This window comes from Cellulomonas sp. RIT-PI-Y (genome assembly GCF_025642745.1).
In the GTDB taxonomy this organism is placed as follows: Bacteria; Actinomycetota; Actinomycetes; order Actinomycetales; family Cellulomonadaceae; genus Cellulomonas.
Window position 1 is genome coordinate 55,782 of sequence record NZ_JANZKP010000004.1, and the last position, 56,929, is coordinate 112,710.

Below are 56,929 nucleotides of genomic sequence, written 5' to 3' on the forward strand. Positions count from 1 at the left end.
TAGTGCGTGCCGTGCAGGGTGGCGACGCCGTCGGTCCACATCTGCTTCATGATCTGCACGCCCTCGTCGAGCGCGGCGATCCGCTCGCCCGCGGTCGGGAAGCCGTAGCCGTAGGCGCGCCACTCGTGCTCGTACCAGCCCGCGCCGATGCCCATCTGCACGCGGCCGCCGCTGATCAGGTCGGCGGTGGCGGCGACCTTCGCGAGATAGGCGGGGTTCCGGTAGGACATGCAGGTGCACATCTGGCCGAGCTTCACCCGGCGCGTGGTGGCGGCGTAGGCGTTGATCAGGCTCCACGCCTCATGGGTGGCCTCGCCGTTGGGCTCGGGCACCGCGTGGAAGTGGTCGTAGACCCAGATCGAGTCCCAGGTGTCGCCGGAGTCGGCGTGCTGGGCGAGACCGTTCATGACGGACCAGTGCTCGGCCGGTGCGATGCCGGTGAGGTCCTGCCGCCAACCCTGGGGGATGAAGAGTCCGAAGCGCATGGAGTGACGGTAACGCCCGCGCGCGGACGGTGCGGGTCGGACAGGATGGCCCCATGATCCACGGGTTCACCGCCGCACAGATCCGGGCCGCCGAGGAGCCGCTGCTCGCGGAGGGCCGGCCGTTGATGCAGCACGCCGCCTTCGGGTTGGCCGGTGCGGTGGCGGGTGAGCTCGCCGACCGCCGGGGGCGGTTGTCCGGGAGCGTGGTGGTGCTCCTGGTCGGGCCGGGCAACAACGGCGGGGACACCCTGCACGCCGGGGCGCTGCTGGCCCGGCGCGGGGTCCGGGTGCTCGCGCTGTGCACCACCGCCGCGCCCCATGCCGAGGGCCTGGCGGCGCTGCGGCGGGCCGGTGGACGGGCGGTGCTGGTCACCGACGGGCTCGACCCGACGGGGTCCGCGGACGAGGACCGGCGGGTCGGCGGGGAAGCGGACGCGGGGGGTCCCGAGCCGATCGACGACGGGCGGCACCTGACCACCGCGGCGCTGCCGGACGACCGGCACCGGCGGGGGCGCCACGCCGCGCACCCCGTCCCCGACCTCCCCGCGCTCTGGGCCGGTGACGCCGCCGCGGAGGCAGCGACCGCCGACGCGATCCTGGACGGGCTGCTCGGCATCGGTGGCCGGGGCGCTCCGCGCGGGGTCGCCGCGGTGCTGACCACCGTGCTGGCGCAGACGCTCGGCGATCGGGGGATCGACGGTCCGCTGGTGGTCGCGGTGGACGTGCCCAGCGGGGTCGGGGTCGACGACGGCGCCCTGCCGACCGAGGGATCGGTGCTGCCCGCGGACCTGACGGTGACCTTCGGCGGGGTCAAGGCCGGGCTGCTGCTGCCGCCGTCCAGTGCGGTCGCCGGGACGGTGTGGCCGGTCGATCTGGGACTGGGGCTCGACGACGAGCACGCGGCCGTGATCCGGCTCGACCCGGAGGACGTGGCCGCGCTCTGGCCGGTGCCGGGGCCAGGGGACCACAAGTACACCCGCGGGGTGCTGGGGGTTGTCGCGGGCACGGCGGCCTATCCCGGTGCGGCGGTGCTGACCGTGAGCGCGGCCGCCCGGGCCGGGGTCGGGATGATCCGCTACCAGGGACCGGAGCGGGTGGTCGACGCGGTGCTCGCCGCACGCCCGGAGGTGGTGCACGGGGCGGGCCGGGTCCAGGCGTGGCTGCTCGGCCCCGGGGTCGATCCCGGCGACGACGAGCAGGCCGGCCGGGTGCGGGAGTCGTTGGCGGCGGCGCTCGCGGCCGGGCAGCCCGCGGTGCTGGATGCGGGCGCGCTGGCGGTGCTGCCCGACCGGCTCGCGCCGTGGTGCGTCCTGACCCCGCACGCCGGGGAGCTGGCGACCCTGCTGGCCGCGCGGGGGGCGCATGTCGACCGGGCGGCGGTGGAGAGCGAGCCGCTGCGCTGGGCCCGTCGGGCGCACGAGCTGACCGGGGCGACCGTGCTGCTCAAGGGCGCGACGACCGTGGTGGTGGGCGCCCAGGGGGTGTGCTTCACCCAGGCCGACGCACCGGGGTGGCTCGCGACGGCCGGGTCGGGTGACGTGCTCGCCGGTCTGCTGGGCGCGCTGCTCGCCGGGCGTGCGGAGGAGGCGGTCGACGACCCGTCGGTGGTGGCGGCGTTGGCGGCGGTCGCGGCGCTGGTGCACGGGCGTGCCGCACGTCGGGCGAACCCGGGCGGCCCGGTGACCGCGATGGCCGTGGCGGAGGCGTTGCCGGCGACCGTGGCGGAGCTGCTGGCGGCGGCCGAGTGATCGAGGGCCCGGGGCCGTCGGCGGTGGCGCGGTGACCGCGAACCCGGCCGAGCCGCTGCCCCGGGTGCTGCGCGAACGGGTGCAGGAGCTCCTCGACACCGGCCGGCGCCGGGTCCTCGGCATCGCGGGAGCGCCGGGTGCGGGCAAGTCGACGCTGTCCGCAGCGCTGCTCGACGCCTTCCCGGCACAGTGCGTCGTGGTGCCGATGGACGGTTTCCACCTGGCGCAGTCCGAGCTGGAACGGATCGGGCGGGCCACCCGGAAGGGCGCACCGGACACCTTCGACGCGGCGGGGTACGTGGCGTTGCTGCGGCGGCTGCGCGCCGCCGAGGAGACGGTGTACGCGCCGGAGTACCGGCGGGAGCTGCACAATCCGGTGGCCGGGGCGATCGCGGTGCCGGTGGACGTGCCCCTGGTGATCACCGAGGGGAACTACCTGTTGCTCGCGGACCACGGGTTCGCCCCGGTGCGCGGCCTGCTGGACGAGTGCTGGTTCGTGGACCTGGCCGAGGACGTGCGGATCGAGCGGCTGGTGCGGCGACATGTCGCCACGGGCAAGGCGCCCGAGGCCGCACGCGCCTGGACGCTGGGCCCGGACCAGCGGAACGCGGACCTGGTCGCGGGGACGGCGGCACGCGCGGATCGACGGGTGCGTGTCGGTTGAACCGCTCGGGGGCGCGCGGCCGGCGGGCGGACCCGGCGACCCTGCCCGCGACAGGTGCGAAACTGTCCCGGTGAGCCTGTACCCCGCACGCGCCGTCGTGGACCTCGGCGCGATCCGCGCCAACGCGCGCACGCTGTGCCGGATCGCCGACGGAGCCGCCGTGCTGGCGGTGGTGAAGGCGGACGCCTACGGACACGGTCTGGTCCCGGTGGCCCGGGCGGCGGTCGAGGGCGGCGCGACCTGGTTGGGGACCGCCCAGCTGACCGAGGCGCTGGCCCTGCGCGAGGCGGGTATCGATGCCCGGGTGCTGACCTGGCTGTACGCCCCGGGCGCCCCGCTGGAGCTGGCGGTGGCGGCGGACATCGACCTCGCGGTGGCCGCCCGGTGGGCGCTGGACGAGATCGCGGCGGCGGCCCGGTCGGCCGGACGGCCCGCTCGCGTGCACCTGAAGGTCGACACCGGGCTGGGCCGCAACGGACTGACCCCCGCGGAGCTGCCGCCGGTGCTGGACGCGGCGGCCGAGCTGCAGTCCGCGGGGCTGCTGCGGGTGGTCGGCGTGTTCAGCCACCTGGCGTTCGCGGACTCCCCGGGTCACCCGTCGTTGCAGCACCAGCTGAGCGTGCTGCACGAGTCGGTGGACGCCGCCCGGTCCCGGGGGATCGAACCGGAGCTGCGCCACATCGCCGCGTCCGCCGCCACGCTGACCGCCCCGGAGCTGCACCTGGACCTGGTCCGGCCGGGGCTGGCGCTCTACGGCCTGAGCCCGGTGCCGCAGGTCGGCGGACCGGAGGACTTCGGGCTGGTCCCGGCGATGACGCTGGAGGCCGAGCTCGCGACGGTGAAGCAGCTGCCCGCCGGGCACGGCGTGTCCTACGCGCACCACTACGTCACCCCGACGGCGACGACGGTGGGGGTGGTGCCGCTGGGCTACGGGGACGGCATCCCGCGGCACGCCTCCGGGGTCGACGGTGCGCCCGGTGCGCCGATCGGCAGCGCGGGCCGGGCGCTGGCGATCGCCGGACGGGTCTGCATGGACCAGTTCATGGTCGACCTCGGACCCGAGGCGGTCGAGGTCGCCGGTGACCGGGTGGTGCTGTTCGGTGCGGGCGGACCGTCCGCCGAGGACTGGGCGCGCGCGGCGGGCACCATCAGCTATGAGATCGTGACCCGGCTCGGGGCCAGGGTCCCCCGGGTGTACGTCGACCATGACGACGCAGGGAAGGACCACCGATGACCACACTCGAGCTGCCGGACGCGGACAGCACCCGGGCCTACGGCGAGGCGCTCGCCGGGCTGCTGCGCGCGGGCGACCTGCTGGTGCTGACCGGTGACCTGGGAGCGGGGAAGACCACGCTGACCCAGGGGATCGGCACCGGCCTGGACGTGCGCGGCACGGTGGCCTCGCCCACCTTCATCATCGCCCGGGTGCACCCGTCGCTGGCCGACGGCCCGGCGCTGGTGCACGTGGATGCCTACCGCCTCGGGTCGCTGGACGAGGTGGACGCGCTCGACCTGGACACCTCGCTGGAGGAGTCGGTCACCGTGGTCGAGTGGGGCGAGGGGCTGGTGGAGCAGCTCGCGCAGGACCGGCTGGAGATCGCCCTGCGCCGTCCGCACGGCGGCGACCCGCTGGCCGAGGACGCCTCGGCGGGGACCCGGCAGCTGACCATCACCGCGGTGGGCGAGCGCTGGCGCGACGTCCCGCTGCCCACCATCCCGACGGTCTGAGGAGACCCCCGTGCCGCTGCTCGCCCTGGACACCTCGTCCGCCGCCTCCGCCGCCGTGGTCGCCGACGACGGCCGCACCCTGGCCACCCGTTCCTCCGGTGAGCCCCGCCGCCACGCGGAGCTGCTCACCCCGCTGATCGAGTCCGTGCTGACCGAGGCCGGGGTGGACCGGACGGAGCTGACCGGCGTCGTCGCCGGCACCGGTCCGGCACCCTTCACCGGGCTGCGGGTCGGCCTGGTCACCGCCCGGACCCTCGGCCTCGCGCTGGACATCCCGGTGTACGGGGTGTCGTCGCTGGACGCGCTGGCGCTGGCCGCGGTCGACGGACCGCAGGAGGTGCTGGTCGTCACCGACGCCCGTCGCAAGGAGGTCTACTGGGCGCGTTACCGCGCGGTGGTGGGCTCGGTGGAGCTGGTCGACGGTCCGGGGGTCGACACCCCGGCGGCGGTCGCCGGACGGGTCGGGGACGCGCTGGTCGTCGGGCCGGGCACGTCGCTGTACCCGGACCTGCTGACCGCGGGCGCCGAGCTGCCCGAGCTGGACCCGGCCGATCTGGCCCGGGTCGCGCTGGCCCGGTTGGCGGAGGGGGCCGCGGCGACCGCGGATCTGCCGTTGCCGGAGGGCGCCGTGCAGCTGCCGACCGAGCCGCTGTACCTGCGCCGGCCGGACGCGGTCGCCTCGGTGTCGGCCAAGCGGGCCACCGCGTGACGGTCACCCTCCGGGGGCTGACGGCCGGCGACCTGGACGTCCTGGTCGAGCTGGAGCGGGTGCTGTTCGGCGCGGGGGCCTGGTCCCGGCAGTCGTTGGCGGAGGAGATCGACGGCCCGGGGCGCTGGTACGTCGGCGCGGAGGTCGCCGGTGAGCTGGTCGGGTACGCCGGGCTCTGGTTCGACGGCGACGACTGCCAGGTGATGACGATCGGCACCCGCCCGCAGGAACAGGGGCAGGGGGTCGGCCGGATCCTGCTGGACGCCCTGCTGGGCCGGGCACGCGAGCTGGGCGCCGGGTCGATGTTCCTGGAGGTCCGGGTGGACAACGGTCCCGCGCTGGCGCTGTACCGCCGGGCCGGGTTCGAGCAGCTCGGACTGCGGAAGCGGTACTACCAGCCGGAGAACGTCGACGCGTGGACCATGCGCAAGGACCTCACGCGGAACGGCCCGGTCACCGCGGAGCAGTGACCGGGCCGGATCGAGCGGGGGCGCTCAGACCGCCTGCGCGACGTCCTCGAAGTCGAGCCGGGTCTGCCGCGGCCAGGAGGCCGGCATGCCGAAGTCCTCGACGTCCTCCGGCGCGTGGCCGACGTTGAGCACGGCCAGCGCGCGCCAGGCGGTCCCGGCGAAGAACTCGGTGTCCACCCCGGCGGCGTCGAAGCCGGTCATCGGGCCGACCTGCAGGCCCTCGGCGCGCAGGCCGAGAATGAAGTAGCCGAGCTGCAGGAAGGCGTTGTCCCGGGCCATCGCGGTGCGGGCGGCCTCGTTCGGGTGCAGGTTGTCCCGGACGCCGGGCATGTGCGGGGCCAGGCGGGGCATGTTCTCGTGGAAGTCCACGTCGGCGGCGACCACGATCGACAGCGGCGCACGCTCGGTCTTGGCCTTGTTGCCGTCGGCCATGTGGGAGACCAGGCGCTCGCGGCCGGCCGGGGTGCGGACCAGCAGCAGACGCAGCGGCAGCGAGTTCATGGCGGTCGGGCCCCAGCGGACCACGTCCCAGACCGCGCGGATCTGCTCGTCGGTGACCTCGCCCTCGGCGAAGGTGTTGACGGTCCGCGCGGAGCGGAACAGGAGGTCGGTGACCTCGTCCGGCACAAGGGCGGAGGAGGCAGCGGTGTCAGTGGTCATACCGTGCTGAACGGCGGGAGAAACGTGCGGCATTCCAGATCGTTGCCGTGAGCACCGTCACAACCGGGCTCCGGCTTATCCTGTCCCCATGCCCGAAGCACCCCTGGTCCTGGGGATCGAGACCTCCTGCGACGAGACCGGCGTGGCCCTGGTCCGCGCCCACCCCGACCGCAGCGAGCTCCTGGTCGACACCGTCGCGTCCTCGATGGACGAGCACGCCCGGTTCGGCGGGATCATCCCGGAGATCGCGTCCCGTGCCCACCTGGAGGCCATGCTCCCGACGATCCAGCGCTCGCTGGACACCGCCGGGGTCACCCTGGCCGACGTCGACGCGGTGGCCGTCACCGCCGGTCCCGGCCTGATCGGGTCGCTCACCGTCGGCGCCGCCGCGGCCAAGGCGCTCGCCTTCGGGCTGGGCAAGCCGCTGTACGGCGTGAACCACGTGATCGGGCACGCCGCGGTCGACGAGCTGGTCGACGGCCTGTTCCCGGACCGGGTGATGGCGTTGGTCGTCTCCGGCGGGCACTCCTCGCTGCTGCTGATCGACGACGTGGTCACCGGGGTGCACGAGCTCGGCTCGACCCTGGACGACGCCGCGGGCGAGGCCTTCGACAAGGTCGGCCGCCTGCTCGGGCTGCCCTACCCCGGCGGCCCGCACATCGACCGACTGGCCCGGGAGGGCGACCCGGCCGCCATCCGGTTCCCGCGCGGCCTGACCGCGGCGAAGGACCAGGAGAAGCACGCGTACGACTTCTCGTTCTCCGGGCTGAAGACCGCCGTGGCCCGCTGGGTCGAGGCGCGCCGGGACGCGGGGGAGGAGATCCCGCTCGCCGACGTCTCCGCCAGCTTCGCCGCCGCGGTGGCCGACGTGCTGACCGCCAAGACCATCGCCGCGTGCCAGAAGCACGGCGTGGACACCCTGGTGGTCGGCGGCGGGTTCAGCGCCAACTCCCAGCTGCGCGAGATGGCCGCCGAGCGGTGCGCTGCCGCGGGCATCGACCTGCGCATCCCGCCGATCCGCTACTGCACGGACAACGGCGCGATGATCGCGGCGCTCGGCGCGGCGATCGTGCGGCGCGGCATCGCACCGTCCGCCCTGGACATCGGGGTGGACTCGGCGATGCCGCTGGACACGGTCACCGTCTGACCGGCTACAGCGGCCGACCCGCCCGCATCTCCGCCACCAGCGACGCCACCACCGCGTCCAGTTCGCCCCCGTGCCGTCGGGCCACGGCCCGCTGGCGCTGGTAGGACGCGCCCTTGCGCAGGATGACCCGGACGGACTCCAGCTCGGCGGAGCAGCCCAGGCGCTCGGCGACCGGGGCCAGGTCGGTGAGCAGGCGGGCGACCGCGTCGGTGACCAGTTCCTCGTCCCCGGCGGCGTTGGTGATGATGATCGCGTCCATCCCGTACCGGGCCGAGCGCCACTTGTTCTCCTGGGCGAACCACGGCGGCACGGTGGGCAGGGCCTCGCCCCGGTCCAGCAGGGTGGAGAAGTGCTCCACCAGGCAGTGGGTCAGGGCGGCCAGCGCGGTCACCTCCAGCAGGGTGGGCGCGCCGTCGCAGATCCGGGCCTCGATGGTGCCGAACCGGGGGGAGGGGCGCACGTCCCAGCGCACCTCGTCGAAGGCGTCGATCACACCGGTGTGCAGCATGTCGCCGACGTAGGCCTCTAACTCGTCCCAGCGCTCGAACTGGAACGGCAGCCCGGCGGTGGGCAGCTGCTGGAACATCAGGGCCCGGTTGGAGGCGTAGCCGGTGTCCTTGCCGCCCCAGAACGGACTGGACGCGGACAGCGACTGCAGGTGGGCGAAGGTGGTCAGCAGCGCGCGGGAGATCGGCAGCACCTTGTCCCGGTCCTCGATGCCGACGTGCACGTGCACGCCGTAGATCAGCATCTGCCGGCCCCACCACTGGGTGCGGTCGATCAAGGTGGCGTAGCGCTGCTTGTCGGTGACCTTCTGCTGGGCCCACCGGGCGAACGGGTGGGTGCCGGCACTGATCAGCTCGACCCGGAGCGGGTCGGTCAGGGCGCGCACCCGTTCGATGGCCCGGGACAGGTCGGCGCCGGCCTCGCCCACGGTGCGGCAGACACCGGAGACCACCTCGACCGTGTTGAGCAGGAGCTCCTGCTTGATCGCCGGGTCGTCGTCGCCGATCGCGTCCAGCACGGTGCGGGCGACCTGGCGCAGATCGCCGGAGTCGGCGTCCACCAGCGCGAGCTCCCACTCGATGCCGACGGTCGACCGCTCCGAGCGGGCGAAGTCCAGGCGCGCGGGGGAGGCCATCAGGCCACCGGCTCCACGACGAGGATCCGCTGTTGCCCGGCGACCCGGGTCAGCACCAGGGTGGTCTCGGCGTCGCCGCGCAGGTCGAGCTGACGGCGGAGCTGCTCCGGCACCACGGCGGTGCCGCGCTTCTTGATGGTGGCGATGCCGACGTTCCGCTCGCGCAGGTAGGACTTCAGCCGCTTCAGCCCGAAGGGCAGGGAGTCGAGCACGCGGTAGGGCGTGCCGAAGGCGCTGGGGTGCAGGACGTCGGAGGTCACGTAGGCGATGGTGGGGTCCACCAGGCGCCCTCGCACCTCGGCGGCGACCTCGGCCACCAGCCCGGCCCGGATCACGGCGCCGTCCGGCTCGTAGAGGTAGCCGCCGACCGCGCCGACCTCGGCGACCGCGCCGGTGTCCCGCAGCTCGGCGGACCGCCCCGCGGCGTCCAGCAGCAGCGCGGAGCGTCCGGGTCCGTCGGGGGCCAGGGCTCCGAACCAGAGGCCGAGCTCGACCACGTCGCCGTCCACCGACACCCACTGCGCCTCGGCGTCCTCGGGCAGGGCGGAGTGCGGGATGCCGGGGCCGAGCTTCATGCCGAGTGCCGGGACCCGGTCGCGCAGTGCGAGCACGTCGTCCAGCGGCGGGGTGTAGGCCGCCGGGTCGTGGCGGCGGGCACCGGAGCCGGTGCGGCGGGCCGGGTCGGCGTAGATCCCGTCCACTCCCTCGGCGGCGAAGTCCACGGCGAGGCCGTCCCCGTGCCGGACCGCCGCCTCGGGGAAGTGCCGCAGGTTCACCGTGGCCAGTGCCGCCGTCGTCTCGTCGGCGTCGACCGCGAGCACGGACAGCCCGACCCCGGCCAGCGTGATCGCGTCCGCACCGAGCCCGCAGGTGATGTCCGCGACCCGGGTGACGCCCGCGGACCGATAGCGACGGGCGTGCCGGGCGGCGACCACCAGGCGGGTGGCCTGCTCCAGACCGGCGGGGGTGAACAGCATGCCGTCGGCGAACTCGCCCAGCTTGTCGTGCGCCTTGGCGCGCAGCCGGGACTGGGTCAGGGCGGCTGCCACCAGGTCGGCGTCGAAGCCGTCCTTCCGCAGGCGCTCGGACAGCGCCATCGCGGCGTCTGCGTCATAGGGCGGCAGGGCGGACAGCAGGGCCCACCCCTCCGGGCTGAGCAGCTTGGCGAGACCGACCGCGTCCATCCGGCGATCCTCGCACGCCCCGGTCGCTGGCACTCGCCTTGACCGAGTGCTAACGGCTTCCTACAGTGACGGTTGGCACTCCTCCTGCAGGAGTGCCGAGCCCGTACGACTGCCGGCACCCGCGACGACGGCCGGTCGTTCGGTTTTCCTGAACAGGCAAACTCACAAGCGAGAAGGGGAGGTCCGCTGTGTCGGTCTCCATCAAGCCGCTCGAGGACCGGATCGTCGTCAAGACGCTCGAGGCGGAGCAGACCACCGCTTCCGGTCTGGTCATCCCGGACAGTGCCAAGGAGAAGCCCCAGGAGGGCGAGGTCCTGTCGGTCGGTCCGGGTCGCATCGACGACAACGGCAACCGCGTCCCGCTGGACGTGGCCGTGGGTGACAAGGTCATCTACAGCAAGTACGGCGGCACCGAGGTGAAGTACGACGGCGAGGAGTACCTGATCCTCTCCGCCCGCGACATCCTGGCGATCGTCACCAAGTGACGTGCCGCTGAGAAGGCCCCCATCGCAGCTGCGATGGGGGCCTTCTTCATGTCCGGGACCGAGGGCGCCGGACATGCGACGAGGGCCCTGGCGGTATCGCACCGTCGGGGCCCTCGTCGTGTGACGACGGCGGACTGTCGCGGTATCGCACCGCGGACCGCCGCCATCGAGTCGGGGAGGAACTACATCGCCGCGCTGTGCCCGGCGCGTTCGGCGAGCACAGCGGTGCGCTCGTCCTCGCTCAGCCCGCCCCACACGCCGTAGGGCTCGCGGACGGCCAGCGACTGCTCGCGGCACTCGTTCAGCACCGGGCAGCTGGCGCAGATCGCCTTGGCGGCCTCGGCCCGGCGGCGACGCGCGGCGCCGCGCTCGCCCTCCGGGTGGAAGAACAGGTTCTCGTCGGCGTCGCGGCAGGCGCCCTGGTACTGCCACTCCCACAGTTCCATCACGGGTCCCGGGAGACGGGAGATCTCAGCCATTGCACGCTCCTGAGCGGTGGTGGTTCGGGGGGTTCACGTTCCGGTCGAGGCCGTTTCAGGACCGGTCCGGTTCGTGCTGGTTGGAACAGTACAACCGAGTCGAAAGTTGTTCAAGTCCCCTACTCAAGGACCTTGGTCATGGGTGGGTGGAGCGGTTGCTGGCGCGATTTGTCCGCTTCGGTTGGAAACCGAGTCACGGCCCCGGCAGAATCTGCCAAGACCGATGCGCAACCCCTGGCGCGAACGAGGACTGACGATCTGATGCAGAACGGCGACGAGCCGGACGCCCTGCCCGAGGGCGCGACCCTGACCCCCGCCGCGGTGGCCCGACGGCTGGGCGTGGCCGCGGCGACCCTGCGGACCTGGGACCGCCGCTACGGGCTGGGCCCCTCCGAGCACACCGCCGGCGCGCACCGGCGCTACACCGCGGCCGACGTCGCCCGGCTGAGCGCGATGCGCGCGCTGACCCTGGACGGGGTCGCCCCCGTGGAGGCCGCACGACTGGCGCGGGACGGGGTGAACGGTCGCCACCTGGCCGTCGTCCCGGACCCGGCACTGTCGGTGGAGGAGGAACGCCGCGTCCAGGTCGAGGACCGCGCGGCCAGCCCGACCGAGGTGATCGACGCCGCCCTGCGGGGTGATTCGGCCGCGGTTCGGGCGCTGCTGGCCCCCGGCGACGACCTGTCGCGCTGGTGGTCCGACCTGATCGTGCCGGCCCGGGCCGGGGTCGCGTCGCGGACCGTGCTCGCCCGTCCGGGTGACGAGCCGGACGAGGTGATCGTCGCGGCGGCGCTGGCCGCACTGCGTGACCGGTTCAGCCGGGTGCCCCGTCACCCGTCCCGCCGCCGGGTGGTGCTGCTGTTCACCCCGCCGGAGGAACCGCGCCCGCTGGAACTGCACGTGCTGGCGGCCGCGTTGGCCGACAACGGCCTGGACGCGCGGGTGGTCGCGGGGCCCGCGGGGCAGACCCGGCTGAGCGAGATCGTCACGATGACCAGCCCGTCCGCCGCCGTGCTGATGTCCGAGCGGGAGGATCCCGACCTCGCGATCGTGGGCTCGCTGTCCGCCCAGCACCCGGAGCTGATGCAGTTCGTGATGGTGCCCGACGTCGCCGCGACGGCGGTGCCGCTGCACCACCGGGTGCAGCGGGTGCGGTCGTTCGCCGGGGTGCTGCACGAGGTCGTGGCCGTCGCGGAGGGCGATCCGGGCCCGGTTCGATGAGCGTCTGGGTCGTCAGGCCACTAACGTCCGGTCAGATCTGGCCGATACAGAGACCATTGACCGGATAGTCCGGTCGACGGAAGGCGGAAGTCGATGGCGGGCGTCGTGGTGTGCCACGGATCCACGACGGTGCGGGAGCGCATCGTCCTCACGGCGCTCGGCGTACCCGCCCTCGCACCGGTGCGAGCGGCGGGCTCGGTCGACGAGCTGGTCGCCCTGGCGCGGCGGATGCCGCCGACCATCGTGCTGCTGGACGCGCACCTGCCCTCGCCGGGGCCGGTGGAGGCGATCCGGCGACTGCGTGCCGTGCCGGCGCCGGCCACGGTGGTCATGCTCGCGGTGCCCGGGGACGAGATCGCGCTGGACCGGGCGATCGCGCTCGGCGCCCGCGGGTACCTGTCGCCCGACGTCGGCCGTGCGGAGCTCGCCGCCGTCGCGGCGCACATCCTGGCCGGGCCTGGTGGGCCCGAGGGTCGCGGCCCGGTGGACGGCGCTGTCGGCCAGGACGGCGGTCTCGCGGCCGCCACCACCGCGGCCACCACGGCGGTGCTCTCCCCGGAGCTGCCCGCGCAGGCCCAGGGCGGCATGGGCGAGGTGCAGCTGACCAAGCGGGAGATCGAGGTGCTGGTCGGGATGAGCAACGGTCGCTCGAACGCCCAGATCGGCCAGGAGCTCTACCTGTCCGAGGACACCATCAAGACCCACGCCCGACGGCTGTTCCGCAAGCTGGGTGCGGCCGACCGGGCCCAGGCGGTGGCGATCGGACTGCGGCGCGGGCTGATCCGCTGACCCGTCCGACGGGCTCCAGGAACGGCCGTATCATCGGGGAATGACCGAACTGGGCACCCCTGGAACCGCATCCACCCACGACCCCTTCGGCTTCATCGGTCTCACCTATGACGACGTCCTGCTGCTCCCCGGCGAGACCGACGTCATCCCGAGCGAGGTCGACACCACCACGCGTCTGACCCGCGAGATCGAGCTGTCCATCCCGCTGGTGTCCGCCGCCATGGACACCGTGACCGAGTCCCGGATGGCCATCGCCCTGGCCCGTCAGGGCGGCATCGGCATCCTGCACCGGAACCTGTCGATCGCCGACCAGGCCCACCAGGTGGAGCTGGTCAAGCGCTCCGAGTCCGGCATGGTCTCCGACCCGGTCACCGTGAGCCCCGACGCCACCCTGGCGGAGCTGGACGACCTGTGCGCCAAGTACCGGGTCTCCGGCCTGCCGGTGGTCGACGCCGACGACACCCTGCTGGGCATCATCACCAACCGCGATCTGCGGTTCGTCCCGGGCGAGCAGTTCGCCACCCGCACCGTCCGGGAGTCGATGACCAGCCAGCCGCTGATCACCGGTCCGGTGGGCATCGCCCGCGAGGACGCCGCCGCACTGCTGGCCAAGCACAAGGTGGAGAAGCTGCCGCTGGTGGACGACGCCGGCCGGCTCCGCGGCCTGATCACGGTCAAGGACTTCGTGAAGTCCGAGCAATACCCGTCGGCCACCAAGGACTCGGCCGGCCGCCTGACGGTCGGTGCCGCGGTCGGGTTCTTCGGCGACGCCTGGGACCGGGTCACCGCGCTGGTCGACGCCGGGGTGGACGTCCTGGTGGTGGACACCGCCAACGGTCACGCCCGGCTCATGCTGGACATGGTCCGCCGGATCAAGTCCGACCCGGCGACCCGGCACGTGCAGGTGATCGGCGGCAACATCGCCACCCGTGATGGCGCGCAGGCGCTGGTCGACGCGGGCGTGGACGCGGTCAAGGTCGGGGTCGGCCCGGGCTCCATCTGCACCACCCGTGTGGTGGCCGGGGTTGGGGTGCCGCAGGTGACCGCGGTGTACCAGGCCGCGCTGGCCGCCAAGCCCGCCGGCGTGCCGGTGATCGCCGACGGCGGCCTGCAGTACTCCGGCGACATCGCCAAGGCGCTGGTGGCCGGGGCGGACTCGGTGATGATCGGCGGACTGATCGCCGGGTGCGACGAGTCCCCGGGCGACCTGGTGTTCGTCAACGGCAAGCAGTTCAAGCGCTACCGGGGGATGGCCTCGCTGGGCGCCATGCAGTCCCGTGGCGACCGCCGGTCGTACTCCAAGGACCGCTACTTCCAGGGCGACCTGACCGACGACGAGATCATCACCGAGGGCATCGAGGGTCAGGTGCCCTACCGCGGACCGCTCGCGGCGGTGGCGCACCAGCTGGTCGGCGGCCTGCACCAGTCGATGTTCTACGTCGGCGCGCGGACCATGCCGGAGCTGCAGCAGCGCGGCAAGTTCGTCCGGATCACCCCGGCGGGGCTGAAGGAGTCGCACCCGCACGACGTGCAGATGGTGGCCGAGGCGCCGAACTACAGCGCGCGCTGAGCCGAGACGAGGAAGGGCCCCGGCGACCGCTCGCCGGGGCCCTTCCCCGTGCCCTCAGTCCCGGAAGGTCTCGATCTGCGCGCCGAGCTCGACCAGGCGCTCCTGGAGCTGCTCGTAGCCCCGGGCGATGATGTCGACATCGCGCAGCACGCTGGTGCCCTTGGCGGCCAGCATGCCGAGCAGGATCACCACCGCCGGGCGCAGCGCGGGCGGGCAGGACACCTCGGCACCGGACCACCGGGTGGGGCCGCTGATCTGGAGCCGGTGCGCGTCCAACAGGCGCACGTCCGCGCCCAGCCGGGTCAGGTCGGTCAGGTGGATCGCCCGGCCCTCGTAGACCCAGTCGTGCACCAGGGTGGTGCCCTCCGCGCACGCGGCGATCGCCACGAAGAACGGCAGGTTGTCGATGTTCAGGCCCGGGAACGGCATCGGGTGGATCTTGTCCAGCGGGGCGTGCATCTCGCTCGGGAAGACGGTGAGGTCGACCAGGCGGGTGCGGCCGTTGTGCGCGGTGTACTCCGCGGAGAGCTCGTAGCGCAGGCCCATCTCGGACAGGGTGGCCAGCTCGATCTCCATGAACTCGATCGGCACCCGGCCGACCGTGATCTGCGAGCCGGTGACGATGCCCGCGGTCAGCAGGCTCATCGCCTCGACCGGGTCCTCCGACACCGCGTACTCCACGTCGGCGTCGATCTCCGCCTTGCCGTGCACCCGCAGGGTGGTGGTGCCGATCCCCTCGATCCGGACACCGAGCAGCTCCAGGTAGAAGCACAGGTCCTGGACCATGTAGTTCGGGCTGGCGTTGCGGATGACGGTCAGGCCGTCCCGGCGGGCGGCGGCCATCAGGGCGTTCTCGGTGACGGTGTCGCCGCGCTCGGTGAGCACGATCTGCAGGTCGGTGCCGCCCGGGTCGGTGACCCTGGCGTGGTACCGGCTGTTGGTGGCGGTCACGGTCAGGCCGAACGGGCGCAACGCGATCATGTGCGGCTCGACGGTGCGCGAGCCGAGGTCGCAGCCACCGGCGTAGGGCAGCTGGAAGTCGTCGTACTGGGACAGCAGCGGGCCGAAGAACATGATGATCGACCGGGTGCGCACGGCGGCGTCCACGTCGATCGCGTCCAGGTCGAGGTCCCGGGGCACGACGATCTCCAGGTCGCGGCCGTCGCCGGACCAGGTGGCGCGCACGCCGATCGAGCGCAGCACCTCGACGATCCGGTCGACCTCCACGATCCGGGCGACGTTGCGCAGCCGGGTGGTGCCGCGGTTCAGCAGGCTCGCGCACAGCAGGGCGACGGCACCGTTCTTGGAGGTGTTGACGTCGATCCGGCCGGAGAGCTGCACGCCGCCGGTCACCCGCAGGTGGGTGCGCTGGGGGCCGCCGACGGTGACGATCGGGGAGTCCAGGGCGGCGCCGATCCGGGTGAGCATGTCCAGGCTGAGGTTCTGGGTGCCCTGCTCGATCCGGTGGACCGCGGACTGGCTGGTGTTCAGGAGCTCCGCGAGCTGGGTCTGGGTGAGACCGCGGTGGCGTCGGGCGGAGCGGACGAGCGAGCCGACGTGGGCCAGCTGCTCGGGAAGGGTGCGCACGGTCGGGATGGAGCCGGTGGCAGGTGTGGTCGTCTGAGTCACCGGAAGACCGTAACTCACGGATGAGATATCCGCACGGCTCAGGATGTGAAGATCGGGTGTCCGGGACGTTTGCGCATCTCAGATATGAGATTCACGCGATCAGGGTGTCCTGCACCGGCGTGCCGACCGGGGGCGCGCGGTGGATCGGCGGAGCCATCCGGGTCATCGGCACCGGCCACGCGGTGACCGCGCCCTCGCCCTCGAAGCCCTTCTCCGTCCGCCAGGCGTTGAACGCCTCCGCCCACGCCCGGTGCGCGGTCACCTGGTAGTCGTGCAGCGCGGCCAGCGGCAGCTCGCCCAGGTGCGGGAACCGGTCGACGATCCGCTCCAGCACGTCCAGGGTGGCGACCACGTCGACGTCCGCGGTGTGCAGATGACCGGTGTCGACCACCTGGTACACGCCGCACAGGTCGACCAGCTTGCGCTTGCCCTTGCGGTACCGGTCCTCGGCGCGGTCGAGCACGAGCGGGTCGATCACCGGGACCAGGGCGCCGCCCAGTCGTTCGCTCACCGTCGGCAGGTGGTGCCGCTCCAGCTCGGCCTCCAGCAGGCACAGGTCGAAGGAGGCGTTGTAGGCGACGACCGGCACCCCGTCCCGCATCGCCCGGGCGATGGCGTCGGCGATCTCGGTCAGCGCGCCCGCCGGGTCGACGCCGTGCTCCCGGGCGTGCTCGGTGCTGATCCCGTGGATCGCGCTGGCCGCCTCCGGGATCGGCACTCCGGGGTCGATCAGCCAGGTGCGGACCGTGGTGCCCTCGGCGTCCCGGCGGACCAGCGCGGCGGTCACGATCCGGTCGTGCGCCACGTCGACGCCGGTGGTCTCGGTGTCGAAGCCCAGCAGGGGGCCCTTGTTCCAGGTCATCGTCGTTCTCCCTCGATCGCCCGGCCAGCATCGCACCGGCCGCCGACACCGTCGGGGAGATCGCCCGGCAGGTCGCGGATGCGGGATCGCCCCCGGCGTCGCAGGGTGGACGGGACCACCCCACGAAGGAGGACCCCATGGCCGACCTGACCGGCAAGACCGTCGCGTTCCTGACCAGCGAGCACGGTATCGAGGAGCCCGAGCTGACCACCCCGTGGCAGGCGGTGGAGGACGCCGGCGGCACCCCGGTGCTGGTCTCGGCGCAGTCCGGCACGGTGAGCGCGGTGAACAACGACCTCGACCCGGGCGGCACGTACCCCGTCGACCGCACCGTCGACCAGGTGGACGTCAGCGAGCTGGCCGCGCTGGTCATCCCCGGCGGCACGGTGAACGCGGACACCCTGCGCGCCGACGCGGCATCGGTCGCGCTGGTCAAGGACGTGCTGGCCGCCGGCATCCCGGTCGCGGCGATCTGCCACGGACCGTGGACCCTGATCGAGGCCGGCGTGGTGGACGGCGTCACGCTCACCTCCTACCCGAGCCTGGCCACCGACCTGCGCAACGCGGGCGCCACCTGGGTGGACCAGGAGGTGGTCATCAGCGAGGTCGGCACCACCAGCGTGATCACCTCGCGGAACCCCGACGACCTGCCCGCGTTCAGCGCCGCCGTGGTCGACGCCGCCGCCGGACGCTGACCGGTAGCCTGACCTGGTGAGCAACGAGATCGAGATCGGGCGCGGCAAGCGCGGGCGCCGCGCGTACTCCTTCGACGACATCGCGGTGGTGCCCTCCCGGCGCACCCGTGACCCGGAGGAGGTCTCGGTCTCCTGGCAGATCGACGCCTACCACTTCGACCTGCCGGTGCTGGCCGCGCCGATGGACTCGGTGATGAGCCCGGCCACAGCGGTCGCCCTCGGCCGGGCCGGCGGCCTCGGCGTCCTCGACCTGGAGGGTCTGTGGACCCGCTACGAGGACCCGGAGCCGCTGCTGGCCGAGATCGTCGGCCTGGACCCCGCCGCCGCCACCGCGCGGATGCAGGAGATCTACGCCGCGCCGATCGACCCGGAGCTGATCCGGCTGCGGCTCGGCCAGATCCGGGAGGCCGGGGTGACGGTGGCCGGGGCGCTGTCGCCGCAGCGCACCCAGGAGTTCTGGAAGGTCGTGGTGGACGCCGGGGTCGACCTGTTCGTCATCCGCGGCACCACCGTCTCCGCCGAGCACGTCTCCGGCCGGGCCGAGCCGCTCAACCTCAAGCGGTTCATCTACGAGCTGGACGTCCCGGTGATCGTCGGCGGAGCGTCGACCTACACCGCCGCGCTGCACCTGATGCGCACCGGGGCGGCCGGCGTGCTGGTCGGCTTCGGCGGCGGGGCGGCGCACACCACCCGCACCACACTGGGCATCCACGCCCCGATGGCCACCGCCCTGGCGGACGTCGCCGCGGCCCGCCGGGACTACCTGGACGAGTCCGGCGGCCGGTACGTGCACGTGATCGCCGACGGTGGGGTGGGGCGCTCCGGCGACCTGGTCCGGGCGATCGCCTGCGGCGCGGACGCGGTCATGCTCGGCGCCGCACTGGCCCGGGCGACCGACGCCCCCGGCGGCGGCTGGCACTGGGGCTCCGAGGCGCACCACCCGCACCTGCCGCGTGGTGAGCGGGTCCAGGTCGGCCAGGTCGGCGACCTCGGCGAGGTGCTGTTCGGCCCGGGCAAGACCGCCGACGGCACGCTGAACCTGATCGGCGCGCTGCGCCGGGCGATGGCCACCACCGGCTACTCCGACCTCAAGGAGTTCCAGCGGGTCGAGCTGGTCGTCTCCCCCTACCAGCCGCGCTGACCCAGGCCCGCGCGCGGGCGGCCGGATTCGCCGAGTGCGGAGAACTTGTCGCCCAAACCGCCCGAACGGCGACAACTTCTCCGCACTCGGCCGCCGGGCGCCGGAGGCGCGGCCCTGAGCGGACCCTGGTCGCGGACCCGGGCGCCGCACTAGCGTGGGCGGGTCGCGTCGGGCGGCACGGAGCGAAGGGGCTGCGGATGTCCGGTCATGGGGTGCTGCGCGGGGTCGGGGTCGGACGAGGGGTCGCGGTCGGGCCGGTGGTCCGGGTCGAGCCCGCTCCACGGGTCGCGCCGGATGCCCCGGTGCTGCGGGACGGTGCACCGGTCGCGCCGGATCAGGTGCCCGACGCCGTGTCCGAGGCCTTCGCCTCGGTGGCCGCCGCCCTGACTGCGCAGGCCGAGCGTGCCACCGGGACCGTCGCGGACGTGCTGTCCGCGACCGCACAGATGGCGGACGACCCGGCGCTGCGCCAGCAGGTGCTGGACCGGGTGCGCGGTGGTGAGCCGCCGATCGCCGCCGTGGACGCCGCGGTGGACGGGTTCGCGGTGCTCTTCGAGCAGGCGGGCGGCTACCTGGCGGAGCGGGTGACCGACCTGCGCAGTGTGCGGGACCGGGTGGTGGCCCGGCTGGCCGGACTGCCGGCGCCCGGGGTGCCGGAGCTCGTGGAGCCCACCGTGGTGGTGGCCCGGGACCTGGCCCCGGCGGACACCGCCGCGCTGGACCTGACCCGGGTCCTGGCGCTGCTCACCGAGGAGGGCGGACCGACCGGTCACACCGCGATCATCGCGGGGCAGAACGGCGTGCCCTGCGTGGTCCGGCTGCCGGGGATCACCGAGCTGGCCGAGGGCACCGTGGTGGGGGTGGACGCGGCGACCGGGAGCGTGGTGATCGAGCCCGACGACGACGCGCGTGCGGCGCTGGCCGCCAAGGCCGACCGGGAACGTGCCCTGGCGGAGGACACCGCGCCGGGCGCGACCGCGGACGGTCACCCGGTGCAGCTGCTCGCCAACATCGGCACGGTCGAGGACGCGGAGCGGCTGACCGGCTCGGCAGCCGAGGGGGTGGGGCTGTTCCGCACCGAGGTGCTGTTCCTCGGCCGGGCGCAGGCGCCCACCGTCGACGAGCAGACCGCGGCCTACACCCGCGTGTTCCGGGCGCTCGGGAACCGCAAGGTGGTGGTGCGGACCCTGGACGCCGGGGCGGACAAGCCGTTGGCGTTCGCGAACCCGGCGCCGGAGGAGAACCCCGCCCTCGGGGTGCGGGGCTACCGCCTGGTGCGGACGGTCCCGGAGCTGTTGCACGACCAGCTCACCGCGCTGGCCCGGGCCGGCCGGGAGTCCGGGGCCGAGCCGTGGGTGATGGCACCGATGGTGGCGACCTCGGCGGAGGCCCGGGCGTTCGCGGCGGCGGCGCACGGGGCCGGGCTCGGGGTCACCGGGGTGATGGTGGAGGTGCCCGCGGCGGCGCTGCGGGCACGGGCGGTGCTGGGCGAGGTCGACTTCGTCTCCCTGGGCACCAACGACCTGGCGCAGTACACGATGGCCACCGACCGCCTGCGTGGCGAGCTGACCGACCTGCTCGACCCCTGGCAGCCCGCGGTGCTGGAGCTGGTCGCCGCGACCGCACGGGCGGGACAGGACGCGAGCCGCCCGGTCGGGGTGTGCGGGGAGTCGGCGGCTGACCCCCTGATGGCGCTGGTGCTGGCGGGGCTGGGCGTGACGAGCCTGTCCATGTCTCCCGGCGCGCTCCCCGCGGTCCGGTTCGCGCTGCGGCGGCACACCCAGGCGGAGTGCCGGGCGCTGGCCGGACTGGCGCTGGCCGCGGCGGACGCGGTGTCCGGGCGGTCGGCGGTCCGGGCGGCGGTGCACCCGGAGGTCGGCGACCTGGGCTGAGCGGCTCGCCCTGCTCCGGGACCGGCGCGGCCGGCGCTCCGGCACGGGCACGGCCGGCACGCGCGGTGGCGGGACGAGCAGGACGGGCACGGGGCTCCGGAACGGGTATGACTGGCACGCGCGGTGGCGGGACGAGCAGGACGGGCACGGGCACGACCGGCACGCGCGGTGGCGGCACGACCTGGACAAGCACGGGCACGCCGACCGGAGCTCGGCTGACGCCGCACCGGGGCGCGTAGCCTGACCGGCATGGTGCCGGAAGCGCTGCGTGACCCCGAGACCGACCCGTTGGCCACCCTGGTCCTGGAACCGGAGCTGCTCGCCGACCTGGTGCGCCGGGCCAGGGCGACCGGGGGACAGGTCACCCATCACGCCCCGTGGACCGGAGCGCCGCTGGCCACCCTGCCGCAGTCCACCGCCGAGGACCTCGCCGCCGCCGCCCGGTCCGCCCGTGCCGCGCAACGTCGGTGGGCCCGGACCGACCACCGCACCCGGGCTTGTGCGCTGCGCCGGACCGCCGAACTGCTGCTGTCCCGGCAGTCGGACGTGCTCGACCTGATCCAGCTGGAGAACGGCAAGGCCCGCGCCGCCGCACTGGAGGAGATCACCGACGTGGTGCTCGGTGCCCGGTTCCTGGCCCGGAGAGCGGGCCGGCTGCTGGCCGCCGACCGCCGACCGGGGCTGCTCGGCCCGCTGACCTCGGTGCGGGTGGCGCACGACCCGGCCGGGGTGGTCGCGGTGGTCGCACCGTGGAACTACCCGCTGAGCCTGACCCTCGGTGACGTGCTCCCCGCCGTGGCGGCAGGGAACGCGGTGCTGCTGCGCCCGGACCCGCAGACCCCGCTCACCGCGCTGTGGGCCGCCGAGCTGCTGGTCGACGCCGGATTCCCGGAGGACCTGGTGCAGGTGGTGCTGGGTGACGGCCCGACGGTCGGCGACCGTCTGATCGACCACGCGGACCACGTGCTGTTCACCGGGTCCACCGCCACCGGTCGGATGGTCGCCGCCCGCGCGGCGGCCGAGCTGGTGCCGTCCACCCTGGAGCTCGGGGGCAAGAACGCGCTCTACGTCGCCGACGACGCCGACCCGGAGCTGGCGGCCGAGGGCGCGGTGCGGGCCTGCTTCGGCGGGACCGGGCAGCTGTGCATGTCCGTGGAGCGGCTCTACCTGCACCGGGCGATCGCCGGGGCGTTCCTGACCGCCTTCCGTCGCCGGGTCCGCGCGCTCCGGCTGGGCACCGGCCTGGACTACGGCTACGACCTGGGGTCGTTGACCGGGGCGGAGCAGCTGGCCCGGGTGGTCGAGCACGTGGAGGATGCGCTGTCGTCGGGTGCGCAGCTGCTGACCGGCGGCACCCAGCGTCCGGAGATCGGCCCCTACGCCTACGAACCGACCGTACTGACCGAGGTGAGCCCGCACGCCCGGCTGTCCACCGAGGAGACCTTCGGTCCGGTGGTCGCGGTGTACCAGGTCGCCTCGGACGACGAGGCGGTGGCCGCGATCAACGACACCCGCTACGGCCTGCACGCGGCGGTCTGGTCCGGGTCGACCCGTCGGGGCCGGGCGGTGGCGGACCGGTTGCGGGTCGGCTCGGTGGACGTGAACGACGGCTATCAGATGTCCTGGGGCTCCTGGGCGGCGCCGCAGGGCGGTCGCGGGGAGTCCGGCTGGGGTGCCCGGCACGGCGCCGAGGGGCTGCTCGCGCTGACCCGGTCCCGGACCGTGGCGGTGCAGCACGGGGTGCACCGGGGTCTGGGTCCGGGTCAGGTGCTGTCCGGGCCGCCGGAGCGGTGGGCACCGGCGCTGCTGGCCGGGCTGCGGGTGCTCAGCGGGCCGCGACCGGCTCCGGGACGAAGGCCTCCGGCGGAGGGATGAACGCGACCTGGTTCCGCCCGCGCCGCTTGGCCTCGTAGAGCGCGGAGTCAGCGCGCGCCGCCAACGACGCCGCGTCGTCCTGCGGTCCGGCGCAGACCCCGCCCATGCTCATGGTGACCCGCAGCCCGGGGGACAGGTCCTCCCACGGGTGGGCGGCCACCATGATCCGGATCCGCTCGCAGGCGGCCAGCGCGTCGGCGGGCGGGCAGTGCCGCAGCACCAGGACGAACTCCTCGCCACCGACCCGGGCCACCACGTCGCCCAGGCGCAGGCAGGCGGTCATGATCTGGCTGACCCGGCGCAGCACCTCGTCACCGATCGGGTGCGAGTGCTGGTCGTTGACCGCCTTGAACAGGTCGAGGTCGGCCACCACGTAGGCCAGGTCGGCCTCGCCGTCCCGGCTGTCCAGCACCGGGCCCAGCCCCCGCCGGTTCAACAGGCCGGTCAGGGCGTCGTGGGAGGCGTCGTGCGCCAGCGAACGGTTCATCGCGGCCAGCTCGGCCGCGTGCTGACGGGTCTGGTCGTGCGCCTGGCGGACCCGGTCGACGTCCAGCTGGGCGTTCACCAGGATCCCGCGCCGCTCCGCCGCCTGGTCGCGCTGCTCCATCACGGCCTCGTGGTACTGCCGGTGGGTCTCCAGCGCCGCGCTCAGGTCGCCGCCGTCCTCGTGCACAGCGACCAGCTCGTGCAGCACGTCGGCGCGCTCCATCGGGCGCGACCCCTCGGACAGCACCAGGGCGGAGGTCAGCGTCACCTGGGCGGCGGTGAGGTCGCCGAGCAACCGGTGCAGGCGGCCGAGGGCGGCGTGGTACCGGATGGTCAGGTAGCGGGCGGAGATCTGCGGCAGGGCCAGCGCACAGGCGTCCAGCACCTGACGTGCCGCAGCGAGGTCGCCGTGGGCCATGTGGGCGCGTGCGAGGCGGACCTGTCCCTCCGCGACCAGGCGGGCGTTGCCCTCGGACGCGCCGACCCCGATCGCGGTCATCGCCGCGGCCACCCCCTGCTCGGCGAGCTGGACCGCGCGCTCGGCGAGCGTCCGGGAGCTGGTCGGGTCGGTGTGCGACAGCGCTTCGGCGTCGTCGGTCGTCAGCTTGGCCAGGCCCGACAGGGTGGCGCTGGTGCCGTCGGGCCGGTCGACCTGCGGCCAGAGCGTCATCGCCTCGGTCAGCAGCTCGTACGCCTTCTCCGGGAACCGGCCCATCGAGATGTAGGTGTCGGCCAGGTTGTTCAGCGCGGCGGCCAGGCCCTCGATGTCGCCGAGCTCGCGGCGGATGGACAGCGACCGCTCCAGCAGCTCCAGGGCGGACAGGTTGTCGCCGAAGCCGTTGTAGACCGAGGCCAGCCCCTGCAGCACCCGGCCCTCCCAGGCGCGGTCCTGCAGCGTGATCGCCAGTTCCAGGGCGCGCTCCATCGACCCGAGGGCCAGCGCATCGTCGGAGAGCAGGTGTCGCGCCCAGCCGGAGAGGTACTCCAGCTCGATCTCCACCGCGGTCCGGCCCTCGGCCCGTGCACGTTCCAGCAGGCTGGGGACCAGCGCCACGCACAGGGCGGGTGCCGAGTCGCAGAGCGCGTCCACCTGCGTCAGCTCGTGCCGCCAGTCCGTCGGGTCGGCCCCCTGAGCCACCCGAGCAGTCGTCATGCAGAAAGTATCGGCCCGCGGGTGAAGCGGGTGGAGGTATCAAATGGGTGAAGCAGCTCTGACCTGCCCGGAAATCTCAGACGTCGGACGATGGAAGCGCATTCACGCGGAAGTTCACCCGCCGGGCACGACGGAGCCCGCCACGTCGTGCGGCGTGACGGGCTCCGAACGGGTGACTCAGATGGTGGCGACCGCCTGGCGGGCGATCTCCAGCTCCTCGTTGGTGGGGTACACCACGACGGTGACCGGGGAGTCGTCGGTCGAGATGATCGTCGGCTCCTTCTTGCGGCCCTCGTTGCGCGCCAGGTCCAGCCTGATGCCCAGACCCTCCAGGCCCTTCAGGGCGCCCGCGCGGACGATGTCGTCGTTCTCCCCGATGCCGGCGGTGAAGGCGATCACGTCCACCCGGCCGAGCTGGGCGTAGTAGTTGCCGACGTAGCCCTTGATCCGGTGGTAGTAGACGTCCAGCGCGGTCCGGACCTTGTCGTCCCCGGCGGCCACCGCGTCGTGCACGTCGCGCATGTCGGTGTACCCGGACAGGCCGAGCATGCCGGACTTGCGGTTCAGCAGGTCGTCCAGCTGGTCGATGGTGTAGCCGCCCTGACGGGACAGGTGGAACAGCACGGCCGGGTCGATGTCCCCGGAGCGGGTGCCCATGACCAGGCCCTCCAGCGGGGTCAGGCCCATCGAGGTGTCGATGCACTCGCCGCCCTGGACCGCGGAGGCCGAGGCCCCGTTGCCCAGGTGCAGCACGATGGTGTTGGTCGACGCCAGGTCCCTGCCCAGCCACCCGGCGACCTCGCGGGAGACGAACAGGTGCGACGTGCCGTGCGCGCCGTAGCGCCGGATCTTGTACTGCGCGGCGACGTCCAGGTCGATCGCGTAGGTGTAGGCCGCCGGGGGCATGGTGCGGTGGAAGGCGGTGTCGAAGACCGCGACGTGCGGCACGTTGGGGAACGCGGCACGGGCGGCGCGCACCCCGGCGGCGTTGGCCGGGTTGTGCAGCGGGGCCAGCGGGGACAGCTCCTCGATCTGGGCCAGCACCTCGTCGGTGATCAGCGCCGGGCCGTCGAAGACGTCGCCGCCCTGGACGATCCGGTGGCCGACCGCGGCCAGCTCGGACTCGTCGATGGCCGGGCCCTGCTGGGCGAAGGCGTCGAGCACCAGCCGCATGCCGACCTCGTGGTCCGGGATCGGCTGCTCGAGCTCGGACTTCCCGTTCGGGCCCTCGTGCTTGAGCTTGCCGACCTCCAGACCGATCCGCTCGACGATGCCGGAGGCCAGGGCGTCCCCGGACTGGACGTCGACCAGCTGGTACTTGATCGATGAGGAGCCGGAGTTGATGACGAGGACGTTGTTCACTTCGTGCCTTCCGAGGTCGAGCCCATGCCCTGGGCCTGGATCGCCGTGATGGCGACGGTGTTGACGATGTCCTGCACCAGGGCGCCCCGGGACAGGTCGTTGATCGGCTTGCGCAGACCCTGCAGCACCGGGCCGACGGCGACGGCACCGGCGGACCGCTGCACGGCCTTGTAGGTGTTGTTGCCGGTGTTCAGGTCGGGGAAGACGAACACGGTCGCCCGCCCGGCCACCGCGGAGTCCGGCAGCTTGGTCTGCGCCACCGAGGCGTCCACCGCGGCGTCGTACTGGATCGGCCCCTCGACCGACAGGTCGGGGCGGCGCTCGCGGACCAGCTCGGTGGCGGCGCGGACCTTGTCCACGTCGGCGCCCGAACCGGACTCGCCCGTGGAGTAGGACAGCATGGCGATCCGCGGCTCGATGCCGAACTGGGCGGCGGTCTGCGCGGAGCTGATCGCGATGTCGGCCAGCTGCTCGGCGGTCGGGTCGGGGTTGACGGCGCAGTCGCCGTAGACCAGCACCCGGTCCTCGAGGCACATCAGGAACACGCTGGACACCACGGAGACGCCCGGCACGGTCTTGATGATCTCGAAGGAGGGCTTGATCGTGTGCGCGGTGGTGTGCGCGGCGCCGGAGACCATGCCGTCGGCCAGGCCCAGCTGCACCATCATCGTGCCGAAGTAGCTGACCGAGGACACGATCTCCCGGGCCCGCTCGACGGTCATGCCCTTGTGCTTGCGCATCTCGGTGTACTCGGCCGCGAAGCGCTCCAGCAGCTCGCCGGACTTCGGGTTCAGGATGGTCGCGTTCGCCAGGTTCAGGCCCAGCTCGGTGGCGCGGGCCCGGATCGCGGCCTCGTCGCCGAGGATGGTCAGATCGGCGACCTCGCGGTGCAGCAGGGTGGAGGCGGCGCGCAGGATGCGGTCGTCGTTGCCCTCCGGCAGCACGATGTTCTTGCGGTCGGCGCGGGCCCGGTCGAGCAGCTCGTACTCGAACATCAGCGGGGTGACCACCTCCGGGGAGGGCACCTCCAGCGCGGCCAGCGCCTCCTCGGCGTCGGTGTACTTCTCGAACAGGGCCAGGGCGGTGTCGACCTTGCGCTGGGAGTCCGCGGACAGGCGGCCCCGGGTGCCCGCGGCGGCGCTGGCCGAGCGGAAGGTGCCCAGTTCGGTCCGGATGATCGGCAGCTTGGACCCGAGGCCCTCGACCAGGCGCTCCACGATCGGCGCCGGGGTGAAGCCGCCGTTCAGGATGATGCCGGACAGGGACGGGAAGCCGTCGGCGGAGTGCGCGGTGAGCAGGCCGAGCAGGATGTCCGCGCGGTCGCCGGGGGTGATCACCACGACGCCGTCCGCGATCCGCTCCAGCAGGTGCTCCATCGACATCGCACCGACCAGCAGCTCGGTGGACTCGCGGGACAGCAGCTCCGGGTCGCCGCCGATCAGGGTGCCGTCCACCGAGTCCATCAGCTGACGCACGGTCGGGGCCACCAGGAACGGGTCCTCGGGCAGCGCCCAGGCCTTGGTCAGCGCGGACAGCTCGGTGCGGACCGCCTCGACGGACTCCGGGTCGCAGCGGTTGGCGACCACGGCGACCACCTGGGCGTGTGCGGTCTCCAGCTCGGTGAGCGCGACGCCCGCCACCTGGCGGACCTCCTCCGGGCTGCGGCCCTGGCCCTTGACGCAGAGCAGCACCGGGGCGCCCAGGTTCGCGGCGATCCGGCCGTTGAAGCCGAGCTCGGCCGGTCCGGCGACGTCGGTGTAGTCGGAGCCGACGATCACGACGACGTCGCACTGGCGGGCGACCGCGTGGTACCGCTGCACGATGGTGGCCAGCGCGGCCTCCGGGTCGGCGTGCACCTGCTCGTAGGTGGTGCCGATGCAGTCGTCGTAGCTGAGGTCGACGCCGTCGTGCGCCAGCAGCAGCTCGAGCACGTAGTCGGCGTGCTCGGTGGACCGGGCGATCGGCCGGAAGACCCCGACCTTCTGCACGGTGCGGGTGAGCAGGTCGACCAGGCCGAGGGCGACCGTCGACTTGCCGGTGTCACCCTCCGGGGATGTCACGTAGATGCTGCGGGCCACGGGTATGGCTTCTTCCTCTTCGGGATCCCCGGGGATCGCCCGGGTGCGTAGGTGGTGGGATGAATTCTGCCGGACCGGTGGTGGTGACCGCGACGATCGGGGCGGTGGCGGTGGTCACCTCCGGTGGTGGACCGGCCGCTGCGGCGAGTCCGCGAGGACCTAGGTCCCGAGAAGGCCGATGGCCCGCACCGGGTGGGGTGCGGGCCATCGGCCTCGTGGGTCACTCGTTGTCGCCACCGGTGGCGGTGGTGGCGCTCTGCTGCGGACCACCGGTCGCGGTGCCGGTGTCGCCCGCATCCGGCCAGACCCAGTCCCGCACCTCGGGCTGGTCCTCGCCGTGCGCCCGGGTGTACTCCCGGGCCTCGAGGCGCGCGTCCTGCATCTTCTGGCGCAGACCCGCGCACCTGGACCCGAGGGACGGGACCTGGTCGATCACGTCGATCACCAGGTGGAACCGGTCCAGGTCGTTCAGCATCACCATGTCGAAGGGCGTGGTCGTGGTGCCCTCCTCCTTGTACCCGCGCACGTGCAGGTTCTTGTGACCCTTGCGGCGGTAGGTGAGGCGGTGGATCAGCCAGGGGTAGCCGTGGTACGCGAACACGATCGGCTTGTCCGTGGTGAACAGGGTGTTGAACTCCCGGTCGGACAGTCCGTGCGGGTGCTCGCGCTCGTCCTGCAGCCGCATCAGGTCGACCACGTTCACCACGCGGACCTTCAGCTCCGGCAGCTCGCGGCGCAGGATGTCGGCCGCGGCCAGCACCTCCAGCGTCGGGACGTCCCCGGCGCAGCCGAGCACCACGTCCGGGTCCTGGCCGTCCACCTCGGTCCCGGCCCAGTCCCAGATGCCCAGACCGCGGGTGCAGTGCGCGATCGCCTCGTCCATGGTGAGGAAGTTCGGCGCGGGCTGCTTGCCGGAGACCACCACGTTCACGTACTGCCGGCTGCGCAGGCAGTGGTCGTAGGTGGACAGCAGGGTGTTCGCGTCCGGCGGCAGGTACACCCGGACGATCTCGGCCTTCTTGTTGACCACGTGGTCGATGAAGCCCGGGTCCTGGTGGCTGAAGCCGTTGTGGTCCTGCCGCCAGACGTGGCTGGACAACAGGTAGTTCAGCGAGGCGATCGGCCGGCGCCACGGGATGTGGTTGGTGACCTTCAGCCACTTGGCGTGCTGGTTGAACATCGAGTCGACGATGTGGATGAACGCCTCGTAGGAGGTGATCAGGCCGTGCCGCCCGGTGAGCAGGTAGCCCTCCAGCCAGCCCTGGCACTGGTGCTCGGACAGCATCTCCACCACGCGGCCGAACCGGGCCAGGTGGTCGTCGATGTCGGTGGGCAGGTACTCGGCGTTCCACTGCTTGTCGGTCACGTCGAACACGGCCTGCAGGCGGTTGGAGGCGGTCTCGTCCGGGCCGAAGATCCGGAAGTTGTCCGGGTTCCGCCGGATCACCTCGGTGAGGTACTTGCCGAGCTCGCGGGTCGCCTCGGAGATCGAGCCGCCCGGCACCGGCACCTCGACCGCGAAGTCGCGGAAGTCCGGCAGTCGCAGGTCCTTGAGCAGCAGGCCGCCGTTGGCGTGCGGGTTGTCGCTCATCCGGAGCGTGCCGCCGGGCGCCAGCGAGGTGATGTCGGCCTTGACCGACCCGTCCTCCTCGAACAGCTCCTCCGGGCGGTACGACTTCAGCCAGCCCTCGAGGACGTGCAGGTGCTCGTCGGTGTCCCGGGCGCTGGCGAGCGGCACCTGGTGCGAACGCCAGGACGCCTCGACCTGCTTGCCGTCGATCACCGGCGGGCAGGTCCATCCCTTGGGGGTCTTGAAGATGATCATCGGCCAGGCCGGACGGGACTCGTCGCCCGCGGCGGCCCGCGCCTTGATCTCCGCGATCTCGTCCAGCACCTCGTCCAGGAGCGCCGCGAACCGGGTGTGCACCTCGAGGTGGTCCTCGCCGTCGAACCCGCCGACGAACAGGTGCGGCGTGTGGCCGTACCCGCGCATCAGGGCGAGCAGCTCGTCCTCGGGGATCCGGGCCAGCACGGTCGGGTTAGCGATCTTGTACCCGTTGAGGTGCAGGATCGGCAGCACGACGCCGTCCTTGGCCGGGTCGATGAACTTGTTCGAGTGCCAGGAGGTGGCCAGCGGGCCGGTCTCGGCCTCACCGTCACCGACCACCGCGGCGACCAGCAGGTCGGGGTTGTCGAACACGGCGCCGTAGGCGTGCGACAGGGCGTAGCCGAGCTCACCGCCCTCGTGGATCGACCCCGGGGTCTCCGGGGCCACGTGGCTCGGGATGCCGCCCGGGAAGGAGAACTGCCGGAACAGGCGGCGGACGCCCTCGGTGTCGTGGGTGATGTCGGAGTACACCTCGGAGTAGGTGCCGTCCAGGTACGCCGACGCGACCAGGCCGGGACCGCCGTGGCCCGGGCCGGTGAGGTAGAGGGTCGACTGCTCGCGCTCCGCGATCACGCGGTTCAGGTGCGCGTACAGGAAGTTCAGGCCCGGGGTGGTGCCCCAGTGGCCCAGCAGGCGCGGCTTCACGTGGTCCTTGGTGAGCGGCTCCCGCAGCAGCGGGTTGGCCAGCAGGTAGATCTGCCCCACCGACAGATAGTTCGCCGTCCGCCACCAGGCGTCGATGCGTCGGAGTGTCTCGTCCGAGACGGGCTGACCGGAACCGGTCCGCCAGGTGTCGAGCTGCGACGTCGTCGTGCTCATGCTGTCTCCCCGTTGTTGGATCTTCGCGGGCCCGGCCGCCCCCACCACCGGGCACCCTCAGCTTCGTGGCGCGATCCGCCACGAGCCGGGACGTCCGACCCAGGCCGACCCCGACCGCCTACCAGCGATCACTCGCCATCAAACATCATCTGACCTGGGGATGCACCCGTCCGGAGGTGGCAGGCGCGTGACCAGGGGGGTCGTGATCAGGCGAGGCCCGGGTACCGTGAGGTGGTGTCCGCGCCGCAGATCGACGACCGCCCCGGAGCGCCCGTCGGGCGGCGCTCGCTCTGGCAGGTCGCCCGCAGCCCGCGGATGATCGGTCTGCTGATCCTGTTCCTGGCCGCCGCCGCGGTCTGCGCCCGGCTCGGCGTGTGGCAGCTGGACCGTGCCGAGATCCGCGGCGCCGCCGCCGCCCAGGCCGCGCTCGAGGAGACCGAGGCGGCCACGCCGGTCCCGATCGACGACGTCCTGGCTCCGCAGAGCACCTTCGACGGCGCGCTGGTCGGGCGGCGGGTGATCGCCACCGGCAGCTACGAGGCCGACGGCCAGCTGCTGGTCGCGGACCGGGTCCTGCACGGCGAGTCCGGCTGGCTGGTGCTCACCCCGCTGCGCACCGACTCCGGCGCGGTGCTGCCTGTGGTCCGCGGCTGGGTCGCCGACACCGGCTCGCCCGACCTGGCGGTGCCGGAGGGCACGGTCACCGTGACCGGGTACCTGCAGGCCTCGGAGGACTCGGGTCAGGCACCGGATGCGCTGCCCGCCGGCACCACCGACTCGATCTCCTCCGCCGAGCTGCTCGGCGTCTGGGGCGGCCCGATCTGGACCGGGTACGCCGTGCTCTCCGCGTCGGACCCGGCGCAGGCCGACGGTCTGGAGCTGCTGGGCGCGCCGACCCGGTCCGGCACCGGGCTGAACATCCAGAATCTGGGTTACGCGGCGCAGTGGTGGATCTTCGGCGCCTTCGCGGTCTTCCTGTGGATCCGGCTGGTGCGGGACGAGATGCTGCGGTCCTCCGGGACGGACCCGTTCGCGGAGCTGGCCGCCGCGGAGGCGGCGGCCGAGCCGGACGCCGCGCGACCGGGGGAGGCACGCGAGGGACGCTCGCGGCCCCACGACCAGCCCCGGTAGCGTGACAGGGCGCACCCGTGGGGTGTGCCCCCTCCCACGTCACGTCGGGTCCGGTCCGCCGGGCCCCCGCACCCGAGGAGAGCACCGTGCGTCGATTCCGGATCCCGACGGCCCTGGCGGTGTCCGCCGTCCTGCTCGCGGGCTGCAGCGCCGAGGAACCGCAACCGGATCCCTCCGAGCCGCCGACGCCGAGCGCGAGCGCCTCCGGCACCGCGGAAGCCGTCACCGCGGACGCCGTGTACCAGGACATCCCGGTGCACCTGGAGGTCCAGCCGGTCCAGGTCGTCGACGACGTCGCCCTGGTGCGGGTGGCCTACTCCCTCGGCGATGACGCGCCGGCCGACGCGCAGATCGCCCTCGGGCTGGCGTTGAAGACGGCCACCGGCCCGAACGGCATCGACGCCGTGCGGCTGCTCGATCTGGACGCCGCCACGGTGCTCCTGCCCGGCCGGGACGACACGAACCAGCCCGCCGTGACCCGGGACGGGTTGCTCCTCACCGGTGACGAGACCGTGTCCAGCGAGGGCTTCTACCCGGCGCCGAGCTCGGACACCGTGAGCGTGCTCTTCCCGTACTTCGGCCTCGTCACGGATGTCCCGGTGGTCGAGTCGGAGGAGCCGCTGCCGATCACGCCGGCAGACCTCGGCCGCGACGGCGAGATCACCTATGCCTCCGTCCCGGTCGATGTCTTCACCCAGAGCCTCGACGACAGCTCGGCGGCCCGCGTCACCGAGGACCAGGCCACCGTGACGCTCGCGGCGGACGTGCTCTTCGCGACCGACGAGTTCGCGCTCACCGCCGAGGCGCAGGCCGTGATCGACACCGCGGCCGCCGAGATCGCCGCGGTCGGCGCGGAGGGCGCCGTGACCGTCGTCGGCCACACCGACGACGTCGGCCCCGACGACCACAACCAGACCTTGTCCGAGCAGCGGGCCACCTCGGTCGCCGAGCGTCTGGGCCCGGCCCTGCCCGGCTTCACGCTCAGCACCGAGGGCCGCGGCGAGAGCCAGCCCGCCGTCCCCGGACAGAGCGCCGAGGCCCGGGCCGCCAACCGGCGGGTGGAGATCACGTTCACGGTGACCCGTCCGGGCGCGGCCGTCAGCCTCGAGCAGGGGGGCACCGGTGCACTCCCGGAGGCCACCGGTCCCGAGGCCACCGGGTCCGACGTCGTCACCGTCCCCCGCGACGGCGACGACGTGCAGGTCAGCGCCGAGGTGAGCCGGGTCGGTGCCTACCTGGTGGGCTCCCTCACGGTCGCGCGGGACACGCCGGGAGAGGTCGGGCTGCTGGAGCTGTTCGGCACCTACAGCCAGGGCCTGTCCGCCGGACGGGGGCTGAGCAACACCACACTGGTCGCAGGTGCGCACAATGCCACCCTGCTCGCCGACGGCACCCGCTACTACCCGGCGGACTACCTCCGTCCGGGGCAGGAGGAGGGCAGTGACCTGCGGTCGACGCTCGCCGACCAGTTCCTCAGCGTGCGGCTCGACCAGGGGGACCGGATCACCGCGACGGTGGTGTGGCCCGATCCCGGCGGCGACACCGTGACGATCGACGTCCCGGACCGTTTCCGGCTCACCGACGTCCCGGTGGACTGAGCCGGCAGGGGCCGCACCGCCGTGGACCGCTACGCCGCCCGGCGGCCCACGGCAGGCCGGGCGGTCGCCGCGGTCACTCCCGCTGCCAGGAGTCCCAGAGGCTGGCGTAGTCGCCGCCCGCGGCGACCAGGTCGTCGTGCGGGCCGATCTCGGTGATCCGGCCGCCGTCGACCACCGCGACCCGGTCCGCGTCGTGCGCGGTGTGCAGGCGGTGGGCGATGGCGATCACCGTGCGGCCTTCCAGCACCGAGGACAGCGAGCGTTCCAGGTGCCGGGCGGCGCGCGGGTCGATCAGCGAGGTCGCCTCGTCCAGCACCAGGGTGTGCGGGTCGAGCAGCACCAGGCGGGCCAGGGCGATCTGCTGCGCCTGGGCGGGGGTGAGCGCGACACCACCGGAGCCGACCCCGGTGGCCAGCCCCTCGGGCAGGGCCTCGACCCAGTCCCAGGCGTCGACCGCCCGCAGGGCACGCTCCAGCGCGCCGTCGTCGGCGGACGGATCGGCGAGCCGGAGGTTGTCCGCCAGCGGTCCGACGAACACGTGGTGCTCCTGGGTGACCAGGGCGACGTGGCCGCGCAGGCCGTCCAGCGGCAGGTCGACCAGCGGGACGCCGCCGACCGTGACGCTGCCGCCGGTCGGCGGGTGGATGCCGGCGAGCATCCGGCCCAGGGTGGACTTGCCCGCGCCGGAGGGCCCGACCACCGCCAGGCGCTCGCCGTCGGTCAGGTCCAGGTCGATGCCGTGCAGCACGTCGTGGCCGGGCCGGTAGGCGTAGCGCACGCCGCTGGCACGGACCTGCTCGTCGGTGGGACGGGCCGTGCCCTCGGTGCGGTCCTGCGGCACGTCGGCGACGCCGATGATCCGGGCCAGCGAGGTGGCGCCGACCTGGATCTCGTCCAGCCAGAAGATCAGCTCGCCGATCGGGTTGATCACCTGGATCGCGTACAGCGCGATGGTGGTGACCGCGCCGACCGTCGCGTGGCCGGTGGAGATCAGGAACGCGCCCCAGATCAGCACCGCGACGGTGGGCAGCACGAAGGAGGTGTCCACGCCGGGGAACAGCACGGTCCGCAGGTTCAGCGTGGCGCTCTCCGCGGCGAAGGCCTCGCGCAGGTCGGCGTCCAGGCGTCGTCGCCGGCGGGCGCCCAGGCTGAGGGCGTCGACGGTGCGGGCGCCCTCGACGGACTCGGTGATGGTGCCGTTGATGGTGGCGTAGGCCGCGGACTCGCGCAGGTAGGCCGAGGTCGCCCGGCGCAGGTACCAGCGGGTCACCCCGATCAGCAGGGGCGCACCGGCGAACAGGCCGAGCGCGACCAGCGGGTTGGTGAGCAGCGCCGCGACCACGGTCAGTGCGGTGGTGGCCGTGGTGACCAGCACCCGGGGCACGCCGAACCGCACGGTGTACTGCACCCGGTCGATGTCCGTGGTGGTCCGGGCGACCAGGTCACCGGTCCCGGCCCGCTCCACGGTGGACAGCGGCAGCCGGGTGACCGTGGCGATGAACTCCTCGCGCAGGTCGGCGAAGACCGTCTCCCCGAGCACCATGGCCGCGCGCTGGGCGTAGCGGATCAGCACGGTCTGAGCCAGGACCGCGGCCACCAGCACCAGGATCGTGCGGTCGGCGGTGGCGGTGGTGGTCCCGGCCTGCACCGCGTCCACCAGCCGGCCGAGCAGCCACGGCCCGGCCAGTCCCGCGGTGGCCGCCAGGACGTGCAGCACCACCACCCCGGACAGCGACCGGCGGTGCCGGCGCAGCAGTCCGGCGGTGTGCCGACGCAGGGTCGACGCCTCAGCGACGGGCAGTCGCATGGCCGGTCACCTCCTCGGGCGACTCGTCGTCGTCGGAGCGGGACACCACCCGGCGGTAGCCGGGGTGCGTCGTCATCAGGGTGCGGTGCGGGCCGGTGACGGTGACCCGGCCGTGCTCGACCAGGGCGACCTCGTCCACCGCGTCCAGCACCAGCGGGCTGGCGGAGACGATCACGGTGGTCCGGCCGCGTCGGTGCTCGGCGAGGCGCTGGGCGATCCGGGCCTCGGTGTGCGCGTCGACGGCGCTGGTCGGCTCGATCAGCACCAGGACCTCGGCGTCGGTGAGCAGCGCCCGGGCCAGGGCGACCCGCTGCCGCTGACCGCCGGACAGCGACCGCCCCTTCTCCTCGACCTCGCCGTCCAGGCCGTCCGGCACGGAGTCGAGCACGTCGGCGGCGTCGGCGACCCGCATCGCCGCCAGCAGATCGTCCCGGGAGGCGCCGCCGCGGACGTCCAGCTCGTCGACCAGAGTCCCGGTGAACAGGTGCGGGGTGGACTCGGCGACCACGATCCGGCCGCGGACCTCGGTCAGCCCGAGTGCGCGCAGCACGGCACGTCCCCAGCGCACGTCGGACACCGGCGCGTCGTCCTCGTCGCCGCCGTGCCGACCCAGCCGGAGCGCGATCCGCGCCGACTCGTCCGGGTCGGAGCCGACGACCGCGAGCAGCCGGCCGGGGCGGACCACCAGGCCCGACCGTTCGTCGACCAGCTCCGCTCCGGCGTCGGGGGACTCGGCGGGCGTGGCCGGGTCGTCGTGCCCGGCGACCGGCACCCGCAGCACGGTGAGGATCTTCCGGGCGCCGACCACGGCACGGGTGAGGACGCGGATCGCCTCGCTGGCGGTCCACAGCGGCTGGGTCAGGAAGGCCGCGAAACCGTAGAAGGACACCAGCTGTCCGGGAGTGATGTCCCCGGTGATCGCCAGCCGGGCGCCCGCCCAGACCACCACCGCGAGGAAGATCCCGGGCAGCAGGGTCTGCAAGGCGTCCAGGAAGGACTGGGTCTGGGCCACCGCGACACCGGTGCCGCGGACCTTCTGCGACTGCTCGCGGTAGCGCCCGGTGAACACGTCCTCGCCGCCGATCCCGCGCAGGATGCGCAGCCCGGAGACGGTGTCCGCGCCGAGGGTGGTCAGCCGCCCGGTGGCCTCGCGCTGGGCGGCCTGACGGCGCTGCAACGGCGGCACCAGGAGCGAGAGCACGGCGACCACCACCGGCAGCCCGAGCAGCACCAGCAGCCCCAGCGGCGGGGAGATGGTCAGCAGCACGACGCCGAGCGTCAGGTACGCGACGATCCCGCCGATCAGGCGGGGCAGGATGCTGAAGACCTCGCCCATCCGCAGCGCGTCGGAGGCGACGGTGGCCACGACCTCGCCGGTGGGCAGGGTGTCGGTGACCGCGTCACCGGTCCGGGTGACGTGGTGGCCGATCTGCTGGGAGGAGGCGAAGGCCGCGCGCAGCCAGTTCTCCACCTCCAGGCGATGCCCCCAGACGTTCGCGCCGACCTGCGTCATCCCGAGCGCGAACAGCAGCAGACAGCCCGACCACAGACCGGAGCTCAGCCCGTGGGTGAGCCCGTCGTCGACCACCATCCCGAGGGCGAGCGGTTGCAGGGCGCCGGCCACGTTGCCGACCACGGACACGGCGGTGGCGCCGAGCAGCACGCCGATCTGGCGGCGGCCCAGCCATCGCAGATAGGCCCACGGACCGGTGAGCGGGGGATGCCCGGGATCGGGCAGCGGAAGGGGACGCACGGGAGAGCACGCTACGGGTGCGCTCCGACTAGGCCGGAACGTTTTTCTCGTGCTCACCGCTGACCGCTCAGTCGCGATAGCCGAGTGCCTGGTCGCGCCCCGCGGCGTGCCGGGTCTGGGCGAGCGCGGCGCCGGCACCCAGAGCCAGCCAGAGCAGCAGGTCCAGCGCGCTCGCCTCCACGCCCCGGCCGACGATCCCCTCGGCGACGAGGGCGCGGCCGGTCCAGGCGTAGGGGTTGACCAGGTAGCCGGCGAGCAGCCCGACCAGGGTGGCGGCGGCGAGCGCGCCCTGGTGCGCGGCCAGCAGCCGGCGACGTACCAGGACCGCGGGCAGCGTCACGAGCAGGGCGCCGACGAGCACGGGACGGACCACCAGGTCGGCCCGGCTGTCGCTGGTGACCAGGACGGTCCAGTCGCCGAGCAGCGCGGCCACCCCCGCGCCGCCTGCCGTGACGAGCGCGATCCGTGCGGCGAGCGGGACGGGCACGTGGCCTCCTCAGGCAGGGGCACACCCGGTCGGCGTGCCGTGCCTCTCCATCGTCCGGCGCCCGGGCGGCCGACCGGATGGGTCTGCGGGCCCATCCGGAGCCCGGCGTGCTGGGCCCGTCCCGGGACCCAGCGCCCCATCGGACGCGTGGCTGCGCCGAGATGATGAGGCGATGATCAGGACGGCCGATCGACCGCGGGGGTGACGGTGACGACAGAGCCCGTGACCAGTCCCCACCGCGCGAAGGCCCCGTGCGGCGCCTCGAGCACGGCCTGGACGCCGCGCCTCGGGCGGGTGGCACGCCAGGGCCGGAGCACCGTGACGACGATCGCGCGCCCGTCCGCGTCGAGCAGCGCGATGTCCAGCGTGACCCGCATGCCGACCGCGTGCACGGAGTTCTCCGGCCGGAGCAGCAACGCCTGCGGCAGCCGGCGCCGGCCGAGCAGGCCCCGGGCCCGGGCCGACCAGGTCTCGGCGACCTCGGCGTCGGCGACGTGCCGGCCGTCGACCAGGAGCGGACGCAGGGGCGAGGCGGAGGGTGCCATAGGGTGGCCACGCTTTCTCTTCGAAGCGGTCAAGGGACCAAAGTCATGATGTGATCGGCGGCGCGGCCAAATGGGTGGCTTTGTCGGTTGCGGATGCTACCGATGACGCTCTCCCCTACTTTCCCCAATGACCGGTGGCGTAAGGAGCCCTGACAGATGCAGCAGGTTGTGGTGGCAGCCATTGTCGACGTGACACCCGACCTGGTGGATCTTCTCAGCGGCGAGCCGGTGGTGGTGGTCGGCCCGGAGGCGCTCGAGGAGTTGTGGGACGGCGTCGACGAGAACGCCACGCACGTCCTGCTGATCGGCGAGCGCCGGCACGAGGCCCAGGTCCGGCGGCACGCGGCCCTGCTCGCCGACCGTGGAACCGCCGTCGCGTGGTGCCTGCTCCCGCACGGACCCGCCGCCCTGGTCCTCCTGGCGCTCCAGGTGGCCGGCGTGCGGCTGGACGCCGGAGCGCTCCCGTCGCTGCTCGGTGATCTCGCCGGGTCGACCTGGAGCGGGGCGTGGACGCCCAGCGTCGCGCGGCTCGCCGACCCCGCCCCGAGCCTCGGACAGCACATGCGTTCGCTGCTTCCCAGCGGCGGCGGTTTCGTGGTCACGCTCGCGGGCGACGCCGGGCCCGGCGTCGTGCCGGTGGGATCAGCCGCGCAGCCGGCGGCGCTGTCCCGGCACGCGCTGTACCGGGCGGGGGGCGAGGTGCCGCCGCCGGCCCTCGACCACCTCCACCGGGTGACCGGGACCACCGACACGGTGGAGCTGCCCGGCCTGCGGCTCGACCCCGACCGGTTCGGCGCCCCTCGGGCGGTCGAGCTGGTGGCGCTGCCGCACTCGCACGACGTCCCGCTGCCCCGGACCGAGGGCGCCGAACGGTGCACCATCTGTGGCGCCGCGGTGCTCGACGCGTTCTGCCCCTACTGCCATGTGCGACCCGCTGGTCGCACCGACCTCACCGGAGGCCAGTCGTGAACCCCCGCCAGCGCAGAGGTGTGCTGTTCATCCTGCTCTCCGCCCTCTTGGCGGTCGTCGTCTTCGTCGTCGTGGCCGCCTACGTCGGCGACGTCTCCAGTCAGGTGGGCGACAAGGTCACCGTGTACCGGGCCGCGGACGACCTCCCGGCGTACACCGAACTCTCCGAGGAGACCCTGGTCGCGGACGAGGTGCCGGCCCGCTGGCTCTCCGAGTCGGCGCAGGTGACGCAGGACGACCTGGTCGGCCGCAAGGTCGGGGTGGCCGTCCAGGAGGGCACCATGCTCACCACCGACATGCTGGTCGCCGCCTCGGACCTGAGCCCGACCGAGCGCGAGATCGCGATCAAGGTCGACCAGGTGACGGGCATCGCCGATCGGGTCGCCCCGGGCGACTACGTCGACATCTACGCGGTGTTCGCTGACGTGGCCGGGCTGCCCAAGCAGGTCCAGGTGCTGGTGCGCAACGTGCGGGTGGTCTCCGTGCGCGGCAGTCAGGTCGAGACCGACGACGACTCGCTGACCGGACAGCAGACCGTCGTCCCGGTGACCCTCGCGCTCGAGCCCAACGACGCCCTGGCCGTGACCTACGCGGCGGCCTTCGCCGAGGAGGTCCGCCTGGTGGGTCTGCCGACCGGCACCGGCGGGGACCGCACCGGTGAGCAGAGCGAATTCGACGCCGACGAACTCGGCGGGACCGCCGTGCCGGAAGGGGTGGGCAACTGATGGCCGGCTTGGTGGTGATCGGCTGCGCCGATCAGTCCGTCGCCTACGAACTGCGCGCTCAGCTCGCGGAGGCCGCGGACGTCGAGGTGGTGGGGGTCGCCGAGACCACGACGGAGCTCGCGGCCCTGGTGCTGGCCCACGAGCCGAATCTGGTGCTCGTGCACGACCAGCTCGGTCCGGAGCCGGTGCACCAGGTGGTGCGCGACCTCGGGCTGCGCCGGCCGGCGACGGTCGCCGTGGTGGTCTCCGAGGACGCCGAACCGCAGGCGCTCGCAGCGGCGATGGACGCCGGGGCGCGGGGCGTGCTCTCCTACCCGCTGTCGTTCGAGGACGTGCAGCAGCGGGTGTCCAGCGCGCTGGACTGGTCCCGGCACCTGCAGAGCATGCTGATGGCCGCGAAGGACGCGGGTGAGGGCACGCGTGGTCGCGCCGCGGTGGTCGCGTTCGCCGGGTCCAAGGGCGGCGTCGGCACCACGTCGATCGTCACGCACCTGTGCTGGGACGTCCGCCGCGAGGTGCCCGGGCTCAAGGTGCTCGTCATCGACCTCGACCTGGAGAAGGGCGACGTCACGAGCCTGATCGAGGCGCGTTACCGGACCTCGATCGCGGATCTGGCCAAGGTATCGCAGGACCTGTCGCCGCGGACGGTGGTGGACGCGGTGTTCGAGCACGAGTCGGGGCTCCACCTGCTGCTGCCGCCCGAGGACGTCCGGGACGTCGAGTGGGTGACCCCGGCGGCGGTCCGGCAGATCATCGGTCTGGTCCGTCAGCAGTACGACCTCGTGGTGGTCGACACCGGATCGCACGTGACCCCGGTGCAGGCGGCCGTGATCGAGATCGCCGACGAGGTGGTCACCGTCGTGACCCCCGACCTGATCAGCCTGCGCGCCGCGCGCCGCAACGTCGGCTGGTGGGAGTCCCTCGGCGTCCGCAAGGCGAGCGGCTCGCGGGTGCTGCTGAACAAGCACTCGCGGCGGGACGAGGTGCAGCCCGACACCGTGCGGAAGCTGGCGCCCTCGCCCTTGCTGGACACGGTCCTGCCGGACCTCGGCCGCAAGCTGGTGGAGTCCGCCAACGCCCGGTCGCCGCAGCTGGTGGAGGAGACCGTCTGGTGGCGTGCGCTCCGCGGCGTCGGCCGGGAGGTCGGCGTGGCGCGTGCGGCCGTCGTGGCCGACCTCGGTGCCGCCGAGGAGAGCGCCGAGGCCGCCGAGACGCGGAGCGCCGGACGCCGGGCGCAGCGCTCGGGCCGCGGCCAGGCGGAGCCCCCGTCCGCGGCGGAGGCCGGCGCCGCCCCCGTCCGCGGGCGGCGTGCCATCCGGTTGCCGCACCGGGGCGACGAGGGGTCGGCGAGCATCGAGCTGCTCGGGGTCCTGCCGTGGATGGTGCTGGCCTGCGTGCTGCTGTGGCAGCTCGGGGTGGCGGGGATGACCTATGTCTGGACGGGCTACGCCGCCTCGGACGCGGCGCGGGTCGCCGCGATCGACCCCACCCGGCCGGACGAGGTCCGCCAGGCGGCCGAGGACCGGTTCCCGGACGGGATGCGCGACCAGCTCACGGTCGCGGTCGGCTCGGCCGACGCGGGGTCGACGACGGTCTCCGTGAAGGCCCGGGTCCCGCTGATGGTGCCGGGTGTCTTCGCCACGCCGTGGGACGTGACGGTCGACCGCCAGGTGGTGAGCGAACCGTGACGGCGTACCGGCGGCGACGGCCGCACGGCGACCGCGGCAGCGCGGCCCTGGAACTCCTCGGCGTGATCCCCGTCGTGGTCGTCGTCCTGCTGCTGCTGGTGCAGGTCTGCGCGGCCGGGTACACGGTGCTGGCGACGAACCAGGCCGTGCGGGACGGAGCCCGGGCGCACAGCCTGGGCCAGTCGGTGTCGACGGCGGTGGATCATTCGCTGCCCGGCGGCCTGGACGCCGAGCGGGTGGAGGTCGCGGGGGACACGGTGCTGGTGGAGGTGCGGGTGCCGCGGGTCGCGGTGCTGCCGACGTTCACGGTCACCCGCGAGGCGGCCATGCCGAGGACGGACCGATGAGGGGCGGGTTCGACGACTGGGCCGGCACCGGTTCGCGGCGGGCCGAGCCCGCGGTGATCGCGAGCGCGTCCCGCGGTGACCTGGACGAGGGACTGGTCGCGACGTTCCGGCGCAAGCTGCTGGACGAGGTCGATCTGCACGAGCTCGGCCGGCTCGACGCGGGTCAGCGCCGGATCCGTCTGGAGCGGGTCGTCGCCCACCTGGTGTCGACCGAGGGCGTCATCCTCACCACCCGTGAACGCAACGCGCTCATCCGGCGCGTGGTGGACGAGTCGATCGGCCTGGGTGTGCTCGAGCCGCTGCTGGCGGACGAGACGGTGTCCGAGGTGATGATCAACGGCCACGACACGATCTACGTCGAACGGTTCGGCCAGGTCGAGCGCGTCCCGACGGCCTTCGCGAGCGAGGAGCAGCTGCGGCAGACCATCGACCGGATCGTCTCCACCGTGAACCGGCGGGTGGACGAGTCGAGCCCGATGGTCGACGCCCGGCTCCCCCCGGACGAACGGATGCCGCGCGGCGCCCGGGTGCACGTGGTGCTCCCGCCGCTGGCCCTGGACGGACCGACCGTGACGATCCGGCTGTTCCCGAAGGCGTACGGACTCGACGAGCTGCTGAACCGCGGCAGCCTGGACGCCGCGACGGCAGACCTGCTGGCGGCCTGCGTCCGCGCGCGGCTGAACGTGATCGTCTCCGGCGGTACCGCCTCCGGGAAGACGACGATGCTCAATGCGCTGTCGGCGTTCATCCAGTCGCGGCAGCGCATCATCACGATCGAGGACGCCGCCGAGCTGTCCCTGGCCCAGGAGCACGTGGTCCGGCTCGAGACCAGGCCGCCGAACGTCGAGGGCCAGGGCCAGGTCACCATCCGCGACCTGGTGCGCAACGCGCTGCGGATGCGCCCGGACCGGGTGATCGTCGGAGAGGTCCGCGGCGGCGAGGCGCTGGACATGCTGCAGGCGATGAACACCGGTCACGAGGGCTCACTGGCCACGGTGCACGCCAACTCCGCGGTGGATGCGCTGATCCGGTTGGAGACCCTGGCGTCGATGAGCGACGTGGAGGTGCCCTTCCACGCGCTGCGCGACCAGGTGAACAACGCCATCGACATCGTGGTGCAGCTGCTGCGCGGGTCGGACGGCACCCGGCGGGTGGTCGACGTCTCCTACGTGGCCTCGCGCCACCGGGAGGACTTCCGGCTGGTGCCGTTGATGCGCTGGGATCCGGAGGCGGTGACCGACCACGGTCCCGCCGGCGCCTTCCTCGCGTACGCCGCTCCGCAGGAGCTCGTGGACCGGTTGCGGATCGCGGGGGAGTCCCTCGGCTCCGGCCGCCAGGAGGTCGCGCCGTGACGGTTCTGCTGATCCTCGTCGTGGTGATCGCGGCGAGCGTGTTCCTGGTGACCGGGCTGCGCGACCTGCTCTCGGTCCGCCCACAGCGCCGGGTCCTGCTGGAGGCGCTCAGCGAGACCAGCACGCCGCTGACCGGGGTGGGACGGATCGAGCGCTGGGACCGCCTGTTCCGGACCACCCGGCTCGGCCGGTGGACCGAGCGTCAACTGGTGCTGGCCGGGGAGGACGAGCGTCCGCCGGTGGTGGTGTTCGGCATCGCCGTCCTGGGCGGCATCGCCGTCGGCTGGGTGCTGGCGGTCGGGCTGGCCCCGGCGTTCGGCCTCCTGGGGGTCGTGGCGATCGTGGTGGGGATCCGGATGTTCCTGGCCCGGGGGCGGGAGCGCCGCAACGAGCAGTTCGTCGCCCAGATGCCCGAGCTCGCCCGGGTGCTGTCCAACGCCACCAGTGCCGGGCTCTCGATCTCGGCGGCGATCGGCGTCGCGTCCAACGAGCTGTCCGCACCGGCCGGTCCGGAGCTCGGCCGGGTGGCCAGCCGGATGCGGTTCGGGGACAGCCTGGACACCGCGATGTCCGAACTGGAGGCCCGGCTGCCGTCGCGCGAGGTGTCGGTGCTGGTCTCCACCCTCCTGGTCAGCGCTCGCGCGGGCGGGTCGCTGGTGGCGTCGCTCCGGGACATCGCCAACACGCTCGACGAGCGCAAGGAGACCCGGCGCGCGGTGCGGACCACGCTCGCGCAGTCCACGTCGACCGGCTACCTGGTGATCGGCATGGGCTTCGGTCTCCTGTTCCTGCTCAACGCCATCCAGCCCGGCACCGTGCAGGCGATGACCTCCGAGTGGCTCGGGCGGGCCGCGCTCGTCGTCGCGTCCGTGCTGTTCGTCTCCGGGTTCCTGCTGATCCGCCGGATGGCGAGGTTCGACGGATGAGCCCGCTGGTCGCGATCGCGATGTCCGCCGTCGCCGCGCTCGCGGTGGTGGTGTTCATGGTCGGCTGGCGGATGGTGCGCTCCGACGCGCTGGACGTCCTGGCCGTGGAGGACCTGGACCTGCTGCGTGGGCAGCAGCGCCGGCGCGCGGAGGGCGAGAGCCCGCTGCAACGGCTGGCCCGTGCGCAGGTCCCGCGGCTGCGCTCCCTGCTGGGTCCGCGCCGGCTGGCCGGGCTGCAACGACGCATCGACGAGGCCGGCCGACCCGACGGCATGACCGTCGACGGCTACCTGCAGAGCACCGCGTGGTGGGGCGTGCTGGTCGCCCCGGTGATCCTGGTCCTGCTGCTGCAGGGCAATCTGCTGATCGCGGCGCTCGGACTGACCGTCCCGGTGGTGCTGCCGCTCAGCCGGGTGGCGGCCGCCCAGCGACGGCGGCGCGAGCGGATCGACCGCGACCTGCCGGACTTCCTGGACGTGCTGGCCGTGACGGTGATGGCCGGAGTGAACTTCCGCGCGGCGCTGGCGCGGGTCGCCGAGCGCTTCGACGGGCCGCTGGCGGACGAGGTCACCCTGACACTGCAGCAGATCGCGAGTGGCGCGTCGGTGCGTCAGGCGTTCACCGACCTGCGCCGTCGCAGCACCTCGGAACCGGTGGGGCAGTTCGTCTCGGCCCTGCTCCAGTCGCAGGAGCTCGGTGCCCCGTTGGCCGAGTCGCTCGGACAGATCGCCGAGGACATGCGCCGGGACAGCGGCCAGCGCCAGCGCCAGGCCGCGGCGCGCACGGCACCGCGGGTGACGCTGGTGACCTCGCTGGTGCTGGTGCCCGGAGCCCTGGTGCTGATCGCGATCGGCCTCTACGTCGGGGCCGACGTCGACCTCGGTTCGCTGCTGGGGATGTGAGATGTCGATCGGACAGCACCGGGACTTCTCCCGTCAGCTCGTGCAGATCTCGCTGATCGTGCGCTTGCTGGCGATCATGGTCGCCCTGCTCGGTCTGGTCGGGAACACCATGACCGCGACGGTGCTGGCGGCGGTCGTGGTGCTCAGCACGTCCGGTCTGTCGGTGCTGCTCTCACCGGCGGTCGCCGACTTCGTGCTGCGGCACCCGCTGGTGCTCCTGGTGGACCTGCTGATCGTGCTCGGCGTGGTCTCGGTGCTCGGTGTCGAGAGTCCGCTGGTGCTGGCCACCTTCTCGACCGCGCTGATCATCGGAGTGCTGTTCGAACGGCGGGTCGCGGTGCTGAGCGCCGTCGTCCTGGTCGCCGGGTATCTGCTCGTCGAGCGGATCTGGCCCGGCGACGAGCGGGGTTTCATGATCGCGCTGGGGGTGCCCGCGCTGTACGTGATCCTGATCGCCGTGGGCCTGACGGTGCGCGGCGCCCACGAGCTCCAGCTGTCCACCTCGAACGCGCTGGCCGAGGCCGAGCAGCGCGCGGTGGCGGCCGACGAGCGTGCCCGGCTGGCCCGGGAGATGCACGACTCGCTCGGCAAGACGCTGCACGGGATCGCGCTGGCGGCCGAGGCGCTGCCGATGTGGGTGGAGCGGGACCGCGATCAGGCGGTCGGGCATGCCCGGGAGCTGGCGTCCGCGGCGCAGCAGGCGGCGGACGAGGGGCGTCGGCTGCTGGTGCGGATGCGGGCCGATCAACCCGACCGGCCGTTCGCGGAGGTGCTGACCGGCGTCTGCGCGACCTGGTCGGGTCAGTCCGGGGTGCCGTGCCGGGTCACCGTCGACGGCGTGGTCGATCTCGGCACCGACACCAGGTACGAGCTGCTGGCCATCCTGGGCGAGGCGCTGGAGAACATCAGCCGGCACGCCGGGGCGACGTCGGTCGAGGTGTCGCTGCAGGGCAGGGCGGACGGGGCCGCGCGCGTCAGCGTGCAGGACGACGGCTGCGGGTTCGATCCGCCGTCGGACGGCCGCAGCCCGGCGGGGCACTTCGGCCTCACCGGGATGGACGAGCGCGCCCGGTCGGTGGGGATGACCCTGTCCCTGAGTTCGCAGCCCGGGCGGGGATCGGTCGTGGTCGTGGACATCCCCGGGCCCCGGACCGGTCCGATCCCGGTCGTGGACGAGCCGTTCGCCGTCGTCGCGCGTCCCGACGGTCGAGGAGGCCGCTGATGTCCGAGGTGCAGTCCGACCTGCCCGGCGCGGGTGATCACGCCGCGCTGACCCAGGCGACCGTGGTGGTCGTCGACGACAACTCCGTGATCCGGATGGGGCTGCGCGCCTTGATCGAGGCATCGGACCGGATGCGCGTGGTCGGGGAGGCGGGTGACGGCGAGGAGGCCGTCCGGGTCATCCGCGCCACTCTGCCGGACGTGGTCCTCCTGGACGTGCGGATGCCCCGCCGGGACGGTGTCCAGGTGCTGACCGAGGTCCGGCAATGGACCAAGGTGCTGATGCTCACGTACTCGGACGCGCCGGAGGTGGTCCGCGCGGCGGTCGAGGCGGGCGCCAGCGGGTACCTGGTGCACGGGCAGTTCGCCGCTCATGAGCTGGAGCGGTCCGTGCTCGCCGTCCGGGACGGGCAGTTCCTGCTGTCGCGGGCCGCGGCCGATGCGATGCGCCGGACGTGGTCCGAGCCGCCGGAGCCCGTCGCGCCCGTCCGTCCGGACGCCGGTCTGTCCGAGCGGGAGATCGAGGTGATGGAGCTGGTCGCCGTGGGCCGGAGCAACGGGGAGATCGCGCGGGAGTGCTTCCTGTCCGAGAAGACGGTCAAGAACCACATCAACCACATCTTCGCCAAGCTCGGCGTGCGGAGCCGTGCTGAGGCGGTCGCCGTGTGGTTGGGGGCCGCCTAGCCCAGGTGCCGGGGCCTCGGCTGGGCCCGGGCCCGGGAGAAGGATGGGCCTGCGGTTGGGCCCACGGGCCCTCCGCCGGCCGCGTCCCCGCCCCTAGTGTCAGTGGTGTCAGGAAGAGCCGGGACGTTGGTCCCGGGCCAGGGAGGGACCGCCGAGCGGCGGTCGGGGAACAGATCGGGGATTCCAATGACTCGCATGCTGGTGAACACGCAGATCCGCATCCGCAAGATGCTCGAGAACCGCGAGCTCGGTCAGGGCACGCTCGAGTACCTGGGCATCGTGATCGTCGCCGCGATCCTGGTGGTCGCGCTCGTGACCGCCTTCAACAGCTTCGACCTCGGCTCGAAGATCTCGGACCAGCTCGACAAGATCGGCAGCGCCGGCTGACCAGCGCTCACTCGGCACAGGGCGGTTCGGCGACGGAGGGGTCGCCGAGCCGCCCTGTGCCCGCGGCAGATCCGGACGGTCGTCCGGAGGCACCGCCGGGACACGGCAGACCGGGTACCGAGAGCACGGGCAGGGGACGGGTGAACAGGCAGACGCGGGGACGGCGGTCCCGACGGTGGACCGCGCTGAGGGGCGACGACGGGCTCGTGACGAGCTCCGTCGTCGTCGTCGTGATCGTGGGCGTCATCGCGCTGGTGCTGGTCGGCACGTTGCCGCTGCTGAGCGGGACCGAGCAGTCCGGCCGGACCCAGACGTCCGCCGACGCGGCCGCGCTGGCCGGCGCCCAGAGCATTCGCGAGCGCGCGCTCGAGGAGCTCGCCCTGGTGACCGCCGGAGTGCTCACCGGCAGTGGCGGCCTGAGCGGCAGCTGGACCTTCGGCGGCGCGGTCGGCCCGGCCAGCGGGTACACCGCGGCGGCCCAGTACGCCCAGCGCAACGGCGCCGAGCTGCCGGCCGAGTGGTACGACTACGACCCGTTCGGCGACACGGTCAGCGTGCGCACCCGGTTGACCGAGACCTCACCGAACGGCGACCACACCGAGTCGGAGGCCCGGGCCCAGCTCGGGGTCCACCTGGCCGAGTGCCGGCTGACCGCGAGCCGGGACGAGGTCGAGCAGCCCGAACCCACCCCGACGCCGACCGGGCCCGACGGTGAGCCCACGCCGGTCGAGCCCCAGCCGGAACCGGAGCCGACCTACACCGACTGGGAGTTCGGTTTCACGTGCCCGGGCCTCAGGCCCGTGACAGGCTCTACCCTGCTGGGCGTCCTGGCCGGCGCAGCCGACCGCCTGGACGCCGCCCTGACCCCGAGGCTCGTCGCATGACGCCCGCCCTCGGTGGGGTGCCGCAGAGCGTGCAGTGCCCGTCGTCACCGTCGTACCCGACCTGAAAGGCCGATCGATGACCGTGCCACCGAACCACCGGCACCGGCGGCGGGTGCTCGCCGCCGGCCTTCTCGCCGCCCTCACCCTGACCGCCGTGCCGGCCGTCGCCGCGGACGACTCGGGCTCGTCCGCGCCGACCGCGTCGTCGACCGGGTCCGGAGCCTCGGGGTCCGGCGCGGAGCTGCCCACCGGGGTCCTGACCGTCGACGGTCAGGACGTGCCGGTGCTGGCCTCGTTCGTGTACCACGAGTTCAACAAGGACACGAACCCCGAGATCCGCGGTCTGATCCACGGGGTGCAGCGGATCGACGGCGGCACGGTGGTCTACTACTCGCTCGGCACGCCCACCGGATCGGCCTTCCGGGGATCACAGGCGTTCCCCAACTCGAGCGCGCCGTACCAGCTCGGGCACGGGACCGACCTCCGGCTGATCGACTCCGCCGGTCTGGTCGGGTACCGGCCGCTGTACGACGGTGAGACGACCTTCGCCAGCGAGACCTCGGCCCTGGACGGCGACACCGGCGACCTGCGGGTCGGATGGGCGGTCTTCCCGGAGCTCGGTGCGGACGTGGAGGACGTGCAGGTCGTCATGCCGTGGGGCACCGCGGTGGCCGACATCCCGGTGGCGGACGGCGCACTGGAGCCGGAGGCGGACGAGGCCGGGCCGTTGCTCGGCGAGGGATGGCCGGCCGTGCCGTCGGGCGACGACCTCGCGGGAGCCGATCCGGCCCAGGTCACCTATGACCTCACCCGCCGGTCGGGGGACGCCGCGGGGACCGCCCAGGTCGCCGAGTCGCCCGAGGAGGTGGCGGTGACCCTGGACGCGAACGTGCTGTTCGCCAGCGGCTCCGCCGATCTGTCCGCGGAGGCGCAGGCCACGCTGGCGACGGTCGCGCAGGACATCGCCGCGCGGGCGACCGGTGAGGTGGTGGTCACCGGGCACACCGACTCGGACGGGTCGGACACCTTCAACCAGACCCTGTCCGAGCAGCGCGCGGCGGCGGTCCAGGCGGTGCTCGCACCGGCCAGCGGCAACGCGGTGACGTTCAGCTCGGTCGGACGGGGCGAGACGGAGCCGGTGGCGCCGAACGACACCGACGAGGGCAAGCAGGCCAACCGCAGGGTCACCGTGGTCTACAGCGTCCAGGAGGGGCAGCAGTGAGCTGGTCGAAGAGGCGCGCGCTGGCCGCCGGGATCGCCGTCGTGACCGTGCTGGCGGTCTCCGCCTGCACCGGGGACGACCCCGCGCCGGACCCGGCGCCGACGGACGGCGGCACCTCCTCCGCCGACGAGGGCTGGACCCGTGAGCAGCTCGAGGACGTGGTCATGACCGGCGACATCGGCACCGGGACCGTCCTCGGGGAGGCCGAGGGCGAGGTCCCGAGCACCCCCACCGCGTACCCGGCCTCGATCGAGGTCACGCAGGTGCTTGCCGGTCCCTCCAGCACCCTCGTGCGCTTCACGTTGCGCGGGACGGACGACTCCGCGCCGCTGCTGTCGCTGGACTCGTTCAACAAGGCCACCCCGCTGACCGACGACATCCGGGACATCGCCCTGGTGGACGAGGCGAACGACCAGCGGCTCCAGCCGTTCCTCGGTGTCCAGGACGGGGTGGCGGACACCTCGTTCTGCACCTGTGCCGCAGCGCCGGGCCAGATGACGACGGCCGGCCAGCTGCTGTCGGGGACGTTCCCGGCGCTCGACCCGTCGACCACCAGCGTCACCCTGGAGGTGCCGGGCTTCCCGGTGGTCGAGGACATCCCGGTGACCTGGCAGTAGGGGTCGATCGGAAGGCCCGCACTGGGCCCCGCCCGGCACGAAGAATGGGCCCACGATGGGCCTGCGGGCTCACGAGGACGCGCCCAGCTCTCTCTAGGGTCACTGACAGGGGACGACCAGACGGGTCGCGACGAGGGGACATGGGGTGTTGACCGTGGAACGACCGCCGGTGACATGGGGGGACCGCGGGGCGAGCACGCTGGAGACGCTCGGGGTCGTGATCGTGGCCGCGCTCCTGGTCACCGGGGCCGTGGTGGGGGTCGCGGCCTACCCGGGGTCGATCAGCTCGGCGCTGTGCCGGTTCGCCGCGGCGGCCGGTCTGTCGCCGGGCAGCTGTGACGCCGCGGCTCCCGAGGCGGTGGCGCCGAAGACCGACGAGGACTTCCGCCCGCCGGTGTGCATGCTCGAGGAGACCAGCGAGCAGTACTCCGCCGAGGTCAAGGTCTGGTTCTTCAGCTTCGGCGAGAACTCCGGCTTCATCGTCCAGGAGTTCTCGGACGGGACGGTCCGGGCCACGGCCACCGACGGCGCCTCGGTCGGCGCCGGCGGCGCGATCACGAGCAAGACTTTCGACGCGGGCAAGCTGGGCGGCGGCGACAACGCCGGCGTGGACATCGACCTCGGCGGCGGGCTGAAGTTCAGCTACGGCGACACCTGGGAGTTCGAGTCCGCGGACCAGTGGAAGGACATGAAGGGCCAGCTCGACGACTACCTGCTGCAGCAGGAGATGCTCAAGCAGGAGGGTGGCGCCTTCGCGGTGATGGCGATGGGCTGGGAGGACCCGCCCAAGCCCGCTCAGGTGTCGTACACCAAGCTCGAGCTCGAGGCCGCGCTGAACGCGAGCGCCGGACTGCGCGAACCGACCGGCACGCTGGGCGACGACGGCAAGGAGACGTTCATCGACCCGAACGTCGGCGTGACGCTGGAGGCGTCGGCCGGCGCGGCGGTGATCCTCGAGACCAACCACGAGACCGGCGAGCAGAGCTGGACCTTCGAGCTCACCGGCTCCGGCTCGGTGGGGGCGGAGGCCGTCGTGGGCCAGGTCCAGGCCGAGGGCGAGATCCAGGGCGCGCTGACCGTCACCCGGAACAAGAAGGGCGAGCTCACCCAGATCGTCATGCAGACCAGCCACGAGGGCGGATTCGCCGGCGGCTTCGGCAACGACACCTCCGAGAACGTGTCGGGCAGCGGCGACCACACCGAGACCGACTCCACGGTGACCACCACCACCCTCGACGTGACCGACTCGAACAGGTCGACCGTCGAGGACTGGCTCGGCGCGCGCTCGACCGGCGCGACGCTGGCGCTCCCGTTCGCGGCGGCGGTGCCCGACTCGCCGTCCGACGACCCGTTCCAGCAGTTGCTCTACGAGCAGGCCAGGACGAGCGCCATCACGTACCACAACGTCTCGGACAAGTGGGAGTTCGAGGCCGCGGTGAAGAAGGGCTGGCAGTTCGGCATGGCGATCTCCGGCGAGACGGCGACCTCCTCGGCCACCGACGCCAACTTCCTCGGGGCGCCCGGCACGGACGGCACCCGGTCGCTCATCCCCGACTCGACGTGCAAGTGAGCGACCCGATGCCGCAGCATGATGCCGTGAACATCCGCGCTCTCATCGTCCCCTGGCTGGCCGGAGTCGTCGGCTACCTGGTCGGGCTCTTCGGGTCGGGGGTGTGGCTCCGCGCGATCGCCGGTTCCTCCGGCGCCTCGGCGGCCGCCGGGCTGAGCTGGATCTCGTGGGTCGCCCCGCCCGTGCTGGCGGGTCTCGCGGCCGGGGTCGTCGCCCGGCCGCGGGCCACGGCGCGCCGGGCCGATCTCGCCGCCGCCGTCCTGCCGCCCACCGCCCTGGGCGTCCTGATCGTGCTGGCCTTCGCGTCGGTCACCGGCATCATGAGCTGGGGCGTGGTTCCCGCCGCACTGGCCCAGCTGGCCATCGCCCTGGTCGTCGGCCTGCTGGCGGGGATCGCCCGCGACCGGCTGCGCCGCCCGGACCAGGGCCCCGCGCCCGTGACCTACACCACTCAGGAGGATCGCCGAGCATGAGCCCGCGACGGCACACCCGCACCCGATTCCGCACGACCGTCGCCGCCCTGGTCGCCCTCGCGGCGACCCCGGCCCTGGCCGGCTGCGGCGGTGACGACACCCCGGACGGCTGGACCCGCGTCGAGACCGGGTGGCTCGCGCTCGACGTGCCCGACGGCTGGGTGGAGACCGGCCGGGTCACCGACCAGTGGACCACCGGCTGGCAGGACGCCGAGGGGGACGACGCGACCCTTCAGCTCCTGGCCAGCCCGACGCTCGGCTACTACCGCGCCGACGTGGGGCGCGGCGTCGTCCTGGCCGGCGCGCAGGTCGGCGGCCTGCCCGGGTTCTCGGTGGTGGAGCAGACCGAACCGGTCGACACCGACTCCTTCGAGCTGAACCGGACCGAGTTCACCTACGACTCCGACGGGGACGGCACGTACTCCGGGATCTTGTGGGTGGCCTCCGACCCGGAGACCGAGCAGGCGGTCGCGGTGCAGGTCACCGGCCCCGAGCTCGATCCCGACATCGTCGACACGATCGAGTCCAGCATCGCGGTGCTGGACACGGACGCCACACCGACCGGCTCCTGAGCCGGGCGGACCGCCTCGACGGTGGCGACGGGGGTGGGGGACAATCGACCCAGCCCCGAACCCGCCCCGAGAGGACCACCATGTCGCAGACCCCGGCGACCCCGCAGGACACCGCAGCCCGAGCCGTCGCCGTCGCCCGCGGCCGACTGACCCGCTACCGCGCGATGGCCTGGATCACGGGGACCATGCTGCTGGTGCTCTGCCTGGAGATGCTGCTCAAGTACGTGTTCCACGCGGGCGGACTGGACGCCAACGGTCACCCGGAGCCGGTGCTCGGCACCTGGGTCGCGATCGTGCACGGCTGGATCTACGTGGTCTACCTGGTGACCGTCGCGCAGCTGTGGTCCGCCATGCGCTGGAACGCCGGGCGCCTGGTGACGATGGCGCTCGCGGGCGTGGTGCCGGTGATGTCCTTCGTCCTGGAGCGCCGGGTGCACCGGGACGCCCTGGCCCGGATCGAGCGGGTGGCGGGTCAGTCCCCGGAGCCGACTACGCTGGACCGGTGACCGACTCCACCCCCACTCAGGCCACCACCGCGGACCACCCGGTTCTGGTCGTCGACTTCGGGGCCCAGTACGCCCAGCTGATCGCCCGCCGCGTCCGCGAGGCGAGCGTCTACTCCGAGATCGTGCCGCACACCGCCACGGTGGAGCAGTTGCTGGCCAAGCAGCCCGCCGCGATCATCCTGTCCGGCGGACCGTCCTCGGTGTACGCCGACGGCGCGCCGTTCGTCGACCCGGCGCTGTTCGAGGCCGGCGTCCCGGTGCTCGGCATCTGCTACGGCTTCCAGGCGATGGCCAAGGCGCTCGGCGGCGACGTGGCCCAGACCGGTCAGCGCGAGTACGGCGGCACCGCGGTCGAGGTCGTGGCCGAGGGCACCGTGCTGGCGGAGAGCCCCGCCGAGCAGACCGTCTGGATGAGCCACGGCGACGCGGTGCACGCCGCTCCCGAGGGCTTCGACGTGCTGGCCACTTCGGCCGGATCGCCGGTCGCGGCGTTCGAGAACCGCGAGCGCCGGCTGTTCGGCGTGCAGTGGCACCCGGAGGTCAAGCACTCCCCGCTCGGCCAGCGCACCCTGGAGCACTTCCTGTACGAGGGCGCCGGGCTGAAGCCGGAGTGGAACCCGGGCAACGTGATCGCCGACCAGGTCGAGCGGATCCGGGCCCAGGTCGGTGACGCGCGGGTGATCTGCGGTCTGTCCGGCGGCGTGGACTCCTCGGTGGCCGCGGCCCTGGTGCAGAAGGCGGTCGGCGATCAGCTGACCTGCGTGTTCGTGGATCACGGGCTGCTGCGTTCCGGCGAGGCGGAGCAGGTCGAGACCGACTTCGTCGCGTCGACCGGCGTGAACCTCAAGGTCGTCGACGCCCGCGAGCGGTTCCTGACCGCGCTGGCCGGGCACACCGACCCGGAGACCAAGCGCAAGATCATCGGCCGCGAGTTCATCCGGGTGTTCGAGGACGCCGCCCGGGAGATCGTCGCCGAGGCGGGGGCCACCGGCGAGGAGGTCACGTTCCTGGTGCAGGGCACCCTCTACCCGGACGTGGTCGAGTCCGGCGGCGGCGAGGGCGCGGCCAACATCAAGAGCCACCACAACGTGGGCGGGCTGCCGGACGACCTGCAGTTCGAGCTGGTCGAGCCGCTGCGCGCGCTGTTCAAGGACGAGGTCCGGGCGGTCGGCCTGGAGCTCGGCGTGCCGGAGGCCATCGTCTGGCGCCAGCCGTTCCCCGGCCCGGGCCTGGGCATCCGGATCATCGGCGAGGTCACCCAGGAGCGCCTGGACGTGCTGCGCGCCGCGGACCTGATCGCCCGGGACGAGCTGACCAAGGCCGGTCTGGACCGTGAGATCTGGCAGTGCCCGGTGGTGCTGCTCGCCGACGTTCGATCGGTGGGCGTGCAGGGCGACGGTCGCACCTACGGCCACCCGATCGTGCTGCGCCCGGTGTCCAGCGAGGACGCGATGACCGCGGACTGGACCCGGCTGCCCTACGACGTGCTGTCGATCATCTCGACCCGGATCACCAACGAGGTGCCCGAGGTGAACCGCGTGGTGCTGGACGTGACCAGCAAGCCGCCGGGCACCATCGAGTGGGAGTGAGCTGACACGCCACGGCCCGGCACCCCTCGGGGTGCCGGGCCGTCGTGCGTCCTCAGCCGTGGATCAGGGCCAGGGTGCGTCGCAGGGCCTCGACCTCGACCTGACCGGGCGCGGAGGCCGCTCCGACGGTGCCGAAGGTCGCGGCGGAGCCGAACACCCCGCCGGCCAGTCGGGTCACGACGCCGGTCCCGGCCATCGCCATGGTGATCACCGGCTGCTCGACCCGGCGCCGGACCGTGACGGTCGCGGCGAGCAGGCCCAGCACGTCCTCCGGGGTGTGCGGCATGACGGCGATCTTCAGCACGTCCGCACCCCGCTCGGCCATCAGGAGCAGACGACGTTCGATCTCGGCCTGCGCGGGTGTGCCGTCGAAGTCGTGGTTGGACGCGATCACCGGGACGCCCGCCGCGTGCGCCGCCGTGGTCATCGGCTCGGCCAGGGCGTGCATCAGCTCGACGTCGACCAGGTCCGGCAGCCCCGCGTCGAGCAGGGCGCGATAGACGGTCAGGTAGTCGTCACCGGGCATCGGCAGCTCGCCGCCCTCCGCGCCGGTCCGGATGGTGGCCAGCAGCGGCAGACCGGCCAGGGCGTCGACCAGGGCGCGACCGGCCGCGACCACGGCGGGCAGGTCGGCGCCACCGGCGAGCAGGTGATCCACCCGCCACTCCACCAGGTCGGGCGCGGCGGCGACCACCGGGGCGGTCGCGGTCAGCAGGTCGGCGGCGGTGCGGGCGGTCAGCGGGACGATCACGGCCGGGGCACCGGTGCCGAGCGTGACCCCGCGCACCGTGACCGGGCGGGGGGCGTCGAGGTCGGTCACGTCAGTCCTCCTGCGGTGTGCCGAACAGCTCGGCGCGGATCAGGTCGACCGGCATCGGCTTGCCGGTCCACAGCTCGAAGGCCGCGGCGCCCTGGTGCAGCATCATGCCCAGGCCGTTCATGGTGCGGCAGCCGGCGGCCTCGGCCTGCGCGAGGAACAGGGTACGGGGCGGGGCGTAGACCACGTCGGAGACGAACAGGTCCGGGCGCAGCACGTCCGTCGTCGGCAGCGGGGACAGCTCCTGGAGCGTGCCCATGCCGACGTTGGTGGCGTTGGCCAGCACGCTGGAGGCGGCGACGCAGTCCCGGAAGTCGTCCAGGTCGTCCAGGTCGTGCAGCACCGCGGTGGCGGAGGTGTGCTCGGCGATGGTCGCGACGGTGTGCTCGGCGATCGGCCAGACCGCGTCCCGGCGATTGAAGAGGTCGATCCGCTCGACCCCGTCCAACGCGGCCTGGATCGCGATCGCGGTGCCCGCGCCACCGGCGCCGATCATGGTGATCCGGCGGCCGACCGGGTCGATGCCGGCCTCGCGCAGCGCGGTCATGTAGCCGATGCCGTCGGTGACGTGCCCGGTGAGGTGGCCGTCGTCGTTGACCACGGTGTTCACGGCGCCGACCAGTCTCGCGGCGGGGGAGAGGTCGTCGAGCAGCGGCAGGATCGCCATCTTGTTCGGCATCGACACGTTCCAGCCGCGCACCCGCGTGGCGCGCAGGCCGGTCACCGCGTCGGCGAGCTGGTCGCCGTCCACCTCGAAGGCGAGGTAGGCGTAGTCGAGGTCCAGCTCGGCGAGGGCCAGGTTGTGCATCCGGGGGGACATGCTGTGCCGGATCGGGTAGGCGATCAGGCCCAGCAGCTCGGTGTGGCCGGTGAGGGCACGGATCGTTCCGTCGGGCATCGGGGGCTCCTCGTCGTAGTGGACGTACTCGATAGTTCATTGTGGCGAGCCGAGAGTCCCGGATCAGGGCCGATGGTCCTGTCATGATGCTCGGGGCCGAGAGTCGGCACGGAGGAGAGGGTCATGGCGGCGGCAGAGCAGGCGCGCGGACACGACGATCAGGGCGCCCCGCGCACCAGGGATGCCGACCGGACCCGCCAGGAGATCCTCGGCGCGGCGATCGAGGAGTTCTCCGCCAAGGGGCTGCTCGGCGCCCGGGTGGACGCCATCGCGGAGCGGATCCACACCACCAAGCGGATGATCTACTACTACTTCGGCTCCAAGGAGGGGCTCTACCAGGCGGCCCTGGCGGAGTCCTACCGGGGCACCCGGGCCCGGGAGCAGGACCTCGGGCTGGCCGGGATGGCGCCGGAGCAGGCGCTGCGCGAGCTGGTGCGATCGACCCTCTGCTACGACGCCACCCACGAGCCGTTCGTGCGGCTGGTGCTGTTCGAGAACCTGCTCGGCGGCCAGGCGATCGGGCAGCTGGACGAGGCCGACCGCGAGGTGAACCGCGGAGCGTTGGTCCTGTTGGACGACGTGCTGGCCCGGGGGCGTGCCGAGGGGGTGTTCCGGGACGGCCCGGACGCGCCGAGTGCGCTCGACGTGCACCAGGTGATCAGCTCGCTGGCCTTCTTCCGCACCGCGAACCGGGCGACCTTCCGGGAGTTGTTCGGCCGGGACCTGCTCGGCGACGAGACCCGGCGCCACGTCCGGGACCTGATCGAGGAGACCGTGGTCCGCCTGGTGCGCGCCTGAGTTTGTGACGCCTCTCACGAGCCACTGACCTGCACAGGCGGCCGTTCGCAGGACTTCCGACCCATCGAGGGTGCTCCGAGGAGCGCGATCTTACTAACTAA

General features: G+C 73.2%; 53 protein-coding genes (1 of these 53 running past the window's edge). 36 read left to right on the forward strand and 17 right to left on the reverse strand.

Going from position 1 to position 56,929, the window contains the following annotated elements; all coding sequences use genetic code 11:
• On the reverse strand, positions 1-485 hold the 5' end (the start) of the coding sequence (locus tag OGL89_RS02635) for an LLM class F420-dependent oxidoreductase (RefSeq protein WP_263118300.1). 502 nt of this gene lie to the left of the window's left edge; 485 of the gene's 987 nt are visible here — the first part of the coding sequence; its start codon is at positions 483-485; its stop codon lies beyond the left edge, outside the window.
• A gap of 53 nt (positions 486-538) precedes the next feature.
• Here OGL89_RS02635 and OGL89_RS02640 point away from each other — a divergent pair, with 53 nt between their 5' ends.
• From OGL89_RS02640 to rimI, 6 genes are all read left to right on the forward strand, one after another.
• On the forward strand, positions 539-2,233 hold the full coding sequence (locus OGL89_RS02640) for a bifunctional ADP-dependent NAD(P)H-hydrate dehydratase/NAD(P)H-hydrate epimerase (protein ID WP_263118301.1): 1,695 nt from the start codon (positions 539-541) through the stop codon (positions 2,231-2,233).
• A gap of 31 nt (positions 2,234-2,264) precedes the next feature.
• Complete coding sequence (locus OGL89_RS02645) at positions 2,265-2,897, forward strand: nucleoside/nucleotide kinase family protein (protein ID WP_263118303.1); 633 nt, start codon at positions 2,265-2,267, stop codon at positions 2,895-2,897.
• Between the two features lie 70 nt (positions 2,898-2,967).
• The gene (alr, locus tag OGL89_RS02650) at positions 2,968-4,131 is read left to right on the forward strand and encodes an alanine racemase (protein WP_263118304.1); all 1,164 of its coding nucleotides are present in this window, start codon (positions 2,968-2,970) and stop codon (positions 4,129-4,131) included.
• Positions 4,128-4,625: a tRNA (adenosine(37)-N6)-threonylcarbamoyltransferase complex ATPase subunit type 1 TsaE gene (gene tsaE / locus OGL89_RS02655; RefSeq protein WP_263118305.1), complete on the forward strand. Its 498-nt coding sequence runs from the start codon at positions 4,128-4,130 to the stop codon at positions 4,623-4,625. Before alr ends, tsaE begins: the two co-directional genes overlap by 4 nt.
• Positions 4,626-4,635: 10 nt before the next feature.
• On the forward strand, positions 4,636-5,334 hold the full coding sequence (tsaB, locus tag OGL89_RS02660; RefSeq protein WP_263118306.1) for a tRNA (adenosine(37)-N6)-threonylcarbamoyltransferase complex dimerization subunit type 1 TsaB: 699 nt from the start codon (positions 4,636-4,638) through the stop codon (positions 5,332-5,334).
• Positions 5,331-5,804: a ribosomal protein S18-alanine N-acetyltransferase gene (gene rimI / locus OGL89_RS02665; RefSeq protein WP_263118308.1), complete on the forward strand. Its 474-nt coding sequence runs from the start codon at positions 5,331-5,333 to the stop codon at positions 5,802-5,804. Before tsaB ends, rimI begins: the two co-directional genes overlap by 4 nt.
• Positions 5,805-5,828: 24 nt before the next feature.
• On the opposite strand, the gene OGL89_RS02670 is transcribed toward rimI, so the two are convergent.
• Positions 5,829-6,464: a malonic semialdehyde reductase gene (locus OGL89_RS02670; protein ID WP_263118310.1), complete on the reverse strand. Its 636-nt coding sequence runs from the start codon at positions 6,462-6,464 to the stop codon at positions 5,829-5,831.
• A gap of 88 nt (positions 6,465-6,552) precedes the next feature.
• Between OGL89_RS02670 and tsaD the strand changes: the two genes are divergently transcribed.
• On the forward strand, positions 6,553-7,611 hold the full coding sequence (tsaD, locus tag OGL89_RS02675) for a tRNA (adenosine(37)-N6)-threonylcarbamoyltransferase complex transferase subunit TsaD (protein WP_263118311.1): 1,059 nt from the start codon (positions 6,553-6,555) through the stop codon (positions 7,609-7,611).
• Positions 7,612-7,615: 4 nt separating this feature from the next.
• On the opposite strand, the gene OGL89_RS02680 is transcribed toward tsaD, so the two are convergent.
• Together OGL89_RS02680 and OGL89_RS02685 are read right to left on the reverse strand one after the other, a co-directional pair.
• Positions 7,616-8,752, reverse strand: coding sequence for a glutamate--cysteine ligase (locus OGL89_RS02680; protein WP_263118312.1), 1,137 nt, complete (start codon positions 8,750-8,752; stop codon positions 7,616-7,618).
• Positions 8,752-9,936, reverse strand: a complete 1,185-nt coding sequence (locus OGL89_RS02685; protein ID WP_263118315.1) for an SAM-dependent methyltransferase — start codon at positions 9,934-9,936, stop codon at positions 8,752-8,754. The genes OGL89_RS02680 and OGL89_RS02685 overlap by 1 nt, the downstream gene beginning before the upstream one ends.
• A gap of 188 nt (positions 9,937-10,124) precedes the next feature.
• On the opposite strand from OGL89_RS02685, the gene groES reads away from it, so the two are divergent.
• Positions 10,125-10,421: a co-chaperone GroES gene (gene groES / locus OGL89_RS02690; protein WP_169166304.1), complete on the forward strand. Its 297-nt coding sequence runs from the start codon at positions 10,125-10,127 to the stop codon at positions 10,419-10,421.
• A gap of 182 nt (positions 10,422-10,603) precedes the next feature.
• Here the strand turns inward: groES and OGL89_RS02695 are convergent, their stop codons facing one another.
• Positions 10,604-10,900, reverse strand: a complete 297-nt coding sequence (locus OGL89_RS02695) for a WhiB family transcriptional regulator (protein WP_263118319.1) — start codon at positions 10,898-10,900, stop codon at positions 10,604-10,606.
• Positions 10,901-11,161: 261 nt separating this feature from the next.
• On the opposite strand from OGL89_RS02695, the gene OGL89_RS02700 reads away from it, so the two are divergent.
• The 3 genes from OGL89_RS02700 to guaB all read left to right on the forward strand — a co-directional run bounded on the left by OGL89_RS02700 (position 11,162) and on the right by guaB (position 14,480).
• Positions 11,162-12,121 (forward strand): MerR family transcriptional regulator, encoded by a 960-nt coding sequence (locus tag OGL89_RS02700; protein ID WP_263118320.1) that lies wholly within the window; start codon positions 11,162-11,164, stop codon positions 12,119-12,121.
• A gap of 129 nt (positions 12,122-12,250) precedes the next feature.
• Complete coding sequence (locus OGL89_RS02705) at positions 12,251-12,910, forward strand: response regulator transcription factor (protein ID WP_263118322.1); 660 nt, start codon at positions 12,251-12,253, stop codon at positions 12,908-12,910.
• Between the two features lie 40 nt (positions 12,911-12,950).
• Positions 12,951-14,480, forward strand: coding sequence for an IMP dehydrogenase (gene guaB / locus OGL89_RS02710; protein ID WP_263118323.1), 1,530 nt, complete (start codon positions 12,951-12,953; stop codon positions 14,478-14,480).
• Positions 14,481-14,534: 54 nt separating this feature from the next.
• On the opposite strand, the gene OGL89_RS02715 is transcribed toward guaB, so the two are convergent.
• Both OGL89_RS02715 and OGL89_RS02720 read right to left on the reverse strand, forming a co-directional pair.
• Positions 14,535-16,067, reverse strand: coding sequence for a UDP-N-acetylglucosamine 1-carboxyvinyltransferase (locus OGL89_RS02715; RefSeq protein ID WP_263118365.1), 1,533 nt, complete (start codon positions 16,065-16,067; stop codon positions 14,535-14,537).
• A 133-nt stretch (positions 16,068-16,200) separates the two neighbouring features.
• A complete protein-coding gene (locus OGL89_RS02720) occupies positions 16,201-16,971 on the reverse strand; it encodes an exonuclease domain-containing protein (protein WP_263118324.1) in 771 nt (256 codons plus the stop codon).
• A gap of 137 nt (positions 16,972-17,108) precedes the next feature.
• Here OGL89_RS02720 and OGL89_RS02725 point away from each other — a divergent pair, with 137 nt between their 5' ends.
• The 4 genes from OGL89_RS02725 (at position 17,109) to OGL89_RS02740 (ending at position 22,574) form a co-directional block, all read left to right on the forward strand.
• Complete coding sequence (locus OGL89_RS02725) at positions 17,109-17,666, forward strand: type 1 glutamine amidotransferase domain-containing protein (RefSeq protein ID WP_263118325.1); 558 nt, start codon at positions 17,109-17,111, stop codon at positions 17,664-17,666.
• 16 nt (positions 17,667-17,682) lie between these two features.
• Positions 17,683-18,807 (forward strand): GuaB3 family IMP dehydrogenase-related protein, encoded by a 1,125-nt coding sequence (locus OGL89_RS02730; RefSeq protein ID WP_263118327.1) that lies wholly within the window; start codon positions 17,683-17,685, stop codon positions 18,805-18,807.
• A gap of 197 nt (positions 18,808-19,004) precedes the next feature.
• Positions 19,005-20,699, forward strand: a complete 1,695-nt coding sequence (ptsP, locus tag OGL89_RS02735) for a phosphoenolpyruvate--protein phosphotransferase (RefSeq protein ID WP_263118328.1) — start codon at positions 19,005-19,007, stop codon at positions 20,697-20,699.
• Positions 20,700-20,948: 249 nt separating this feature from the next.
• The gene (locus OGL89_RS02740; protein ID WP_263118330.1) at positions 20,949-22,574 is read left to right on the forward strand and encodes a succinic semialdehyde dehydrogenase; all 1,626 of its coding nucleotides are present in this window, start codon (positions 20,949-20,951) and stop codon (positions 22,572-22,574) included.
• On the opposite strand, the gene OGL89_RS02745 is transcribed toward OGL89_RS02740, so the two are convergent.
• From OGL89_RS02745 to OGL89_RS02760, 4 genes are all read right to left on the reverse strand, one after another.
• A complete protein-coding gene (locus OGL89_RS02745) occupies positions 22,525-24,213 on the reverse strand; it encodes a diguanylate cyclase (protein WP_263118332.1) in 1,689 nt (562 codons plus the stop codon). The two genes, OGL89_RS02740 and OGL89_RS02745, sit on opposite strands and share 50 nt — an antisense overlap.
• Before the next feature lie 177 nt (positions 24,214-24,390).
• Complete coding sequence (locus tag OGL89_RS02750) at positions 24,391-25,575, reverse strand: acetate kinase (RefSeq protein ID WP_263118333.1); 1,185 nt, start codon at positions 25,573-25,575, stop codon at positions 24,391-24,393.
• Positions 25,572-27,653 carry a phosphate acetyltransferase gene (gene pta, locus OGL89_RS02755; RefSeq protein WP_263118334.1) on the reverse strand — a complete coding sequence of 694 codons (2,082 nt, stop codon included), beginning with the start codon at positions 27,651-27,653 and terminating at the stop codon, positions 25,572-25,574. Before pta ends, OGL89_RS02750 begins: the two co-directional genes overlap by 4 nt.
• Before the next feature lie 220 nt (positions 27,654-27,873).
• The gene (locus OGL89_RS02760) at positions 27,874-30,360 is read right to left on the reverse strand and encodes a phosphoketolase family protein (protein ID WP_263118335.1); all 2,487 of its coding nucleotides are present in this window, start codon (positions 30,358-30,360) and stop codon (positions 27,874-27,876) included.
• A gap of 234 nt (positions 30,361-30,594) precedes the next feature.
• Here OGL89_RS02760 and OGL89_RS02765 point away from each other — a divergent pair, with 234 nt between their 5' ends.
• Together OGL89_RS02765 and OGL89_RS02770 are read left to right on the forward strand one after the other, a co-directional pair.
• On the forward strand, positions 30,595-31,491 hold the full coding sequence (locus OGL89_RS02765) for an SURF1 family protein (protein WP_263118336.1): 897 nt from the start codon (positions 30,595-30,597) through the stop codon (positions 31,489-31,491).
• Positions 31,492-31,577: 86 nt separating this feature from the next.
• The gene (locus OGL89_RS02770) at positions 31,578-33,089 is read left to right on the forward strand and encodes an OmpA family protein (protein WP_263118337.1); all 1,512 of its coding nucleotides are present in this window, start codon (positions 31,578-31,580) and stop codon (positions 33,087-33,089) included.
• A 73-nt stretch (positions 33,090-33,162) separates the two neighbouring features.
• On the opposite strand, the gene OGL89_RS02775 is transcribed toward OGL89_RS02770, so the two are convergent.
• The 4 genes from OGL89_RS02775 to OGL89_RS02790 all read right to left on the reverse strand — a co-directional run bounded on the left by OGL89_RS02775 (position 33,163) and on the right by OGL89_RS02790 (position 37,681).
• The gene (locus OGL89_RS02775) at positions 33,163-34,896 is read right to left on the reverse strand and encodes an ABC transporter ATP-binding protein (protein ID WP_263118338.1); all 1,734 of its coding nucleotides are present in this window, start codon (positions 34,894-34,896) and stop codon (positions 33,163-33,165) included.
• Positions 34,877-36,649 (reverse strand): ABC transporter ATP-binding protein, encoded by a 1,773-nt coding sequence (locus OGL89_RS02780; protein ID WP_263118339.1) that lies wholly within the window; start codon positions 36,647-36,649, stop codon positions 34,877-34,879. Before OGL89_RS02780 ends, OGL89_RS02775 begins: the two co-directional genes overlap by 20 nt.
• A gap of 67 nt (positions 36,650-36,716) precedes the next feature.
• Positions 36,717-37,136 carry a hypothetical protein gene (locus tag OGL89_RS02785; protein WP_263118340.1) on the reverse strand — a complete coding sequence of 140 codons (420 nt, stop codon included), beginning with the start codon at positions 37,134-37,136 and terminating at the stop codon, positions 36,717-36,719.
• A gap of 176 nt (positions 37,137-37,312) precedes the next feature.
• On the reverse strand, positions 37,313-37,681 hold the full coding sequence (locus OGL89_RS02790; RefSeq protein WP_263118341.1) for a DUF192 domain-containing protein: 369 nt from the start codon (positions 37,679-37,681) through the stop codon (positions 37,313-37,315).
• 171 nt (positions 37,682-37,852) lie between these two features.
• Here OGL89_RS02790 and OGL89_RS02795 point away from each other — a divergent pair, with 171 nt between their 5' ends.
• The 18 genes from OGL89_RS02795 (at position 37,853) to guaA (ending at position 54,315) form a co-directional block, all read left to right on the forward strand.
• Complete coding sequence (locus tag OGL89_RS02795) at positions 37,853-38,650, forward strand: hypothetical protein (RefSeq protein WP_263118342.1); 798 nt, start codon at positions 37,853-37,855, stop codon at positions 38,648-38,650.
• Positions 38,647-39,375, forward strand: a complete 729-nt coding sequence (gene cpaB, locus OGL89_RS02800; protein ID WP_263118343.1) for a Flp pilus assembly protein CpaB — start codon at positions 38,647-38,649, stop codon at positions 39,373-39,375. Before OGL89_RS02795 ends, cpaB begins: the two co-directional genes overlap by 4 nt.
• Positions 39,375-41,063 (forward strand): AAA family ATPase, encoded by a 1,689-nt coding sequence (locus OGL89_RS02805; RefSeq protein ID WP_263118344.1) that lies wholly within the window; start codon positions 39,375-39,377, stop codon positions 41,061-41,063. The genes cpaB and OGL89_RS02805 overlap by 1 nt, the downstream gene beginning before the upstream one ends.
• Positions 41,060-41,410 carry a TadE/TadG family type IV pilus assembly protein gene (locus OGL89_RS02810; RefSeq protein ID WP_263118345.1) on the forward strand — a complete coding sequence of 117 codons (351 nt, stop codon included), beginning with the start codon at positions 41,060-41,062 and terminating at the stop codon, positions 41,408-41,410. Before OGL89_RS02805 ends, OGL89_RS02810 begins: the two co-directional genes overlap by 4 nt.
• Positions 41,407-42,762 (forward strand): CpaF family protein, encoded by a 1,356-nt coding sequence (locus OGL89_RS02815; protein WP_263118346.1) that lies wholly within the window; start codon positions 41,407-41,409, stop codon positions 42,760-42,762. The genes OGL89_RS02810 and OGL89_RS02815 overlap by 4 nt, the downstream gene beginning before the upstream one ends.
• Positions 42,759-43,688 (forward strand): type II secretion system F family protein, encoded by a 930-nt coding sequence (locus tag OGL89_RS02820; RefSeq protein WP_263118347.1) that lies wholly within the window; start codon positions 42,759-42,761, stop codon positions 43,686-43,688. Before OGL89_RS02815 ends, OGL89_RS02820 begins: the two co-directional genes overlap by 4 nt.
• Entirely contained in the window at positions 43,685-44,590 is a 906-nt protein-coding gene (locus tag OGL89_RS02825; RefSeq protein ID WP_263118348.1) for a type II secretion system F family protein, read from the forward strand. Before OGL89_RS02820 ends, OGL89_RS02825 begins: the two co-directional genes overlap by 4 nt.
• Before the next feature lies 1 nt (position 44,591).
• Positions 44,592-45,812, forward strand: coding sequence for a histidine kinase (locus OGL89_RS02830; RefSeq protein WP_263118349.1), 1,221 nt, complete (start codon positions 44,592-44,594; stop codon positions 45,810-45,812).
• On the forward strand, positions 45,812-46,495 hold the full coding sequence (locus OGL89_RS02835; RefSeq protein WP_263118350.1) for a response regulator transcription factor: 684 nt from the start codon (positions 45,812-45,814) through the stop codon (positions 46,493-46,495). Before OGL89_RS02830 ends, OGL89_RS02835 begins: the two co-directional genes overlap by 1 nt.
• 195 nt (positions 46,496-46,690) lie before the next feature.
• Positions 46,691-46,882 carry a hypothetical protein gene (locus OGL89_RS02840; protein ID WP_263118351.1) on the forward strand — a complete coding sequence of 64 codons (192 nt, stop codon included), beginning with the start codon at positions 46,691-46,693 and terminating at the stop codon, positions 46,880-46,882.
• 206 nt (positions 46,883-47,088) lie between these two features.
• Positions 47,089-47,766, forward strand: coding sequence for a hypothetical protein (locus OGL89_RS02845; protein ID WP_263118352.1), 678 nt, complete (start codon positions 47,089-47,091; stop codon positions 47,764-47,766).
• Between the two features lie 76 nt (positions 47,767-47,842).
• Positions 47,843-48,988: an OmpA family protein gene (locus tag OGL89_RS02850; protein ID WP_263118353.1), complete on the forward strand. Its 1,146-nt coding sequence runs from the start codon at positions 47,843-47,845 to the stop codon at positions 48,986-48,988.
• Entirely contained in the window at positions 48,985-49,605 is a 621-nt protein-coding gene (locus OGL89_RS02855) for a hypothetical protein (protein ID WP_263118354.1), read from the forward strand. The genes OGL89_RS02850 and OGL89_RS02855 overlap by 4 nt, the downstream gene beginning before the upstream one ends.
• Before the next feature lie 169 nt (positions 49,606-49,774).
• Positions 49,775-51,175 carry a hypothetical protein gene (locus OGL89_RS02860; RefSeq protein WP_263118355.1) on the forward strand — a complete coding sequence of 467 codons (1,401 nt, stop codon included), beginning with the start codon at positions 49,775-49,777 and terminating at the stop codon, positions 51,173-51,175.
• 26 nt (positions 51,176-51,201) lie between these two features.
• The gene (locus tag OGL89_RS02865; RefSeq protein ID WP_263118356.1) at positions 51,202-51,648 is read left to right on the forward strand and encodes a hypothetical protein; all 447 of its coding nucleotides are present in this window, start codon (positions 51,202-51,204) and stop codon (positions 51,646-51,648) included.
• Complete coding sequence (locus tag OGL89_RS02870) at positions 51,645-52,220, forward strand: hypothetical protein (RefSeq protein WP_263118357.1); 576 nt, start codon at positions 51,645-51,647, stop codon at positions 52,218-52,220. Before OGL89_RS02865 ends, OGL89_RS02870 begins: the two co-directional genes overlap by 4 nt.
• An 80-nt stretch (positions 52,221-52,300) precedes the next feature.
• Positions 52,301-52,726, forward strand: a complete 426-nt coding sequence (locus OGL89_RS02875; RefSeq protein WP_263118358.1) for a DUF3817 domain-containing protein — start codon at positions 52,301-52,303, stop codon at positions 52,724-52,726.
• Positions 52,723-54,315: a glutamine-hydrolyzing GMP synthase gene (guaA, locus tag OGL89_RS02880; RefSeq protein WP_263118359.1), complete on the forward strand. Its 1,593-nt coding sequence runs from the start codon at positions 52,723-52,725 to the stop codon at positions 54,313-54,315. The genes OGL89_RS02875 and guaA overlap by 4 nt, the downstream gene beginning before the upstream one ends.
• Positions 54,316-54,367: 52 nt before the next feature.
• Here guaA and aroD read toward each other — a convergent pair whose 3' ends face one another.
• Entirely contained in the window at positions 54,368-55,135 is a 768-nt protein-coding gene (gene aroD, locus OGL89_RS02885) for a type I 3-dehydroquinate dehydratase (RefSeq protein WP_263118360.1), read from the reverse strand.
• 1 nt (position 55,136) lies between these two features.
• On the reverse strand, positions 55,137-56,030 hold the full coding sequence (locus tag OGL89_RS02890; protein WP_263118361.1) for a hypothetical protein: 894 nt from the start codon (positions 56,028-56,030) through the stop codon (positions 55,137-55,139).
• A 123-nt stretch (positions 56,031-56,153) separates the two neighbouring features.
• Between OGL89_RS02890 and OGL89_RS02895 the strand changes: the two genes are divergently transcribed.
• A complete protein-coding gene (locus OGL89_RS02895) occupies positions 56,154-56,828 on the forward strand; it encodes a TetR/AcrR family transcriptional regulator (RefSeq protein WP_263118362.1) in 675 nt (224 codons plus the stop codon).
• Positions 56,829-56,929: the final 101 nt, after the last annotated feature.

What these genes read in the sequence shown, in the direction of transcription:
- OGL89_RS02680 (WP_263118312.1), bottom strand. Translation starts at nt 8,752, where the DNA reads ATGGCCTCCCCCGCGCGCCTGGACTTCGCCCGCTCGGAGCGGTCGACC.
- OGL89_RS02740 (WP_263118330.1), top strand. Translation starts at nt 20,949, where the DNA reads ATGGTGCCGGAAGCGCTGCGTGACCCCGAGACCGACCCGTTGGCCACC.
- OGL89_RS02840 (WP_263118351.1), top strand. Translation starts at nt 46,691, where the DNA reads ATGCTGGTGAACACGCAGATCCGCATCCGCAAGATGCTCGAGAACCGC.
- OGL89_RS02895 (WP_263118362.1), top strand. Translation starts at nt 56,154, where the DNA reads ATGGCGGCGGCAGAGCAGGCGCGCGGACACGACGATCAGGGCGCCCCG.
- OGL89_RS02725 (WP_263118325.1), top strand. Translation starts at nt 17,109, where the DNA reads ATGGCCGACCTGACCGGCAAGACCGTCGCGTTCCTGACCAGCGAGCAC.
- OGL89_RS02685 (WP_263118315.1), bottom strand. Translation starts at nt 9,936, where the DNA reads ATGGACGCGGTCGGTCTCGCCAAGCTGCTCAGCCCGGAGGGGTGGGCC.
- OGL89_RS02695 (WP_263118319.1), bottom strand. Translation starts at nt 10,900, where the DNA reads ATGGCTGAGATCTCCCGTCTCCCGGGACCCGTGATGGAACTGTGGGAG.
- OGL89_RS02815 (WP_263118346.1), top strand. Translation starts at nt 41,407, where the DNA reads ATGAGGGGCGGGTTCGACGACTGGGCCGGCACCGGTTCGCGGCGGGCC.
- OGL89_RS02700 (WP_263118320.1), top strand. Translation starts at nt 11,162, where the DNA reads ATGCAGAACGGCGACGAGCCGGACGCCCTGCCCGAGGGCGCGACCCTG.
- OGL89_RS02835 (WP_263118350.1), top strand. Translation starts at nt 45,812, where the DNA reads ATGTCCGAGGTGCAGTCCGACCTGCCCGGCGCGGGTGATCACGCCGCG.
- OGL89_RS02890 (WP_263118361.1), bottom strand. Translation starts at nt 56,030, where the DNA reads ATGCCCGACGGAACGATCCGTGCCCTCACCGGCCACACCGAGCTGCTG.
- OGL89_RS02850 (WP_263118353.1), top strand. Translation starts at nt 47,843, where the DNA reads ATGACCGTGCCACCGAACCACCGGCACCGGCGGCGGGTGCTCGCCGCC.
- OGL89_RS02830 (WP_263118349.1), top strand. Translation starts at nt 44,592, where the DNA reads ATGTCGATCGGACAGCACCGGGACTTCTCCCGTCAGCTCGTGCAGATC.
- OGL89_RS02670 (WP_263118310.1), bottom strand. Translation starts at nt 6,464, where the DNA reads ATGACCACTGACACCGCTGCCTCCTCCGCCCTTGTGCCGGACGAGGTC.
- tsaE (WP_263118305.1), top strand. Translation starts at nt 4,128, where the DNA reads ATGACCACACTCGAGCTGCCGGACGCGGACAGCACCCGGGCCTACGGC.
- ptsP (WP_263118328.1), top strand. Translation starts at nt 19,005, where the DNA reads ATGTCCGGTCATGGGGTGCTGCGCGGGGTCGGGGTCGGACGAGGGGTC.
- OGL89_RS02640 (WP_263118301.1), top strand. Translation starts at nt 539, where the DNA reads ATGATCCACGGGTTCACCGCCGCACAGATCCGGGCCGCCGAGGAGCCG.
- OGL89_RS02790 (WP_263118341.1), bottom strand. Translation starts at nt 37,681, where the DNA reads ATGGCACCCTCCGCCTCGCCCCTGCGTCCGCTCCTGGTCGACGGCCGG.
- OGL89_RS02805 (WP_263118344.1), top strand. Translation starts at nt 39,375, where the DNA reads ATGGCCGGCTTGGTGGTGATCGGCTGCGCCGATCAGTCCGTCGCCTAC.
- OGL89_RS02760 (WP_263118335.1), bottom strand. Translation starts at nt 30,360, where the DNA reads ATGAGCACGACGACGTCGCAGCTCGACACCTGGCGGACCGGTTCCGGT.
- guaB (WP_263118323.1), top strand. Translation starts at nt 12,951, where the DNA reads ATGACCGAACTGGGCACCCCTGGAACCGCATCCACCCACGACCCCTTC.
- OGL89_RS02775 (WP_263118338.1), bottom strand. Translation starts at nt 34,896, where the DNA reads ATGCGACTGCCCGTCGCTGAGGCGTCGACCCTGCGTCGGCACACCGCC.
- OGL89_RS02875 (WP_263118358.1), top strand. Translation starts at nt 52,301, where the DNA reads ATGTCGCAGACCCCGGCGACCCCGCAGGACACCGCAGCCCGAGCCGTC.
- OGL89_RS02825 (WP_263118348.1), top strand. Translation starts at nt 43,685, where the DNA reads ATGAGCCCGCTGGTCGCGATCGCGATGTCCGCCGTCGCCGCGCTCGCG.
- OGL89_RS02720 (WP_263118324.1), bottom strand. Translation starts at nt 16,971, where the DNA reads ATGACCTGGAACAAGGGCCCCCTGCTGGGCTTCGACACCGAGACCACC.
- tsaD (WP_263118311.1), top strand. Translation starts at nt 6,553, where the DNA reads ATGCCCGAAGCACCCCTGGTCCTGGGGATCGAGACCTCCTGCGACGAG.
- OGL89_RS02745 (WP_263118332.1), bottom strand. Translation starts at nt 24,213, where the DNA reads ATGACGACTGCTCGGGTGGCTCAGGGGGCCGACCCGACGGACTGGCGG.
- OGL89_RS02870 (WP_263118357.1), top strand. Translation starts at nt 51,645, where the DNA reads ATGAGCCCGCGACGGCACACCCGCACCCGATTCCGCACGACCGTCGCC.